Genomic DNA, 57,671 nt, shown 5'->3' with positions numbered 1-57,671 from the left:
TCATCACGTAAATATTATCGACCATACCAATGGCAGTAATAACTGAATCTAGCGAAAATACGGCATCAAGCACAACAATTTGTGCAACCACCATGGTAAAACCAGCATATACAACTTCTGAGGTTGATTGAACTTCTGGCTTTCCTTCAATTTTTTCATGTAGTTCTGTAACGGCTTTGTACACCAAAAACAAACCACCAAATAATAGAATCAAGTCTCGACCAGAGAATGATAAATCTGCAAATTGTACGATGGGTTTTGTTAAAGTGACTAGCCACGCAATAACAGAGAGAAGTCCTAAGCGCATAAATAACGCTAAAGAAAGACCAATAATACGTGCTTTATCTCGTTGTTCTGGAGGAAGTTTTTCAGCTAAAATAGCAATAAAGACTAAGTTATCAATACCAAGAACAATTTCCAAAATTATTAATGTTATTAAACCAACCCAAATTCCTGGATCTAATAAAAACTCCATTAGTCCACTACTCCATTTTGGTTAGTCGGAAACTGTGTATAAAGACCTGCGCGCTGCGACGGATCCATGTTTTAAACCTATTCAACAATAATTAACACTATTATGCATAAACTTTTAATTTTGTAATTTATTTTTTTAGAATATCTCATAAACCATTAATAAATAATAATATTTTTACAATAAGAACAACACAACAATTTTTTAAGTTCAAATATTATAATTAGAGTAATTTTCACATATAGCATCTATTTTTTTTATTTAACCGCCTCATAAAAATATACAATAAAACAACACTAACATACATTAAATAACATTTAAATTAACCAATAATGTGAAACAATTTACATAAGCCATTAAAAATAAATACTTTGACCACATTAAAGAATTTTAAGAAATACTTGAAATAGTGAACTACTTCACATAAAATATTAACCGTTCAGAAACTAAAATTAGAAAACAATTCAAATATAAAGGCAAAACCATGAGTAAAAAATACACAAAATTTCTACCAAGCTCAGAAAATTTTTCATTAGAACAATTTCCATATTATTGGATTTCTCAAGTCTATTCTCAACAAGTCAACCAAGTTGATCATGCATTAAAGAAATATGGCCTAGATAATTCACGCCGTCGACTTCTTATGGCATTAAAATCTAAGCCAGATGCTAGTGTTTCTGATTTATCAGATATGGTTGTATCTAAGATGTCAACAACAACTAAAATCGTATACCGCCTTAAGGATGAAGGTCTAGTACAGACTTATTCTTGTGAAGATGATGCTCGTATTACTCGTGTTGTTCTTACCGATAAAGGAAACGAAATGACAAACAAAATTAACGACCTAACAGCCGTTGTTTTAGAACAGTCTTTCGACGGATTAACACCTTTACAAATTGAAAAAATGATTGAAACTTTACGTCATATTTTCAAAAACTTATCACGTTAATACTTTTAAAATACAATAAGAATGTATGGAATATTTCTTTTAATAAAAAATATATCTCCTTAACTTAAATTATTTCCAACAATAAAGTACCCATTTAACGGTTTAATTTTAAAAACAACTGAACATAAAAAAGCCTCGAAAGAGGCTTTTTTATTTAACAATTAGATCTAGATGAAATTAATCACCTGTATAACCTTTTAGCTTCAAACGTGCAGCATGCAATAGAGGCTCTGTGTAACCAGATGGCTGTTCAGCCCCTTTAAAAACTAAGTCATAAGCCGCTTGATAAGCATAACCATTAAAGTCAGGTGCCATTGGCGTATAAAGTGGATCATTCGCATTTTGCTCATCCACAATTTTAGCCATACGTTGCATAACTTCTTCAACTTGCTCTTTGCTTACAACACCATGACGCAACCAGTTTGCAACGTGCTGTGAAGAAATACGTAATGTTGCACGATCTTCCATTAAACCAACGTTATTGATGTCTGGAACTTTAGAACAACCTACGCCTAAATCGACCCAACGAACAACATAACCTAAAATACCTTGAAGATTATTTTCAAGTTCTTTGGTTTTTTCTTCAGCAGTCCAGTTTGTATCTGTAGCCAATGGCGGTGTTAACAAATCATCTAAAGGAAGTGCTTCGGTTTGTAGCAACTCTTTTTGACGTTCAGAAACATTACATTGATGGTAATGAATTGCGTGAATTACCGCACCAGATGGAGATGGAACCCATGCACAGCTCGCACCTGCTTCAGGATGTTCAATTTTAGTTTTGTACATATCTAAAAGCATATCTGGTTTTGGCCACATGCCTTTACCAATTTGTGCTTTACCACGTAAACCTGTTTGCAAACCAATCATTACATTTCGGTTTTCGTAAGCTGGGAACCAAATTTGAGATTTAACTTCAGTTTTACGAACAAATGGACCTGCTTCCATAAAGGTATGAATTTCATCACCCGTACGATCCATAAAACCTGTATTGATAAAGATCGTACGATCTTTGGCTTGAGCAATACAGTTTTTCAAGTTTACAGATGTACGACGCTCTTCATCCATAATACCTATTTTTAGCGATTTTGCAGGTAAGCCTAATGCTTGCTCTGAACGAGTAAATAATTCAACAGCAAATGCAACCTCTTCTGGACCATGCATTTTTGGCTTAACAATATACATAGAACCCTTACGTGAGTTTCTATTTTCGTTTTCGCCTTTAATGTCTGCAAAAGTAAGTAACGGTGTAATTAAGGCATCCATGATACCTTCATAAATTTCAGCACCATCTACCAAAATTGCAGGATTCGTCATTAAGTGACCAACATTACGAAGTAACATGAGTGAACGACCATGAAGTTTCGCAACACCACCATTTAAATCGCTATATGTACGGTCTCTATTTAAAGTACGTGTTACTGTTTTGCCATTCTTTTCAATAGATTCAGCCAACGTACCTTTCATTAAGCCTAACCAGTTACGGTAGCCTTCTACTTTTTCTTCTGCATCTACAGCAGCAATTGAATCTTCTAAATCTTGAATAGTTGTTACGGCAGACTCAAGAACAAGGTCTTTTACACCAGCAGCATCTGTTTGACCAATTGGGCTTGTCGCATCAATTTCAATAATGACATGCAAACCATTGTTCAATAGTACGATTTCTTTTGGAGAAGATGCATCACCATTAAAACCAACAAATTGAGCTTCTTTTACTAAAGTCGTTGCTGAACCATCTTTTAGCATTACAGCTAATTTTTTACCATCAACAGCATATTTTGTAGCATCTGCATGCGAACCTGATGCTAATGGGAAGGTTTCATTTAAGAAGTTTTTAGCAAATGCGACAACTTTTTCGCCACGTACAGGGTTATAACCTTTGCCTTTTTCAGCACCACCATCTTCAGGAATTACGTCAAAACCGTAAAGTGCATCGTACAAAGAACCCCAACGTGCATTTGCTGCATTTAAGCAGTAACGTGCGTTACGAACTGGTACAACCAATTGTGAACCTGCTAAAAGTGCGATTTCTTCATCTACATTTTCAGTGGTAATTTGAAAATCTTCTACTTCTGGTAGCAAGTAGCCAATTTCTGTTAAGAAAGCTTTGTAAGCCCCCAATTCAAATTTGTTATTACGGTGCCATTCATCAATTTTTGCTTGAATGTCATCGCGCTTTGCAAGCAATGCTTTATTTTTAGGACTAAGATCAACGACAACTTGTTCAAAGTTTTTCCAGTAATTTTCACTGTTTAAACCAGAACCTGGTAATGCTTCATTTTCGATAAAATCGTAGAGTTCTTTAGCAATTGCTAACTTGCCTTTTTGAATACGTGCAGTCATTGTCTTTCCTGATATTGCTACTTTTTATACAAGAGTTTCTAGTATACCCATTTATACTTTAGTGAATAGCATTATCACATTGCTAAATATTCATCATTTATTATCAAATAGATACCTATATTTTTAATAAATTTATAGCTAGAAATGCAACAATAATATTCGCTTGAATACTCTTTTATAATGTATAAATTTTCTGTATTACGAAATTAGACTTAAGTTCAGATTTTTGTTTTAAAACTATACAAAGCCTAGGGTTCATTAAACTAAATGAACAAAGATTAAGCCATGAAATTCCCTAATTGTCGACCCAATCAACAAAAATACACACAATAAAAAAGCACCTAAATTTAGATGCTTTTTATTAAAAACCTAAGGACTTTAGATGTTTTTATGTTCAGTATTTAAGTAGTCATCTGACTGCATTTCAAGCAAACGTGAACGCGTGCGTTCAATTTCAAAGGCTAATTTTTCACCTTCGTAAAGATCAATAATTGAATCCTCAGATGTAAGAAGCAATTTTACCCCTCTATCATAGAATTCATCGACCAAATAAATAAAGCGTCGCGTCCCCTCAGATAAATAATCATTCAAATGCGGAACATTACTGACCAAAACAGTATTATAAACATTCGCAATTTCAATAAAATCTGCAGGACTACGTGGTTTTAAACAAAGCTCTGAATATTCACACCACAAAACATCTTCAGTATGGCTAATTGTTTCCACAATACGACTATTAATAATGATCGGCTCTTGTGACTGAACTTGAGTTTGCGTTAATGCTGCATAACGCTGAGACATCCACAATTTATGTTCATGTGTTAATGGCGATTTAAACAATTGTGCCTGCTTTAAAACACGCAAACGATAATCCACACCAGCATCTACATTTAGCACGATACAGTTTGTTTTAACTAGCTCAATTGTTGGAATAAAACGATCGCGGTGAATACCATTTTTATATAATCCATCTGGCGCAATATTTGATGTTGCAACCAATGTTACTCCACGAGCAAAAAGCTTTTGGAATAAATCACTCAAAATCATTGCATCCGTTACGTTAGAAACAAAAAATTCATCAAAACAAATCACCACAGCATCTTTATAAATTTGCTCTGCAACCAAATCTAAAGGATTTCTTTGCCCTGAAAGTTTATTGAGTTCTTTATGCACATGCTGCATAAAATGATGAAAATGCATGCGTGTTTTGCGACGAAATGGCACTGAATCGTAAAATTGATCCATCAACCATGTTTTTCCACGCCCTACACCACCCCACATATAAACGCCTTTAGGCGGCACTTGTTTACGAAAACGACGAAATGCTTTTTTAGATGCTTTATAGCGCTGAATTAATTCTTGCCATACTCGATCTAACTCATGCACAGCCTGAGCTTGAGCTTCATCTGGCATAAATTGTCCTGAAGATATTGCCTGTGCATATCGTTCTGCAGGTGACATCGGATTAAACGCTGTATTGATTGAGTGTAAATCTGGCATATTTTTCAAGACTAATTTTGGGCTGATGGATTATAACGAAGATTCTCATACATTTTATATAACACTTTTGAATAAATAAGCTTAGGCTATTTATATTGCCGCGGGCTATGTCCAAACCATCTTTTAAATGCATGGTTAAACGCAGCTGGCTCTGAATAGCCCAGTAATTCAGCAATTTTTTCAATAGAATATTCCTGATATTCTATTAATTTAAGTGCTTTATATTTAATGATATCTTCACGAATTTGTGTGTAGCTCGTTTGCATTTGTTGTAACTGATGACGCAATGTTCGCTCAGGTATTTTTAATGCCTTAGATGTTTCAGCCATAGTGGGCATTGATCCCACTTGAAGCTCTAAATAATCTGTAACACGCTGTATAAGTGATGGCTCCAAATAATGTACATTTAAACGAATTAACTCCGCGATACATTTCTGCTCATAAACTTTAAATGAAATTGGATCAGCAGATGTTACTTTCTCATTCAATACCACTGAGTCAAAATAAAAGATGGTATGCTCTGAATCAAATTTAATATTATCGCCAAATATATCTATATACATTTGCTTTATAAAAGATTTTTCTGGAGATTTAAATGGTAAATTCACACTTAACGATGGAAATTTTAAATCCATCATATTGTATAAGTCTTGAATAAATCGATAAGTACCTGAAACTTCACAATGCGCCAAAAATTGCCCCAACTGCGTTTTCAAATCTAAAGGTTTCAATATTAATGCAACCTTATCGTCCAAATACTGAACATGAATTTGCCCACTTAAATGAGTTAAACAGCTATATTCCATAACCTTTTCAAGCACTTTTTGAATATTTTCACTTGTAACAAGCAACATTAACAATGAACTATAACCCACTAAAGAATAATGCTGACCAATTATTAATCCTTGTTCTGGCTCAAGTCCTTCACCTAATATTTCTAAAACATCTCGCTCCAAACTTGGGTGAATAATAGAGCTTGGGTCTATCGCACTTTCACTCAACCCTATTCTTTTTAATTTTTGGTCGACATCAATCCCTGCTTTACGCATTCCTTGAATTAAATACAATAAACTCAGAATTGATCTTTTCATGTAAAACGATATTTAGGCTTTTATATTTTTTACTCTATTTAATATAACTTTCATATTGCCGAAACTATCAATATTTAAGCCTATAGAAGCATATGACTGCTGTGATGAGCTATTTATATCAATATTCGATATAGAAAATAATAAATACATGATGTTCTATTAGATATACATTCCCCTTCATTTAGACCAAAAATCTCGGTTTAAGCGATGCTTATCCACGACATCTCAAAAAGATAAAGACCCAAAAAAACAATAATGTGAAATTTTCATTCTATACAATAAAGTCATCAATATAATTTAGCTATGCAAGCTAATATCAATAAAATGAAGGATATCTTTTACATTTGATTCAGACTAAAGATGCAAATATTAACTGAAAGCTAAAAATTGATGATGATCGCCTTTTATATCCATAATCGAGTTAAAATTTAACTTTATGTAAATGATAAAAACAAATACACATTAAAATAGTCATAATAGCCAAGTGTTTTTAATCTACTTTTTTATATGCAATCTATTTGGCTTATTACTCAGTTACTTATTTGTTTAGCATTGGGCTTTTTATGTGCCCATCGCATTCCAAAATTTATAGAAAAAATTTCATTTAAAGTTTTACCCTATTTTTCTTATATTTTGCTATTCGCAATTGCTTTTGAATTTTCGCAAATCATTGAAACGATTTCACACCCTCAACTTATACTTAAAAATGCCCTCGCACTTTCATTAAGTACCACTTTGGGTACTTTTATATGTTGCTATCTCATTTTTAAAACTGTGGGATACTCATCAACACACGGCAAGGTTTCTTTAGATTTATTTTTAAAATCATTAATTAATATTAGCTACGCCCTTATCACACTTGCCGCAGGTTATTTCAGTGCATCACTATTACAATCTATAGATTATTCACTACATTTAAATTCTTGGTATTTACTTCTTATTTTTATGTTTTTAATTGGTCTAGATTTAGCCCACTCACCGCTCGATAAATCTTGGATCAATTGGAAAATTTTGCTTGTTCCTGTAGGTGCAATTATTGGTTCTTTATTGGGTGCATGTTTTAGTCTTTTAATCACTCAGAATATAGCCTTAAAAGACCTGATTATGCTTTCACAAGGATATGGATTTTATTCCATGACGGGCATTGTTATTACAGAATTACGTAATGCTGAATTGGGAAGTATTGCCTTAATGAATGATTTATTTAGAGAAATTATCGCAATTTTACTCATGTATATACTGGGATGGAAATACCCAAGATCTGCAATTGCAGCAGCGGGTGCAACATCAATGGATGCAACATTACCTATGGTTAAACAAGCATGCGGCAATGAATTTATTCCGCATGCCATGGTCAGTGGTTTTATTCTCTCTATTCTCGCACCCATTGTGGTGAGTATATTGGCAGCTATATAGCCCTATCTCTAACTCTCTCCCAATGGGAGAGAGAAATCTATAATTCTATTCTTGATTAAAAGTAAAAAAATCCCCCTTACAAAAAGGGGGTTCCCCTCCCTTTTGTAAAGGGAGGTTGGCAGGGATTCTTAAAGCGTCGCTAAAATATCTTTTAAAGCCTGACCTGGGTTTTCAGACTTTGTAATTGGTCGACCAATCACTAAGTGAGTAGAGCCATCTAACATTGCTTGTTTAGGCGTAACAATACGTTTTTGATCATCTGCATTTGAACCCTCTGGACGAATTCCCGGAGTCACTAAAGAAAAATCATTCCCTAATGTTTCACGCAACATTTTCGCTTCTTGAGCAGAACAAACCACACCATCTAAACCACTATCTTTGGTTAAAGCAGCCAAACGTTTTACGTGTTCAAATGGCTCAACATCTAAGCCAATATCTCGAAGATCTTCACGGCCCATAGACGTTAAAACAGTTACTGCGATTAATTGTGTATTGTAATTACCTGCTTTTAAACGCTCCACGCATGTTTCCATCATCTTACGACCACCAGAAGCATGCACATTCACCATCCACACACCCATTTCTGCTGCTGCACATACAGCTTGTGCAGTCGTATTAGGAATATCATGGAATTTTAAATCAAGGAAAACTTCGAAACCACGATCGTGTAAGGCTTTTACAACAGCTGAACCTTCATGTGTAAATAACTCTTTACCAACTTTTACTCGACATAATGCAGGATCTAACTGCTCTGCCATTGTTAATGCGTCATATTGGCTTTTAGCATCTAATGCAACAATGATACTCAAGAGATTTACCTATCGTTCAGACAAAAAGAAAGCACATTATAAAGCTTAATCCTGCATGAACAAAAGAAATAAAAGTTAAGAAATATGAAGCAATTAGTTTGAATTACATTTTTCATCTTTTCATCGACATAAAAAAACACCCATCAGAATTCTATGGGTGTTTAATTTTTTATCAACTATATTAAAAGCTTCCGAAATAAAGGAAACAAAAATTATATTTGACACACAATATTTAAAGACTGTTTGAACGATCCTCAGGACTTATATCCAAAACTGTCTTCTCATGTCGTGTATTTGCAGCCGCTTCCGCTGCTGCAGATTGAGCAGTTTTAATTTGCTCTTTACGAAGGTATTCAATATCTTTACGCAAGCGCTTAATTTCCCAACTTTTTTGGAATACTCTAAATATTTGAACACCAAGCAACAATCCTAGAACAAGACCCAAAGAAAGTGTTAGTAATAACAACAATCCTAAGCGCATTGCAGGTACTTGTGTAAATAACAAGTCTACAGATAGTTCCGTACTATTTTGTAGAACAAGTGCAAGAGAATACCCAAAAAGTACAAGTAAAATTATGACTAAGACGTAACGCATAAATATTCCTTCAAATATATTTATTCTGCTGATTCATTCACAGCGTCGCGCAATGCCTTACCCGGTTTAAAGTGAGGTACAGCTTTAGCTGCCACTTCAACTGATTTACCAGTTTTTGGATTACGACCAACACGTGGTTCACGATGATGTAGCGCAAAGCTACCAAATCCACGAATCTCAATTCGATCATCTGAAGACAATGATGCAATCATTTGATCGATCATTATTTTAACAGCTTCTTCCACCAAGGGTTCAGCCAAGTGTGGGTTTTTTAGAGAAATTCGCTCTATTAAGTCAGACTTATTAAGTGCTTCGCTAGTCATCTACGACCTCTTTAATTATCAAGCTACCTTAGAATACCTATGATAATAACCTGTTTAAATACAAAACGGTAGCGTAATAAGTTAATACTACGCTACCGTTTATTGTATTTGTGTAAAAAGTATTGGTTAATTTATACATTAACAATACCTTAAAACGAATACTTAGTTACCCATTTGAGCTTTGATCAAATCACCAATAGTCTTAGGACCATTTTCTGAAGTAGTTGCTGCAGTTTTCAAGTTTGCAACAGCTTCTTTTTCTTCAGCTTCATCTTTCGCTTTGATAGACAAGTTGATAGCACGTGACTTACGATCAACGTTGATGATTTTAGCTTCAACTTCTTGACCAACTTCAAGGAACTTAGTTGCATCTTCAACGCGATCGCGGTTGATTTCAGATGCTTTAAGAGTCGCTTCAACTTCGTCAGCTAACTTAATAGTAGCGCCTTTAGCGTCAACTGCAGTTACAGTACCTTTAACTAAAGCACCACGTTCGTTAGTCGCTAAGAAATCATTGAACGGATCGTTGTTCATTTGTTTGATACCAAGGCTAATACGGTTGCCATCAGCATCTACAGATAAGATAACTGCTTCAACAGTGTCACCTTTCTTGTAACGACGAATAGCTTCTTCGCCTTGTTCGTTCCAAGAAATATCAGACAAGTGAACTAGACCATCGATACCACCAGGTAAACCGATGAAGATACCGAAGTCAGTGATTGACTTGATAGTACCTGAAACTTTTTCGCCTTTATCATGGTTTTTAGAGAACTCTTCCCATGGGTTAGCACGAGTTTGTTTAATACCAAGAGAAATACGACGACGTTCTTCATCAACTTCAAGAACCATAACATCAACTTCATCACCAATCTGAACTACTTTAGATGGGTGGATGTTTTTGTTAGTGTGATCCATTTCTGAAACGTGTACTAAACCTTCAACGCCTTCAGCGATTTCTGCGAAACAGCCGTAGTCAGTTAAGTTAGTTACGCGAGCTTTAACGATAGAACCTTTAGGGTAACGGTTCATGATCGCTAACCATGGATCTTCGCCTAATTGTTTAAGGCCTAAAGATACGCGGTTACGTTCTTTGTCAAATTTAAGTACTTTAACAGTAACTTCTTGACCAACTTCAACAACTTCTGATGGGTGCTTGATACGTTTCCAAGCCATGTCAGTGATGTGAAGAAGACCATCGATACCGCCAAGGTCAACGAATGCGCCGTAATCAGTAAGGTTTTTGATAGTACCTGTAACTGTTTGACCTTCTTCAAGCTGAGCAAGAAGAGCTTCACGGTCAGCTGAAGATTCAGCTTCCATAACAGCACGACGAGATACAACAACGTTGTTACGTTTAGCATCAAGTTTGATTACTTTGAATTCTAACTCTTTACCTTCAAGGTGAGTAGTATCACGGATAGGACGTGTATCTACTAAAGAACCCGGTAAGAATGCACGTACTGGACCGATGTCAACAGTGAAACCGCCTTTAACTTTACCAGAAATAACACCAGTAACGATTTCGCCATCTTCAAAGATTTTTTCAAGTTTAGTCCAAGTTTCAGCGCGTTTAGCTTTTTCGCGTGAAAGAACTGTTTGACCCATACCGTTGTCAAGAGCTTCAACAACAACGTCTACAGTGTCGCCAACTTGAACTTCAAGTTCACGTTGTTCATTTAAGAATTCAGCACGGTCAACAACACCTTCAGATTTAAGGCCAGTGTCAACAGTTACCCAATCAGAGTCAATGCTTACTACAACGCCTTGGATGACAGCACCCTTTTCAACGTTGAGGTTTAATTCGCTTTCTTCAAAGAGGGCTGCAAAAGATTCGGTCATGATATACCTGATAAAGTCAGCGGTCTTGGATCAGACAAGGCCGGTTTAATAGAGCGTTCACATAGTCCGTATAAGACTGATCAAGCTATGCTTCTGCTAAAAAATTATTTAGTTTACTAATTTCTTGTCGATATAAGTTGTCATTAACTTGAATACTTCATCGATGTTCAAAGCTGAACTATCAATCATGTATGCATCAGTTGCAGGCTTGAGTGGAGCGACTTCGCGCTCCATATCTCGCTTATCTCGAGCTTCGATATTAGCTAAAATGTCGCTTATTTTAACATCTAGCCCCATAGCCTGCAACTGGTTTACTCGTCGCTCGGCTCTAGACTGAGCAGAAGCGGTTAAATATATTTTCGCTTGTGCTTGTGGAAAAATAGAAGTCGCCATATCTCGACCATCTGCAACTAAGCCAGGCGCTTGTGCAAAATCGCGTTGGCGTTGCAATAATGCAGTTCTAAGTTTTGGAATTGCCGCAACTTTTGAAGCAAAGCTTCCAACTTCTTCTGTACGAATTTGCTGAGATACATCTTCATTATCTAAAAGAACTTTTGTACCTTGTTCGCTACTTAAAAATTGAATATTTAATTGTGACGCAATGTGTACGCATTGCTCTAAATGCGTCTCTAATTTTTCCAGTAAATCTTGCTTTTTTAATGACAATCCAAGTAAACGATAAAGCGCACCCGAATCCAGAAGATGGAATTGATAATGCTCTGCAAGTTTTGCAGCGAGTGTTCCCTTGCCTGAACCACTTGGACCATCAATCGTAATAATTTGAACTGTCATTGCATTTCCATTTTAACTTATACAGTTTTAGCGAGTTTGGAGAAACCTAGTTTAATACCAGATTTTAGCTGTGCAAGAATTAATTTACTTACAAAAGGTAAATACATCTTTAATTCAATGGTATATGTTACGCGCGTTGTTTTTTCATCTACAGCTTCGAACTCAATGATGCCAATATGATGCTGAACGAGCGGATTTTTAATAATTTTGTATTCAATTCGCTCATTCGGCAACAATAATGTGATTTGTTCTTGAAGTGGTTTTATCCTACCAATACCCAGTTTACGTATAGACCCCACACCATCTGGTCGATTCACATCTAAGGCATCTTTTATGCGTTCAACCTGCATGGGAGCGAAAGCTACATTATAAGTATCGTGCTTAGACAACAACTCAAATACTTGCCCGATTGGCGCATTAAAATCTTTTCTAATTTGTATTGAATTCACATGATCCCTCGCAATATTGATTCGTAGACAACGTCGACTGAATATTAATTATTTCAAATTATTCAATAATGAATCTTGCTTCTTTAAATTTCGCTTTTGTTCTCTACGCATTTTAAAAAATGCTGATAATTGCGCAGAACATTCATCTGCTAAACAACCAGATTCAAACTCAAAAACATGATTGTAATAACCACTATTTAATAATTGACGTGCACTCACCAAAGAACCTGCTTTCGGCTCTGTTGTTGCAAATACAACACGTTTAATTCGAGAATGAATAAGCGCACCAACACACATGGTACACGGCTCAAGTGTGACATAAAGTGTGGCATCTTCAGGTAAGCGATAATTTTCAATTTGTGCACATGCTTGTCGTATTGCAACAATTTCTGCATGCGAAGTAGGATCATTTGAAGAGATTGGTGCATTAAAGCCAGAACCAATGACTTGATTCCGACTTACAATAATTGCACCCACAGGAATTTCACCCATTGAAGCAGCTTGAGCAGCAAGTTCTATCGCCTGCTGCATCCAATATTCATCTGTAAACTTTTCTGCCATAAATTAACTGATAACACCATAATGTTTCAGCAAGATGTTCCAGCTTTCAATTGTTGTTACTGGAGGATGATCGCCTAAAATTCCTTTAAGTGATAAATCCTGACCCTTATGCCATTCTGGAGATAAGTCTTTATCTACCAAACGCGCACGAACACCTTCTACAAAATCTGGGTGACGGATTTTCCAATTTGAAATTTGATTTTCAAGTTCAAAAACTTCATTCCAAGAATGAATTTGCTTACCCCATTGCCATAACAACCAAGTTAAAGCAGCTGTCGTTGGCGAACCTTTTTGCAAATTTTCACTTGCTTGACGTAACCAATCACTACGCGCATCACTCAAACCAATAATAGATTCATAGTCATGCTCAAAATTCACACCGCGACAAACACTTTGAATGACATCTAAAGAGTTTTGCAGTGGACCAGGGCCAACAGGTCGATGCATACTATTTAAAGTATCATCAATTGCTCTAAAATCACCTGCAGGATAATGATTCCAATCAATATTAATCACTTTGCTTAACACTGAGTCGCGCTGTGCATCACAAATATGCGTTGCCCAACCAATACCATAAGCTCCCGCAGCCGTCATGATTGAACCCGTCAATCCTGTGAACAACCCAATAGCACCACGATCAGCTAAAAAGCGAGTTGCCCCAACATCTGGATATAAACCAATATTAATTTCAGGCATTGCTAAACGTGAATATGGTGTCACCAAACGGAATGGCGCAGCCATAAATAGACCTAAACCACCACCCATGACATAACCTTCACCCCATACAAGTACAGGTTTTGCATAGTTATGTAGCAGTAAATCTAAAGCATACTCTTGCTCAAAAAATTGATTTGCAGTTTCAACTTCATTATTAATGACAAGCTGGCGTAGTTTGCGAACATCCCCACCTGCACAAAATGCTTTAGGTGTTGTTGAGTCTAACCAAATTGCCTTAACGCTATCATCGACATGAAAATCTTGAAAGACTTCTAACAATGCAGAAACAATAGATTCATCTAAAGCATGCAAGGATTTTGGACGGTTTAAGCGAACAATACGCCAACCATTATTTGCTTCCTCAACAATTAAGTCAGGATGATATTGTTTTGATATGGGAGAATAAGTCATGCGTCCAGCTGCCAATCTATAGGCTCAATGCCATTTTGTTTAAGATAATTATTTGTTTTTGAAAACACTTTACAACCAAAAAAACCGCCTCGGTTTGCTGCCAATGGTGATGGATGCACAGCTTTTAGTACCATGTGTTTATTTTGATCGATTCGCTGTCCTTTACGCTGCGCATATGCTCCCCATAAAATGAAAACAATATGCTCACGCTGTTCATTTAAAACATCAATCACGTGATCTGTAAAATCTTCCCAACCACGTTTTTGATGCGACGTTGGTTGTCCTGCTTCCACCGTCAATACACTGTTTAAAAGCAGTACACCTTGTTCCGCCCAACGACTTAGATCGCCATGTTTTGAAATAGGGACTTCTAAATCGTTATGTAATTCATGAAAAATATTACGCAAAGATGGTGGTAATGCAACCCCTCTTTGTACAGAAAAGCTTAATCCGTGTGCTTGGTTTGGCCCATGATAAGGATCTTGACCCAAAATAACGACTTTTACATTTGGTAAAGGTGTTGTATTTAAAGCATTGAAAATTAAATGACTCGGTGGATATACAACCTTATCTTCTTTTTTCTCTTGTCTTAAAAAGTCTTTCAGCTCATCCATTTTAGGGCTAAGTAAAAAATCACTTAAACTCTCTTTCCAATTTGCCTCCAACTGCACTTTTTCTAATTTAGTGAGCTGTTGATCTGTAAAAGGCATATCTTTTCCTTAAGTCCTAAAAATAATGTCCAAAAATTTTACTAAAGCGATTTAAAGTTTTACTTGCAAATCTACAACTGGATTTTGAAACTTAATCCCTTGCTTCAATTTATCATACATCGCTGAATCTGCCCATTCTGCTTGTATTTGCTCTGAAAACCCAATTTGATCTAATGTTAATAAACCCATTTGTTCATTATCAATATCTTCAGCAAAGCTTTGTGCATATCCTGTATCCGTTTCATGCACAATTACAGAGTAAACTTCTACATCACCCTCTCCGTTTTGAGTTTCTGTCGAAGCCAAAACTTGTTGAGCTAAATAAAAGAAAATACGTGAAAATTGTTCTGCCGATGGAGATACAGGTAAAGACACCCAACGTGCACTAAATGTTTTACATGCTTGAATATATTCTTGGCTATCATGTTCCCAAAAACAAATCGCATGATCAAAAGAATCGATTAAATCCTTAATTACACCTTTAAGTAAACCAAAGTCATATACCATTTGACCATGATCTAATTTCGTAGCTTTAAGCAACAACTCAACCTTATAACTATGGCCGTGTATAGAGCGCTTGCATCGGTCTGACGTGCAATTGCGAACAACATGAGCGTTTTCAAACTTAAATAACTTACGAATAATCATATGTCGTGGCGTGTAAAATATGGATGGATTAATTTGATTATAATGCAAAAAATCAGTTACACACATTAATTTTACAGTTCATTATGATAGGTAAAACATATCGTGCTTATCTCGACAATTAAATTTTGATTAAATTATTTTTACTTTTATAAAATAAAGGTTGTTCTGTTATTTTTATGTTTTTCTAATTCAAAATTACTCTCTAATTTAATTAGAAAATTTAAATAAATGCGCCCCTTAAATTTCACATAAAAATCATCATGATAAAATTAGCACAAATAAAAGACGACGATTTATTGAAATAATCTCTTCCGAATAAATCGTCGCCTTTTATAAAAAATTAATCAGATTGCAAAATCTAATAATTTTCCTTGTTTGGGTATTGCTAATGCTTGGTCGATATAAGCGACACGTAAAGTATCTCGCGAGCCTAAATAGCGCTGATAAAAACTTGAGTTTAAAATAGCTGCAGCACCGTATGTTAATGCCCAAATTGAAGCCAAATAATCTCGGACAGACATTCCACTTTCAATTGTTTCCAAATATGTTTCTGTCATACGAATGATAATTCGTAAACGCTGTTTTCTAATTTGGTACAACTCTGTAAATAGATGATTTACACCCACGCCCGTAGTCGACAAACGCTCTTCAATTTGGTGAAACAAAACCGTTCTTTCAGGATGATGTAAGTGATGCAACATAAAAAATGCTAAATGTTCAGAAAATGCTTTTTCAGCATCCTTAATCATTTCAAGCAACATATTTTCATTGCGAACAATGAGCATCATATAAAGCTCATCTTTACTTTGAAAATGTTTATAAAGCGTTCCCTTTGCCAAATCCAATTCAGCGGCTAAAGCATCAAGCGTCATGCCTGATTCGCCATTTTCTAGAAGCAATTGTTCTGCAACTTGGAAAATTAAGGTTTCTCTTGCTCGAAACTGAGCCTGACGATCCATCTTCACCCTATAAACTCTCTTCTGCTTTTAGCCATCGAATGATGGTATTTATTTCATATTTAGGAGGTTTTCAAAATTTTTCATTGTTATGAAAGCCATTTCCTCTAGAGACTTATCATATACATCACTTAAGGCTTTGGCTACATAGGGAACGTACTTTGGTTCATTAGACTTTCCTCTATAGGGCATTGGTGCCAAATAAGGACTATCTGTTTCGATAAGCACACGATCTAATGGAACTTGCTTCGCAACATCACGTAAATCTTGAGCATTTTTAAAAGATACAATGCCTGAAAATGAAATGTAATATCCACAATCTAAGACCGCTTTTGCTGTTTCCCAATCTTCTGTAAAGCAATGCAAAATGCCATGTGTCGATTTTTCAGCGCGAATAATATCTATCGTGTCAGACTTAGCAGCTCGAGTATGCACAACCACTGGTTTTTTCACACTTTGCGATGCGTGAATATGTCGAGCAAAACATTCTTTTTGTTCTGCAACAAATTCCGTGCTATGAAAATAATCTAGACCTGTTTCACCAATTGCCCAAACTTTATCTGCTTGTGCCAGCTCAATTAAGTGTTCTGTTGTTGCACGTGCCATTACTGCAGGATCTTCACACGGATGTACACCAACCGTATAACCAACATCATCATGACGAGCTGCAATTTTAGCAAGCTCAATATGATCATCTAAATCGACTGAGATACCCATAAATTTGGATACACCCGCTTCACGGGCTTGTGCCAAAGCTAAATCTAACTGTCCATCATAAGGTGTTAAATCCAACATCGTTAAATGGCAATGAGTATCTACAAACACGATAACTTCCTAAAATAATTTGAATTACATAGTGTAACTATTACGACCTACAGCTTTAAACCCTGCAAGCATTTTTTCTGCTTCAGACTTATAAAAAACACCCTTTTCGCCTGTTAACTGAATACCAAAACCTTGTAATTTGATGCCATTTTGCTTATGAGAAATCCAAATCACCTTACCTGTAAGTGGAATTTTCTGAGATTGTTCAGGCAATGTTGCCAAAACAAAAACTTCTTCTCCCATTTTTACAGCTTGTTTCGATGGAATAAACAATCCACCACCTACAACGTAAGGCATATAACTCTGGTACAGCATGTCTTTATCTACAATATTTGCTTGGATAATACCGCCACGTGGTTGCATATTGTTCCCCTAAATATTCATTAATTTAATACAAAGTTGATCGATAACTAAATTACCTTGCACATTCTGCAAGGTGAGTTTTTTTGCTTGTTGTAATTCTGAATATATCGTAAATAGTGTTTCTAGTGAATATTGCTCGGCTAAAACAGTAAAATTCAAATCAATATTTTTAATTTGTTGATCCAACTTAACACAAATTAAATCTGCTAAAAGATATTCAAACATTTGCGTAAAATCTGTAAAACTTAGCTCTTTATTCCACTTACTCGCAATGGCCAAAGGCATGTTCTTTTGCATAACCAATCTTTGCCAATCTTGAATAAATAAATCACGTTTAACAACCCACTCTTTTTCCGCCAATTCCAATGCAAATAAAGGCATTTGGTTCGATAGATTCATTAGTAATGGAATTTTGGGTTGTAAATCTTCTACTAAATTTTCAAGTAAAAATTGAGTGGTTTGACTCTCTTCAATACGATCTAAAGCAAAATGCTGCAATCTGCTTCGAATAGTTGCAGGCAATTTCAAGTAATGATCTGCCAACAAAATAAGAATTGTTCGCTCACCTGGCTCTTCTAAGGTTTTTAGAAGCGCATTTGATGATGCCATATTAAGCGCTTCTGCCGGCTCAATCACAATCACACGCCAACCATCTACAGTTTGTTGCACAAACGGTTGTAAGTCTCGAACCTTTTCAATTTTTATTTTGGCATTTTGCTTTTTATTATCTTCATCTGTAGAAATATACACATAGTTAGGATGTGTATCTGCTTTTAGCCATAAACAACTCCCACATGTGCCACACGGCTCATTTTTTTCATGTCTATTCAGACATAAAACCCATGCAAGAAATTGTTGCGCAAATGCCTCTTTACCACAGCCTTTTTTGCCATAAAAAAGCAAGCCATGACCAATTTTAGGAAAGCGTGATGTTAAGTTTTCCCAAACTTGTTGTTGCCATGGATACACTTGCCCACGCTGTTCTTGCATGTTAAATCCCTAAATTATAGAAAAGCAGAAACATCCATCGCATTTAAACGATCTAAATCTTCTTGAGTATCAACACCAGGAGGTAAATTCGCTTCTGCAACGGCAATCGCAATTTTATGTCCATTTTCCAAAACACGTAATTGCTCAAGACTTTCCAAACGCTCTAAAGCACCCATATCCCAAGTCACATATTCTTTTAAAAGTTGTACACGATATGCGTATAAACCTAAATGACGAAAGGCCTGATCATGCAATTTTTGCTCAGTATTTCTCGCACCATCACGATCATAAGGAATTGTTGCACGGCTAAAATACAAAGCTTGGTTGTGCTTAGACATCACTACTTTTACGATGCTGTCACGTTTAAATTCTTCAAGATGAGAAATAGGTTCACACAATGTCGACATTGAACTTGTAGGTTGATCTACCAACAATTGAGCAACTTGCTTCACCAATTTGGCAGGTAAAAGTGGCTCATCACCTTGTACATTTACAATAATATCTTCACTCGCCCAACCTTTAATACGTGCAACTTCACTTAAACGGTCTGTACCAGATGGATGGCCACTAGAGGTTAAAACCACATCCACACCATCTGCACGACAAATTTCAGCAATTCGTTCATCATCTGTTGCAACACACAAATCATCAAAACCTTCGACTTTTTTTGCTTGATCAACCACACGTAAAATCATCGGTCGACCATGAATTTCAAGGAGTGGCTTACCTGGAAGACGAGAGCTTGCAAAACGAGCAGGAATAACAATGTGTTTCATATTTTGACCTTAATGAATTTGAATGCCCAGCTCTTTAAGCTGATCATTCAACAACGCATAACATGGCGTACTTAATACTGCTTCTACAGGTATCACCCAAATTTCACGTTTAAAATTTGGATTTTTTTTCAAAAGTGGCAATAGCTTTACTGCATCTTTTTCTGTGGTAATAATTGGATTGGCATCTTCAAATTGTAAATCTTGAATTTCATAATCATGATGATCTGGAAATTCATGACATTGAAATTGCGTGATCCCTAAAGATTGAAGGGTTTTATAAAAACGTTGTGGATAACCAATACCTACAACAGCGTAATAGTCTTGATTGATATCAAATAAAGTATCGGTTTTTGCATTTAATAAATATGGAGATGAAACTTCTAAATGCATATTTAAATGAGATTGTGGATGTGCCGCATGCTCAATGACTGTTGCGGTGTCTAAGCGACTTTTTGGCTCTCGAAGATAACCTTCTGGCAGAATTTTTTCATTACCTAAACCACGGTTATTATCTAAAACAATCCATTCTAATTGGCGATTTAACGCATAATGTTGTAAACCATCATCACTAATAATTAAATCTAGTTCATGTCTAGATAGCAATAATTCAATATTTTCTTGTCTATTTGCTCCAACCACCATTGGAACAGCTGTAGATTGAACAATGAGACATGGCTCATCCCCAACTTCATTGGGTTCAGAATTTACATCTACATAAGCAGGAAAAGGACCTTTACCACCATAACCACGACTAATGACACCAACGCGAATATTTATTGACTCTAGATAGTCAACCAAATGTATGAGTAATGGAGTTTTACCACTACCACCTACCGTAATATTACCAATCACCATTACAGGCACAGGTGCTGTATATGAGGACTTAATTCCCGCTTGATATAATTTATGATTAAGCATGGAAACTGAGCGGTATAAAATAGAAAGTGGTCGGAACACAATTAACCACTTCGCTTGTTTATTCCAAGCATCCTGAATAAATTGTGCAACCGACATTTATACTTTATTCCTCAAAATTACGTTGATGTAATTGGAAATACGTGCCTTTTTGTGCAAGTAATTCTAAATGTGTACCACTTTCTAAAATCGAACCTTGATCCATTACAACAATACGATCTGCATTTTCAATTGTAGATAAGCGATGCGCGATCACAATGGTGGTTCGGTCTTGCATAGCGGCATCAAATGCCTGCTGAATAAAGTATTCAGATTCATTATCAAGAGCACTTGTTGCTTCATCTAGAATAAGAATTGGCGCATTTTTAAGAATGGCACGAGCAATAGCAATACGTTGACGTTGACCACCTGATAAATTCAAACCTTGTGCACCAAGCTCTGTGTTATAACCTTCAGGCAGTGCCATAATGAAATCATGTGCATAAGCGGCTTTTGCAGCAGCAATGACATCTTCATCACTTGCTCCTTCAAGCTGTCCATAAGCGATGTTTTCGCGCACTGTACGGTTAAACAATACAACTTGCTGATTTACCATTGAAATTTGTGTTCTAAGGTTATTTAACTCAATATCATGAATATCATACTCATCAAGCATTAAACTGCCAGACGATATTTCTTGATAGCGTACAAGCAAATTCACCAATGATGATTTACCCGCACCTGAACGCCCTACAAGCGCAACAGTTTCACCAGCTTTAATATCTAATGTGAAATTTTTAATTGCATTATGTCCATCTGAATAACTCATATTTACGTTATTAAAATGAACATTACCTTTTAATTTTGGAGTAAGTGTTCCTGTATTTCCCTCTTCTTCCATGTCTAAAAGCTCAAATACAGAATGTGCTGCAGCCAAACCACGCTGCATTTTTTCATTCACTTCAGTTAATGCTTTAATTGGTTTACTTAACATACCCGCAGCAGTGATATAAGCAACAAATTCACCCGCTGAAATGTCACGTAAAATTTCAGGGCGCAACGCAATCCAAATAATAATACCCATCGCCATAGACATACAAAGCTGAACAACAGGGCTATTCAGTTGAGCAATTGCCGTCATTTTTAAACCACGACGTAAATTTTCCATTGAATGCCATTTAAAGCGTTCATGTTCATAACTTTGACCACCAAAGCCTTTCACAACAACATTACCACTTACCGTTTCTTGCACAACATGGTTTACATCACCCATTGTGTCTTGCACAAGGATAGAAAGCTTACGCATGCGCTTACCCGCTTTACGAATAAGAAAACCAATAAGCGGAGCAAAAATCAAAATACATAAAGTTAAGCGCCAGTTGGTATAAATTAAGAAACCAAGCAAACCTAATGTAATTAAACCTTGTTGAACCACTGTTCTTAGTGACTCTGTCGTTGCCGCAGTGAGCTGCTCAACGTTAAACATGATTTTAGCGGTAATATGACCACTGGTATTGTCTAAGAAATATTGAGATGGAAGACGTAAAATTTTCGCAAAAACTTCTTGTCTCACATTGAAAACCAAATGCCTAGAAATAACTGCTGTGTAGTAACCACCAATATATTGTCCTAAGCCACGAAAGAAAACCAAACCCACCACAAGCAATGGAAATATTGTGGTAAAGCTTGTATCTCGATGCTGAATTGCATTAATGATTTTTTCTAACAATTTAGCAACAGCAACTTCAGTTGATGCACTAATTGAGAAACCAATAAACACAACAATAGCGAGCCCCCAAAATGGGACTAAATATTTAAGCAAACGACGATAAACCTGAACATCTGGCTTCACTAATAACCTCGGGTTGGTACTTTTGTACTAATATTAATATTAACAAAACCAAGCTGACCCGCAACATCCATCACGCGTATCACATCTTGATGAGTTGCTTTCGCATCGGCTGCAATAACAAACATTAAATCTCGACGATCATTCGAAATTTGTTTGATTGCTGTATTTAAATCAGCAACTTCATTTGTTGAAAGTGCTTGACCATTAACAGAATAATGTCCTGAAGCATCAACAACAACTTCAATTTTGTGGTCGTATTGTTTTGGTGGTACGCCTTGTGCATCAGGCAAGGTTAAATTCATACGACTCATTTGATTAAATGTTGTAGATAAAAGCAAAAAAACCAAAATAAACAACAAACAATCGATCATTGGCGTTAAGTTTATGTGAATATCTTCAACCTGTGAACGTTTAAATTTCATAGGCTCACCTTAGCTTACTTTATCAAGGTCTTCATTTGTCAATTTCTCGACAAAAAGTCCAGCATGAAATAACGTCGCTTGTTGTTCTAATTCAGCAATATATTCCTGAACCAATCTTTGAAAATAACGATATGCAAACAAAGCAGGAATCGCAATAAACATACCTGCTGCTGTTGTAATTAAGGCTTTTGAAACACCAGGAATCATGAGTGTTGGATTACTATTTGTGCCTAAATCAATCACCAAAAAAGACTCAATAATCCCCAATACTGTTCCAAGCAAACCAAGCAAAGGTGCAACCGCACTTAAAGTCCCCAAAAAATTAATGTTTTTTTCTAGGTAACTAATTTCTTGCGATGCTGTTACTTCCATTTGCGCACGAACATATTCAGACGACTTATTTTTACTTTGATAGCCTGCTAAAAAAATTCGACCTAATGTACTATTTTTTAAAGTCGTTGATTGTTTCAACTGTTGTACAACAGTTTCCGAACTTTGCCCAACTTTAAGCAAAATAGGATTTGGTAAAATAAGTGCTTTTTTTAATCGGATAAAGCGCTCTATTGTAATTGCCACGGTAAAGATTGAACACAAAACCAAAGGCAGCATTAACCAGCCACCTGCTTTTACCAATTCCCACATTTGATTTTCCCCAATAAATCAAAAACCGCACTCAACTTCTTTCATCTACCTTTTATATTCTCAAACTAAAAACAAATAAAAGAATGTAAACAATAAAAGCGATCTGTTATTTAGCTAAACAAATATTCAAAATACCATCGAGTTCATCGAGTGAATGATAGTTAATCACAAGCTTTCCTTTGCCTTGTTTATTATAATCAATTTTAACATCAGCACTGAATCGCTCAGATAACTGCTGTGTTAATTGCTGAATATCATGTGAAACATCTTGCTTTGTCTTTTCAGTTTTCGGTGCATTTAAATCACGAACAAGTTGCTCAGTTTGACGAACCGATAAACTTTTCTCAATGACAATCTCTGCCACTTTAAGTTGATCTTTTGCCTTTAAAGTCAAAATTGCACGCGCATGCCCCATATCAAGCAAGCCTTGTTGCATAAAATCTTTTACAGCATCTGCAAGTGACAATAAACGCAGTAAATTGCTCACCGTTGTACGAGCTTTACCCACAGTTTCTGCAATTTCTTGATGGCTTAAACCAAACTCATCATGAAAACGCTGCAAAGCCATTGCTTGATCAATTGGGTTTAAATCTTGGCGTTGAATGTTTTCAATTAATGCCAATGCAATTGCAACTTGATCCGTTAAGTCGCGAACAATGGCAGGAATTTCTGTTAAACCTGCAAGTTGCGCTGCACGCCAACGACGTTCACCTGCAATAATTTCATAGGGATGTTTTTCATCTTCCATCGGACGAATCACAATGGGTTGCATCACACCATGTTTTTCAATAGATGCTGCTAACTCTTGTAAATCTTGCTCATTGATAAAACGACGTGGCTGATATTCGCCACGTTTTAATAAATGAACATTTATCTGTTTGAGCTGACCATGATCGATCGCTTGAGCCTCAAGTTGCAATTTTTCTTTTTGGATTGACCCAAGTAAGGCATCCAAACCACGACCCTTAGCTAATCCGCGTTTTTTTGTGGTCATGCTTTACTTCCTTTTTTAACTTTGCTTTTCTTTAACATCTCAGCTGCAAGATTTAAATATGCAACCGCACCCTTTGAACTTTTTTCAAAATAAATAATAGGTAAACCATGTGCTGGCGCTTCCGCTAAACGAATATTACGCGGAATTACAGTGTCGTATAGTTTTTTTCCAAAATATTGTGATAATTCTTCTGATACATCTTTTGTTAAAGCACTACGCGCATCATACATTGTACGTAATACACCAATGATTTCTAACTCTGGATTTAAAGCTTGCTGAATACGATCAATAGTTTGAGTTAGATCCGCCAAACCTTCCAATGCATAGTATTCACATTGCATTGGAATCAATACACCCTGTACTGCTGATAAAGCATTTACAGTAATAAGGCTTAAACTTGGCGCACAATCTACAATAATATAATCAAATGAACTTTCAACTTCTTTTAAAGCGTCACGCAAAATAAATTCACGACCGTCTTGTTCAGCAATTGCAAGTTCAACACCTGCTAAGTCACGGTTTGAACCTAAAACTTTATAGCCTACTTCAGACTTTGCAATTGCAGTTTCAATGGGTACTTCACCTAACAAAACATCTGTTACTGAATATAAAAGATCATTCTTTTGAACGCCTGAACCCATAGTGGCATTCCCTTGTGAATCCATATCCACAAGGAGTACACGTTTTTTTAATACGGCTAAAGATGCGGCTAAATTTACTGCAGTCGTGGTTTTCCCTACGCCACCTTTTTGGTTCGCAATCGCAATAATTTGTGCCATAAGTTTCCCCAATCCTTTGAAAATTAAATACGATTTAATAAAAGTAAATGACGTTGCTCATCTAATCTTGGCACTTTCAAAGCAATGATGTCACAACTAAACTCTTCTTTTAACGCAATAATTTCTTCTTCTGGAACTAAACCTTTCATTGAAGCAATAATACTTTTTTCATGCATAAATGGCGTTGATGCATTAACAAAGTCTGTTAATGATGCAAAAGCACGACTTGTAATGACATCGAACTTACCTAATTCTTCAATGCTTTCTTCATTTTCTACACGTGTTTGCACTGCAATCACATTTTTTAGTTTTAAATCTGCAATAAATTGCTTTAAAAAGCGAATTTTTTTACCGTTTGAATCGAGCAAAACGCATTCACGTTCAGGTTGACACAAGGCAATAATCATACCCGGCATACCACCACCCGTACCAATATCCAATAAACGACCTTTAGGAAGATCATTCAAGATACTTAAACTATCCAAAAGATGTTTCACCAACATTTCTTTCGGATCACGAATTGCCGTTAAATTATATGCTTTATTCCACAACACCAAAGCGTCTTGGTATTGAAGTAATAAATTTAAAGCCTCTTCACTCAGCTCTAAACCTAAAGCCTGACTACCTTGCTTTAATTCTTGATAAAACGTATGCATATGAAATAACAACTCGATTAAATTAAGTGGAAGTATACCGATTTATCCACTAAGGCACAGTAGCATGTGCTTAGTGAATATTCATTTAAGCGTATAAGCCTTGTCTAATTTGCAAGTCCAAAGCAGCTAAACGCTCTGGAGTACCAACATCAACCCATGCTGCTTGCATTTTTTCAGCAGAAATTTTGCCATTTAACATCGCCTCTTTCAAAAGTGGTGCTAAAGGACGTTTTCCGTTTTCTAAACCATCAAACATTTTGGGATGAATCACTGAAACACCACTAAATGTCAGATTATCACCATCAATATTTTGATCAAATGTGTATGCACGTCCATCTTTTAAAGTGAAATCACCTTTAGGATGTTGCTCTGGATTGTGCACAAATACCAAATGAGCCAAATCATCTTTTAGGTCAACATTCAGTAAATCAGTAAAATCAAACGTTGTCCAAACATCACCATTGACCAAAATAAAAGGCTCAGAACCTAGTAATGGTAAAGCATTGATAATTCCACCCGCAGTTTCCAACCCTTCTTCTTCACGCGTCCAAAGAATTTTTACGCCAAACTGTGAACCATCACCTAATGCACCAATCAGCACATTCGCCAACCATGCAGAATTAATAATAATTTCAGTTACACCAATGCTTTTAAGTTTTTCAATATGCCAAACAATTAAAGGCTTTCCACCTACTTCCAATAATGGTTTTGGCTTATAAAGGGTTAATGGTCGCATACGATTTCCCAATCCTGCGGCCAAAATCATCGCTTTCATTTATGCAACAACCTCATATTTGCCATATTTTTCTTCAAATTTAGGCATCACTTTTTCTTCAATAAATTGCATAAATGGCTTAAGTTCATCATATGCTTTACTTTCTTCAATTAAATACCACATTACACGCGGTAAATCTTTTAAATATCCAGATTTTCCATCACGTTCAAATAAACGCACAAAAATACCTAAAATTTTAAGATGACGTTGAACCGCCATGAAATCTGCATCTTTTTTAAATTGCTCAAAATCACGATTTTCTTTTGATGCTTCTGGCAGCATGTCATAAAAAACTTTAAACCACGAATAAACACGATCCGCATTCCATTGCACATAAGCATCACGTGTAATCGAAATTAAATCGTAAGTATCTGCACCAATTACAGCATCTTGAAAATCAATAACCCCTAAATCGGTTTCACCTTCAATTTTCATTAAATTACGGCTGTGATAATCACGATGAACAATCACCTGAGGTTGAGCAACAGCAGCATTGGATAAAATGGCAAATGTACGTTTAATGAGTGCAATTTCATCTGATGTTGGCTTAATTTGTAATGATGGCAGCATCCAATCTGTAAGCAATTCCATTTCAGAAATAAGCTTTTCATATGAATATTCAGGAAATTTTGATAATCCGTCGATTTGTTGTAATTGGATTAACTGTTTAAAACTTTGTTCGTAATAGGTATCTACGGTTTCATTATTAAGCAGTGTAGAAAGTAAAACATCGCCAAAGTCCTCTAATAGCAAGAAGCCTTGAGTTAAATCTTTAGCAATAATATGCGGTACTCGCACCCCATTTTGATGAAAAAACTCATCAATTGTCACAAAAGGTGCACAATCTTCTTTATCAGGAGGTGCATCCATCAGCATAAATGTTTTATGATTAAACTGGATTCGTGCATAACGACGGAAGCTTGCATCGCCTGCTAAATAATTAATTTCAAATTGATCTGAACCGAGTACAGATGTAATCCATGATTGTATCAATTGTTCGCGTTGTATATTCATTTGCAATAAATTCTAAGACAGGCAGAGTTTTTTGAAGTATTAAGTGTAGCCACTTATAAACTTTTTCTCTATGATGCGACAATAATTAATTGCGATTAAGCATTCTTGGTTAATGAGACAAATGAAGCATCAGTTTAAATTTAATCCTTTAGCGACTGCGATCTTAACCCTTTTATGTGGCAGCACTGTCACGAGTTATGCTTCATCAGCAGATAGCACATCATCTTCTACAAATGAACAATTAAAAACTGCAATAAAAGACGTTTATTCAGGTCAACAATTTTTCGAACAGTATTATGTAGATAAATCTTCACCTGAAGCGCAGCAACGCCAAAATGGCAAGCTAAGCTCTGGATTTTGCCAAGGTACGTGGGTTACACCTATTACGCCAGGAACAAAGTCTAGAGATACAAGCACAGATAGTTCAACAGTTACTGCCGACTACGGTCATTACAACCCAAATGGCGATTCAATTTTAGAAGGCAATGTTGTAATAGAACAACAAGGTCGTTTAATTAATGCCAATGAAGTAACCATTGATAAGACACAAACTTTTGCACATGCAAAAGGCAATGTGCAAATGGCTCAAGGTGGTCTACTTTCTCAAAGTGATGAAATCAATTACAACTTAAAGACCCAACAAGGTGATTTAAGCAATAGCTTATATATTTCAGAAACACAGCACGCACATGGTAGTGCTGAAAAAATTTCTAGAACGTCCAATAATATTACTGTGCTGAATAATGCAAGCTACACCACTTGCCCACCAAATGAAGCACCAACTTGGAATATTAAAGCCAAAGAAATTAAAATTAACCAAGAAACTGGACGCGGTGAAACCAAAGGTACAAAGCTTTACGTGAAAAATGTGCCCGTTTTAGCCGTTCCTTATTTCAACTTCCCAATTGATGACCGTCGTACTACAGGTATTTTAACGCCAACATTTGGCTTTACCAATAATGGTGGTTTGGAACTTGGTGTTCCTGTTTATTTAAACCTTGCGCCTAATTATGATGCAACCATTACGCCTCGCTACATTAGTGACCGTGGTGCAATGTTCCAAGGCCAATTCCGTTATTTAACAGAAGGTTTTGGTTCAGGTTTATTGAGTGGTGGCTTCCTTGGATCTGACAAAAAGTATAATGATGAAGATCGTAAAGAATTTCACTTTGAACACTTTTGGCAAATTAACAAACAGTTCTCTACAAAAGCAGAATACAACTATGCTTCTGATAAAGACTATTTTGCTGACTTAAACAATAATCCCGATTCTCGTACAGATCTTAACTTGCGTCGTGCGTGGGAATTAAATTACAGCAATGGTATTCCTGGGCTTAAAGCAAAGTTAAAAGTAGAAGACTTCCAAACACTCGATCCTACTGTTAAAGATAAAGACCGTCCTTATGCGCGCTTACCGCAATTTTTATTAAACTACAAAACAGGCAATCCACAAGGTTTCCAAGTTGAGTTTAATAACGATACCGCATATTTCCAAAAAGATATTTCGGACTTTGCAGACACAGCAGAACCAAGTGGTACTCGAATTTATAACGACTTCACCGTACGTTACAACTACAGTAATCAATGGTCGTATATTCGCCCTGCTGCATCTATTCGAAACATTAATACTTTCTTCGATAAAGATACAAAAGATAGGTTTAACGCTGAAAACTCAACCAGTGACAATCAAAACATTTCTGTAACAGTGCCACAATTTACTTTAGATGCTGGCTTACTTTTCGAAAAAGAAGGCAAATATCTACAAACGCTTTCACCTCGTGCATTTTATGCATATGCACCATACAAGAATCAATTAGGAAACCCTAATTTCGATTCTGTATCTGCATCTATTGGTTACGATCAATTATTTAGCCCTAACCGCTTCTATGGTCATGACCGCTTAGAAGACAATAACTTTGCATCTCTTGGTCTTAGCTACAGCTTATTTGACCAAGTTGGATTAGAACGCTTACGCGCAAGTGTTGGTCAAAGCTTTTTCTTTGAAGATCGTCGAGTGAGCTTAGATGGCACTTACGATCAATTTGACAGTCAAAAACGAACAGGCCCAGTGGTTAGTCTTTCTAGCCAACTAACCCAAAACTTTAGTGTAAGCGCGAATAGTTCATGGCTATCAAATGGTGACAATTCACAATATAACGTGAATGCATTCTATGGTACGGAACAAGGTCAACTCTACAGTTTAGGCTACATTTACCGCAAAGATCTTGGTGATCGACAAGATGCCTACGACCAAGTCGTTGCCTCTTTTGTTCAACCAATACACAATAATTGGCGTATTTTAGGTCATGCACAATACGATATTGATAACCGTGTAACGAGAGATCTCTTATTAGGTATCAACTATGAGTCTTGTTGTTGGGGCATTTCAGTATATGGCCGCTCATACTATAACGATTTAGATAATGTAAATTCACCAGATGTTAAAGCGAACCGCGCTGTAATGGCTGAGGTCACATTTAAAGGACTTGGTGGTTTCAATAATAAACTTGCATCTTTACTAGAAAACCGTATTTTAGGATTTAATAAAGTAAATCAATCTTGGACACAACGTTAATGAAGACGACACAGATAAAATTATTATTTAAAGCCAGCGCTTTAGCATTAAGTATTTCATTTGCAGCACCAACATTTGCACAAAATTCAGATGAAGTTGTAGCTGTTGTCGATAACGGTGTTATTTTAAAAAGTGATTTAGCTCAAAGCGTTGCTGAAATTCAACGACGCTTCCAAGCACAAAAACAAGAGTTACCTCCGCAAAATGTGTTAGAACAACAAGCATTAGAGCAACTTATTATACGTCAGGCGCAACTTGAACAAGTTGCCCGTTTCAACATCAAGCCAGATGAAAAAGCATTAAACGACGCTGTACTTAGCATTGCAAGTCAATCTGGCATTAAAACTTTAGCAGCATTCCAACAAAAGTTAGATGCTCAACAAGCAGGTATGTACGCAGCAGTTCGTAATCGTGTTGCAGAAGATTTAGCAATTAACCGCTTACGCCAACAAGTGGTAATGTCACGTATTAAAATCAGTGACAAAGATGTAGAAAACTTCTTAAAAACATCACAAGGTCAAGCAGCACTTGGCAACCAAGTACATGTACTTCATTTACGTGTATCAGGTACTGGCGACACACAAAATGTAGCACAGCAAATACGCAAAGAATTCAGCAACAATAATGATGTCAATGCGATTGCAAAACAGTTCTCAACTAATGGCGTTAAGGTTGAAGGTGCAGATATGGGCTTCAGAAGCCTGTCTGCTATTCCTGCTGAATTAGCTGCTCGTGTAAGTCCACTTGAAGTTGGTCAAACGACAGATTTAATTAGCGTTCAAGATGGCATTCACATTTTGAAATTAATTGATCGTAAATCAAGTGAACAAAAAGCCATTATTCCGCAATACCAAACGCGTCACATCTTAATTCAGCCATCTGAAGTGGTTAGCCCTGAAAATGCAAAACAAACCATTGATAGCCTTTACAAGCGCTTAAAAGCAGGCGAAGACTTTGCTGTACTTGCATCAACATTTTCTAATGACACAGGCTCTGCACGTGATGGCGGAAGTCTTGGTTGGGTAACGCCAGGTGTAATGGTTCCTGAATTTGAAGCGAAGATGAAAAGCACACCAAAAGGACAAATCAGTGAGCCATTCCAAACACAATTTGGTTGGCACATTTTAGAAGTCACTAATACACGCCAACAAGATATGACAAACCAATATCAAGAACGCATGGCTCGTCAAATATTAGGTGAACGCCAATTTGATACCGAATTAGATAGCTGGTTAAGAGAAACTCGTAACAATGCTTTCGTTGATATCAAAGATCCGAAATTAGACCGCAAAAATAACGGTAAATAATATAAAAAGAGCGCTAAATATTTGGCGCTCTTTTTCATCGTTCTTTTAAGATTTTAAAATCAAAAAAAAGCCTCTCAATTGAGAGGCTTTTTTATAACTCAAAGATTAACGATTGTTTTCGTCTTCTTGAGCATCATCAAATTTAGTTTCGCCAGCTTCAAAGCCACCTTGACCACCGAAGCCACCTTGACCACCGAAGCCACCTTGTTGACCGCCAAAGCCGCCTTGTTGACCACCGAAGCCACCTTGACCACCGAAGCCACCTTGACCACCGAAACCACCTTGACCACCAAAGCCACCTTGACCACCGAAGCCAGCACCTTGACCACCAAAGCCAGCGCCTTGACCACCAAAGCCAGCGCCTTGACCACCACCAAAACCAGCAGCGCCTTGAGCACCAGCAGGAGCACCAGCAGGACGTGGATTACGTGCAGGAACAACTGTTGAAATAGCGTGTTTGTAAACCATTTGGCTTACTGTATTTTTTAATAAAACAACATATTGGTCAAAAGACTCGATATGACCTTGTAATTTAATACCATTTACAAGAAAAATAGAAACTGGAATGCGTTCTTTACGGAGAGAATTTAAGAACGGATCTTGTAACGTTTGACCTTTAGACATGTTATAACTCCAAAAAATTTTAAAAATATCAGCGCAAAAGCTATCTTTATTTTTCAATTAAAAATTATAAAAAAGATAGCGTGTAAATTCTGCTTTAATCGTAGCAGTTTCGCAAGTCTTCTTGTGCTTGCTTTACTGTACAGAATGTTTGAATTTCATGCGTTTTTTGCAAAGAACGCAACCAAGTATATTGACGTTTTGCAAGTTGTCGTGTCGCGAATAAAGCTTTATCTTCCATCTCCACGATCTTAGTGTGAGATTGGTCACAATTTTTAAGAAATTCTAATACTTGGCGATAACCAACAGAACGCATTGAAGGTAAATTTTCATTTAAATCGTATTTTTCAATTAAGAAGTTAACCTCACTCAAAAAACCGATATCCCACATTATTTTTAAACGTTGCTCTATTCGCTTATGCAATTCTACACGATCAGGCATCAATGCGTAGTTATGAAAATTGTAACGATATGGTAAATTTTTAGGTTGTTCTGCTTGCAATTGTGTAATTGGCTGCCCTGTAAGCTTATAAACTTCCAATGCACGAATAATTCGTTGCTTGTCACTCACGTTAAATTTTTGCCCTGCCAATGCATCTACAGCACATAATTCCGCATAAACAGTATCCCAACCTTCGCTTTCTGCTTTCGCCTCAATCTCATCTCGAATTGCTTGATCTGCATTCGGCAAATTGCTTGAAAGCCCCTCAAGTAAAGCTTTGAAATACAGCATTGTCCCACCCACCAAAATAGGCGTTTTACCCTTTGCATGTATTTGATCAATCAATAAAGAGGCATCATCTACAAATTGTGCAGCCGAATACACTTCCAATGGTGAAATAATATCAATCAGATGATGAGGATACTGCTCTTGTTCGGCTTTTGTGGGTTTTGCAGTACCAATATCCATATCTTGATAAACAAGCGCAGAATCGACGGAGATAAGCTCGAAACCACCTCTTTCATATAGTTCACATGCCAAAGCGGTTTTACCACTTGCAGTAGGTCCCATTAAATTGATGACCGGCAATTGATTTGACATGTACAACTACTCTCCTCGAGCAAAAAGTTTATCTAATTGAGCCAATGGGAATGCACGCCAAGTTGGACGACCATGATTACATTGACTTGCAAATTCGGTTTGTTCCATTTGACGAAGCAATGCATTCATTTCAGACAAACTTAATAATCTATGCGCACGAACAGCACTATGACAGGCCATACCTGCCAAAATTTGATCTCGTTTTTGCAGTAAAGCTTGTGCTTCATCATTTGGATCTAAATCATTTAATAATTCAGGAATAAGCGCATCAAAATCTGCTTTATGCAAAATTGCAGGCACACCTCGCACAATCACTTTTTCATCACCATATTGATCGATATCAAGCCCTAAACGTGACAACTGATCTTTAAGATCATCAATACGCATCGCTTGCATACGACTAATATGAATGACTTTAGGAATAAGTAATTGTTGTGATGTCCAAAACTCAGGCTTATCCCAAGCAGATTTCATTTGTTGCAGAACAATGCGTTCATGTGCCGCATGCATATCAACAATAATTAAACCTTCAGTATTTTGCGCAAGTACGTAAATACCATGAAGTTGTGCAATCGCGATACCCAATGGATGCTCATCTACTTTTGGCGATGTATCAAAACTACTTAATTCATGATCTGAAGATGACGAATCTATATTTTCACGTAACGGTGCTAAATAGGTTTTAAGTACGTTATTGAGTTGTTGCGAGCCTGCATAAGAGTGATTATTTTGCTGTGCATAATGAACTGTAGGCTGACTTGCATTAAATTCAGTTAATAATTCTGTAGAAACTTGAGGCTGTGTCGCTTCTGATGTTTGGTCTTTATGAAGCTGAAACTGCTCTTGATAACGTGGCTGCGCTTGATAAGGTTGTGCCTGTTCAGCAGCATCTAATTTCATTGCAGAAGACAAATCTGCTGTAGCTGTTTGAAATTGAGCTAAAGTTGTTTTTGCATAATGACGCACAAATTCATGTACTTCACGCTGATTTAAAAAACGAATTTCATGTTTAGTTGGATGTACGTTTACATCAATATTTTCAGGTTCAACTTCCAAAAACAGCAAATAAGCTGCATGTTGATGTCCATGCAAAATTCCATCATAAGCCATACGCAACGCATGAGAGATAGTTTTGTCTTTTACAATACGACCATTCACATATAGATATTGCAAATCTGCTTGCGAACGTGCATCGGATGGATGCCCCAACCACCCTGTTAAACGCATTGAAATACTGTCGGAATCTATCCAATAGGCATTTTCTGTAAATGCACGACCCAATAATTGTTGCACACGCTGATAACGAAGTTCGCCACTATCTGCGATAGGTAAGTTCAGTTTCACCGCGTTATTGTGTTCAAGCACAAAACGAATATCGAAATGCGTAAGCGCTAAACGACGAACAATTTCTTCAATATGACTAAATTCAGTACCCGGCTTTTTTAAAAATTTTCGACGTGCAGGTACATTAAAGAATAAATCTTGCACACGAATATGTGTGCCTTTTTGTGTTGCAACAGCCTGAATTTCTTGATGATCAAAAGCTGTTCCGTTGACTTCAACCTGATAACCGATACCATCATCATTTTGGCTACTGGTTAAGGTTAAGCGCGATACAGCAGCAATTGAAGCCAAAGCCTCACCACGGAAACCTAAGCTGACAATCGCGTGTAAATCGTCCGAAGTCTGGATTTTACTTGTTGCATGACGCATAACAGCTAAGGACAAATCATCGGGATGAATGCCTTTGCCGTTATCCATAATTTCTATAAGCGTACTTCCGCCTTGCTCAATACGAATGATGAGCTCAGTAGCACCAGCATCTATGGAATTTTCTAGTAATTCTTTAACTACCGATGCAGGACGTTCAATCACTTCACCTGCTGCAATTTGGTTGGCTAATGCAGGATTGAGGGTTCGAATACGACGTACGCTTAATTCATCACGCATGCTTAAAAGCGCTCTCCAAGGCTTGTTGTAATTCAGAAGATGACGATGTTAATGTCACAGAACGTGTCAATTCATCTTCAGATTTTTCAATATTAATAATTAGTTCCGCTTCAGGAATTTCTTCACCACCTTTCGATGGCCATTCAAATAAAAATAAAGCATTTTCAGTTTCTAAATAATCACGAATCCCCATGAGTTCTAACTCGTATGGATCGTTCAAACGATATAAGTCGAAATGAAAAACATCTTTTCCTGAAATATTATAAGGTTCAACCAATGTATATGTTGGACTTTTCACAGAACCTTGATGTCCCATACTTTGCAATAAGTATCTCGTGAGCGTGGTTTTACCTGCACCTAAATCACCAATCAAATAAACCACACCTTTGTTAAAATGTGACGCCAAAATTTTCGCTAAATTTTGGGTATCATTTTCACTATTCAACTGTAAATTAAATGAATACTGCATAATACTCACGATATGAAACAAAAGAACAAATATGATAGCATCGCACCGCTTTAAAGCCTATGTAAACGTAGCGAAATGTCTAATTTTAATACGCCATATTTTTGACTGAAACAAAATAGTTTGATGCCTAAATGATGAATGCTCTCGAATTTTCACCACCAATGATTAATGGTGTCAGTGCAAGTAAGGTTTTTTTACCTAAAATTAAACCAACACCGATCAGTGTATTCGAATATTTGTGTCAAGAATTCCAACATATTTCATCTATTGAATGGCAACAGCGTTTTGACGATGGCTTAATTTACGATGCGATTGGCAATAAGCTGACTCAATCTTCTGCATATTTAGAAGATACCCATGTGTTTTATTATCGATTTTTAGCACATGAAATTCATGTGCCATTCGAACATCAAATTTTATATGAAAATGAACATTTACTTGTAGTCGATAAACCTCACTTTCTGACCATGAGTCCAACAGGACAATATGTACAAGAAACTCTGTTAGTTCGATTAAAAAAACAAACCAATAATGAATTTTTAACCCCTATTCATCGACTAGATAGAGAAACGGCAGGTGTGGTTCTATTTTCAAAGAAAGTGGAAAGTCGTGGTGCATATCAGCAAATGTTTGCAGAACGAAATGTTGAAAAAATTTATCATGCCATCGCACCATATAAGAAAGAACTTAATTTCCCTTTAAATATTCAACTTCGCATGGAAAAAGGTGAACCGTTCTATACGATGAAAGTAGTTGATGGTGTAGCAAATAGCGAAACTAATATTTATTTGCTAGAACACAATAGTGAATGGGCAAAATACGAATTAAAACCTAAAACAGGAAAGCAACATCAGCTTCGTATTCACTTAAATTCACTTGATATTGCCATTAAAAATGATCCATTTTACCCCCAACTACAACACAAAAAAGACACTGACTTTTCTCAACCATTAAAGCTTCTAGCCAAAGAAATTTCTTTTACAGATCCTATATTATTCACGCAATTGTGCTTTAAATCCTCATTTGAATTGACACTGTAATTCATTTGTCATTACAATGAGTGAAAATAAATACTGTATATTTATTGAAATTACGTTTAGTTCCTTTACAATAAACGCTTAAAATTTAAGTAATTTGCCGTTATAAAAAATCATGAGAAAAACTGAAGTTTATCAAATCCGCTTAGATTCCCAAGAAAAGAAACAAGCATTTGCCGTGTTTAAACAGCTTAGTATTACGCCTGCTCAAGCAGTTCGTTTATTTTTCAAACAGGTCGTTCTAACAAAATCGATCCCCTTTTCTATTGAAAATCAGAATATTAATCTTGAACAGCTCATTAAGTTAAGAAAGCTAAAACAAGAGCAAAAACATTCTAATGGTGAATCTACAGAAACAGTAGTGAGTAATCATGAACTGATGTTAGACGATGATGACAGCGATTTATTTGAAGAACTGAATGCCTTATTAGGCGATTCTGACAAAAATTAACATTGTCATATTTATAAATATTTTTCTCATTTAATTTTTTAAATATTCACTATGCTTCATGTAATGGTTTTTATACATGAAGCATATGATGTATCGATCGCAAAGCAACTTATTGATACTGCAATTCATTTTCCACATGATGAAAAGGCTTTGCGAATTCGCTTAGAAACTCAAAAAATAATATGGAATCTCATCAACTATATGAACAAATGAGTTTTGTTGAAGATACAGAATTTAAAAGCGACTACTGTTTTCTATAAGTATTTCTATAGTTAGATTTCATCTCGTTGCTTTGCACGTTGAATTTGCTCTTCAGTTAGAAAAATCCATTCACCTTCAGCAAGATTTTCTAAGTCGAATTTTCCAATTTGTTGGCGATGCAAACTCTCAACCTTATTCCCCACAGCAGCAAGCATGCGTTTCACTTGATGATACACACCTTGATGAACCGTCATTTGTAATTCATTTGCACTTAAACGCGTTACATTTGTCGCAGCAAAAATGCCTGTTTCATTACGCAATTCTACGCCCGCTTCTAATTGCTGAACTTGCTCATCTGTAATTTCATCTACAGTCATCATTTTATACACTTTAGGCACATGCTTTTTCGGATGTGTTAAAGCTTGTAGAAATTGCCCATCATCCGTTAACAACAGTAAACCTGTCGTATCTTGATCTAAACGTCCAACGCATTGAATCCCACGATTAAGCAAAATATCGTCAAATAAATCGAACACGCTAAAATGATGTGTCGCCTGATGTGAGCATTCATAGCCTTTCGGTTTATTCAGCGCGATATACACTTTCTCTCGGTAAGTATATTTCTCACCATAAACCTGAAACTCTAATCCTTCTATTTTTAATTTTTCTTTAGGATTTAAAACAACCACACCATCAATTTCGACAGCGCCATTTTTAATCAGTTGCTGACAATGTTTTCGTGCACCAAAGCCTTGTGACTGCAACATCTTTTCTAAAAACATAATCAACACCTAAAATTTAAAACAACATAAAACGTTGAGCATTCTATACCGAAATATTTTTTTATTCTTATCTTTCATTCATCACACTACTTATCGCTCAAAAACAGCTACAATTTAGCTTAATTTCTACGCCTAAATACACCTAATGATGTCTAATTTAGATTTAAATTTAATTGTTCTACTCATTTTATTAGCATGTGGGATTTTTAGTCATAACACAGCTGTCACTATTGCCGCAGGCGTTTTAATTGTATTTAGAATTACACCTTTAAGTGAGTTTTTTCCTTATTTACAAGCACATGGCTTAAATATTGGCATTATTATTTTAACCATTGGTGTTTTAACGCCTATCGCAAGTGGGAAAATTTCAGGCGAAGCCATTTTAAGTTCTTTCATGAGCTGGAAATCTTTAGTTGCTGTCGCAATTGGTCTTTTTGTGGCTTGGTTAGGTGGCCGTGGCGTAACGCTCATGTCACACCAACCAAATGTGGTTGCAGGCTTATTGATTGGGACAATTGCAGGCGTAGCCCTTTTACGTGGCGTTCCCGTTGGCCCTTTAATTGCAGCTGGTATACTTTCACTACTTATTGGTAAATCATAAAAACTCCGTCATATTTTATGATTTACCAGATCTATTCTTTCATCTTAAAACCAAATTTAAGATGAATAATAGTGATTTCGTTTTTGTGAAAATTTTTCCAAATGTTTTAAGAAGCCTTCAAAATAACTCTTATCTTTTTCATCTGTGCGGTAACCTGCATATAAAGTACGACGCAAACCTATAGGTGAAACACAGCTTAAACGCTTCGATGTTACCCATCCCTTTTGCTCATACTCATTCACCACCCAATCGGGTAAAGCCGCAATACCTCTACCACTTGCCACAAGCTGAATCAACATTTGCGTTAAGTCTGTTGTACGAATAGATTTCGGCTGAATATTCGCAGGAATAAAGAGTTTCGACATAATATCTAAACGATGCTTATCGACAGGATACGTAATTAACGTTTCTTCAGCCAACTCTTCAACTGTAATATTTTCTGCACGAACCAATGGATGCGTATTTGAAAGCACCAAACGTGATTCATATTCAAAAATTGGAAAATATTCAATGCCCGTTAATGCAATTGGATCTGCTGTAATCAACAAATCAAATTCTGAATTTTGCAATAATTCATGCGGATTTGCTTCAAATCCTGATGCAAAATCTAGATCTACATCTGGATATTGATGACGATATTGATTCAACAACGGCATTAACCAATCAAAGCAGCTATGACATTCTGAGGAAAATATAATTCGTCCCGTTTGCCCATGCACAATGCGCGTAATATCAGATTGGGTTAATTGTATTTGCGGTAAAATATCATCGGCTAATTTTAATAATCTTTGTCCAACATTTGAAAAAGTGACAGGACGACTACGTCGATTGACCACTTCTACCCCATACCAATGATCTAGCTCTTTTAATTGATGTGAAATGGCAGATGGTGTTAAACATAAGTCACTTGCTGCCGCAACCAATGATCCATGCTCGCGTAAAGCAATAAGTGTCTTTAAATGACGAATTTCTAACATTAAATGATCCAATTTATCGCTTAGATAAATGAAATTAAAAGTGAATAAAATTCATCTTATCACATTTTAACTTATGTATTTTCATATAATAAAAAACTCTTTTGATCTAAAACTTTTTTGTTATTGTTTGATTCTTTTAATTCATCAATTTTGCTATGTAAGCTATACGTCCCTTAGGTATGATATCCGACAACAAATTCATAGGAAGTATTCATGTCTACTCTTAAAATTACTTGTGTCGAAAAATATGTTTTGATTGATCGCACTTTTAACTTTCAATTTCCATGTGACTTTCAAGAATTTGACAAGCTTTCTCAAGAACAATTTGAAAACGATGTTAAAAACCAAGATGTCATTATTTTGAGTGATTTAATCATCAATGAAAAAGTTGTAAACAACAACCCTAACTTAAAGTTAGTTGCTCTCTGTTCGACAGGTTACAACCATGTAAATATGGAGCTGTTGCGTAAACACAATGTAAAAGTGTGCAACATCCGTGGTTATGCAGGTGATGCGGTATCTGAACATGCTTTTATTTTAATGATCAACTTAATTAAAAACTTTAGCCTACAAGCTGAAGGTATTAAAGAAGGATTATGGTCAACAGGTAATAGTTCCTTTTATTTGGCAGCCCCTATTCGCGAGCTAAAAAATAAAACTTTAGCCATTATTGGCAAAGGTGAAATTGGTTTATCACTTGCTGAAAAAGCACAAGCTTTTGGTATGAATGTGATTTTCAGTGAACGTAAAAATGCCACTGAATGCCGTGATGGCTATGTTTCATTCACATCTGCAATTCAACAAGCAGATGTTGTATCGCTACATTGTGAACTGAATGCATCTACTCAAAATATGATTGATGCTGATGTATTGTCACAAATGAAATCTAACAGTATTTTAATTAATGTTGGACGTGGTGGTTTAGTTCATGAAGCAGACTTGGTACAGGCTTTAGGAAATAAAACGATCTCTGCTTATGGTGCAGATGTTTTAAGTGTTGAGCCACCTGCAAATGATCATCCATTGATTGAATTACAACGTAAAATGTCAAATGTGATTATTACAGGTCATATTGCTTGGGCAACGGATGAAGCTCAGGTTCGCTTATTTGATATTTTAGAAAGTAATGTGAACAAAAATATGCAAGGTATTGAAGCGAATTTAGTTTAAACAAAAAAACCAGCGATATGAGCCATCGCTGGTTTTTTATTCCAAAACTTCTTTTATTGTCTAAACTTTTTAATACTTTTTGATAGATGTGCACGCATCATTTGACGTGCTAACAAGCCATCTTGATCGATAATTGCCTGATAAATATTCATATGATCATGATGTACAGCTTTTAGATAATCTTCTAAATCGAGCGTACTTTTTTCAGCAGCATTCACACGTGCACGTGGAATAATTTTCTCACCTAAATATTTTAAGAAATCGACAAAATATTGATTTTCAGATGCTTCTGCAATTGCGATATGAAAGTCATAATCTGCTTTTACTGTTCCATCATTGGCACTTGGCCCAATATGAGATTCAAAGTCATCTAATGCCACTTTCATTTTTTGAATGTGCGTATCTTTACGTCTTTCTGAAGCCAAAAATACGGCTTCCGACTCCAAACTAATTCGTAATTCTAAAAGTGAAACAATGTCATTAATCGTTTCTAAACTCGCATTTGAAAGTAAAAAACTTTGTTCTTCTTTTTGCTCTTTTACAAATGTGCCAATACCATGTCGAGTTTCAACATAACCCAAAGATCTTAATTCTGTAATGGCTTCACGAATAACAGAGCGACTTACATTATATTGGTCAATCAATTCCAATTCAGTTGGAATTTTTTCATCTACCTTGTATTCATTCGATTGAATTTTTTCAATCAAATTTTCAACAATAATCTGACTTAATTTTTTTGTAGATCTAGGTCTAATCGGACTAGACATATATAAAAGTGCTCAATAAACAATCTAAAATTTAACAGCAATTATAACAGAAATAAATATATGAAATAACTTTTGGTGCAAAAGGCGAACCAAAATCATCAATTAATACATTGTTTTACTTTATTGATTCATCATGTATTTGCTTTGCATAAGCAAATTCCATTTTCTTATATTTTTCATAAGCAAGTTTACTAATAATAACTGCTTTAGCCTCACCTTTTTTAGTGATTTCTATCGCTTGACCCGCACTCACTTTGTCTAAAATTTGTGAAAGCACAGCTCGAGCATTGCTGTAGTTCATACTTTCCATGTAAATCTCCAAAAAAAAACAACTCAATGACTATGCACCGAGTTGTTTTTCTTAAAACTTTTATAGTGCTGCAGAACTCAGCTGACCATTCACCAATCGATTTAAACCAAGTGGATTTTCATCTTTTAAAGCATCTGGTAGAAGTACTTGAGGCGTATTTTGGTAACAAACTGGACGCAAGAAACGATCAATTGCTGCTGTCCCTACTGATGTACCACGCGCATCACTTGTTGCTGGGAATGGACCACCGTGAACCATTGCATCAGAAACTTCAACACCCGTTGGGAAACCATTAAACAACACACGACCTGCTTTCTTAGCAAACAGATTAAGTAAATCTGATGCCCTTGCAAAATCTTCATCTTCACCAATAATCGTTGCTGTCAATTGACCTGCAAGCTGATCGATACCTTTTAACAAAGTCTCTTCATCATCAAGTGCAATCACAACAGACATTGGACCAAATACTTCATGCTGTAACTTAACATTACCTGAAAGCAATACGCTTTGATCTGCTTTGAATAATTGAGCCGTTGCTTGAGAAACTAAAGTCGCTTCTAAACCTACTGCTACTTTTTCAAAACCAGCTTCATTTTCTAGTTCAGCAATACCTGCTTTATAACTTTTCAATGTACCTTGATTAAGCATTACTTGAGGTGCTGCTGCTTGAGTTGCCGTTACCAACCCTTTAACAAACTGATCAAATTCAGGGCTTTTCACACCTAAAATAAGACCTGGTTTTGTACAGAATTGTCCACATCCCATATTAAAAGATGCAACGGTTTCAGCAGCAATTTGCGCACCACGGTTAGCCAATGCTTGTGGTAAAACAACCACTGGGTTAACACTCGACATTTCAGCAAATACTGGAATAGGTTGAGGACGTTGTTGAGCAATATTGTAAAGTGCCATACCGCCATCTAACGAACCTGTAAAACCAACAGCTTGAATTAGCGGATGTGCAACTAAGTCTGCACCAATACGGCCACCGAAAACCATATTGAACGTACCTGAAGGCATACCACATTTTTCAACTGCTTTTTGAATTGCAGTACCCACCAATTCAGCAGTCGCCATATGACCTGAATGTGCTTTAAACACAACAGGACAACCTGCAGCAAATGCAGCAACTGTGTCGCCACCTGCAGTAGAAAATGCTAATGGAAAGTTACTTGCACCAAAAACAGCGACAGGACCCACACCAATTTTTGCTAAACGTAAATCTACACGTGGCATAGGTTTACGATCAGGTAATGCTTGATCAATACGTGCAGAGAAGAAATCACCACGACGTACAACTTGAGCAAATAATCGAAGCTGACCTGTTACACGACCTGTCTCACCTTGCAGACGACCTAATGGCAAGCCTGTTTCAAGTGAAGCAACTTCTTGTAATTGAGGACCAAGTGCTTCAATTTGTGTCGCAATTTCTTCAAGAAATTGCGCACGAAGTTCTGGTGTAGTTTGATTATAAACTTTGAATGCATCATGAGCAGCTTGAGCAGCGTCATTCACTTCATCTAAAGTTGCTTGGCAAAACAAATAACCTGTTGGTTCATACGTTGTTGCATTAATACTGTCCAATGTAGGCGCATTTGTTGCAACGCGCTGACCATTGATAAATTGTTTTCCAATTAATTCACTCACTAGGATACTCCAAACTACACCGACAACTTAAAACTTACTGAGGACCTAATTTCGCGATTAAATCTGCAAGCATTTGTACTTCTTCAGCATTTAAATCGCTTAATGGAGCACGTACAGGACCACCGCTATGACCAACAATTGTTGCACCGGCTTTAACAATACTTACGCCATAACCAGCTTTGCGGTCACGAATTTTAATATAAGGTAAGAAGAAGTCATTTAATAAACGATCTACTGTAGCTGAGTCATTGCTACGTACTGCATTAAAGAATTCAATTGCAGTTTTCGGAATGAAGTTAAATACAGCAGATGAATAAACAGGAACGCCTAATGCTTTATATGGTGCAGCAAATAATTCTGCTGTTGGTAAACCACCGATATAAGCTAAACGATCGCCAAGCGCATGAGTAATTTGGGTAATGGTATCAATTTGACCTAAACCGTCTTTGAAACCAACAAGGTTTGGACACATTTCAACCAATTTAATAAGTGATTCAGGTGAAAGCTGAGATACGCTACGATTATAGAAAATCACGCCGAAATTAACAGAGTCACAAACTTGTTTAACGTGCTCGATTAAACCTTCTTGGCTAGCTTCAGTAAGGTAATGTGGCATAAGAAGAATACCATGAGCACCTAAACGTTCAGCTTCTTGAGCATGAGCAATCGCTTGACGAGTTGGACCACCTGCACCAGCAATAATTGGCACTGTACCACGACAAGTATCAACAGCAGTTTTAATCACTTCAGAATATTCTTCACTTGTTAAAGAGAAATATTCACCCGTACCACCCGCTGCAAATAATGCACTTGCACCATATGGAGCTAACCACTCTAAACGCTTAATATATGAAGCTTTATCAAAATTGCCATTAGCATCAAAATCTGTAATTGGAAATGACAACAAGCCATCAGAAATAATATTTTTAAGAACTACTGCATCCATTTGAAAAACTCCATTGCGTTGATGTTGTATGACATCTTACGACATAAATAAATATAATCAAGTTGATTTCGTAACTTTTTCAAAAATTTATTGAAAAACACACTTTAAATCATTGTTATTCAATGATATTAAGACAAACCCAAGCATTAAAAAAACTTATAATAAAATTATTATTTTTTATTTTTCAATGCTTTATTTATATCAAATACAAGAAAATTAAAAAAAATCTTGCAAACAATAAAATAAAAAACATAAGATGTCATACCTCTTTTTGGTGTTCAATTAATACACATCGTATGTATATCTAGATGACACTTAAACTAGACATATATGAATTATCAATTCCGACATGAAGTCAGCTTAATTTGATTTATCTAAATTAAGATCATTAATATGAGTTTGGTATGGAAAACTTACAAACGCAAAATGGCTTAAATAATAAAAAAGCCGTCAATCACACAAAAACTCGCTATTACATTTTAGCGATGATTTTCTTAGTAACTGCCTTAAATTATGGTGATCGTGCAACGCTATCTATGGCTGCATCACCAATGTCACAAGAACTTGGTTTAAATGCAGTAACAATGGGGTATATTTTTTCTGCATTTTCATGGGCCTATGTAATTGGTCAAATTCCAGGTGGATGGTTACTCGATAAATTTGGTGCTCGTAAAGTATACTTCTGGAGTATTTTCCTTTGGTCTTTATTCACTGTATTTATTGGCTTTTCAAATATTTTTGGTAGTACAGCTATTATTATTAGTGTGCTGTTCTTACTCCGTTTCCTTGTGGGTTTATCTGAAAGCCCTGCTTTTCCAGGAAACAGCCAAATTGTTGCAGCTTGGTTCCCAACAAAAGAACGTGGTACAGCCGCTGCAATATTTAACTCCGCGCAATATTTTGCCACTGTCATTTTTGCACCATTAATGGGCTGGTTGGTAACTCAATACCAATGGCAATCTATTTTCTGGGTGATGGGCGGTTTAGGTATTGTCATTTCATTTATTTGGCTAAAAGTAATTTATAGCCCTGTAAATCACCCAAGTATCAACCCTGCAGAATTACAGTACATTAAAGATGGTGGTGGTTTAGTCGAAATGGGCGAAACCAAAGCTGAAAATAGAGCAGCCAACAAAGTTAAATTTTCAGACATTAAACAACTTTTATCTTCGCGTATGCTTTTGGGTATTTTCATTGCTCAATATTGTATTAACTGCCTAACTTACTTCTTCCTGACATGGTTCCCTGTTTACCTTGTAAAAGAACGTAATATGTCAATTTTACAAGCAGGTTTTGCAGCAGTTGCTCCAGCATTATGCGGATTTATTGGCGGTATTTTAGGTGGTTTAGTTTCAGACAAACTCATCAAAATGAATAAGTCTGTGACATTTGCTCGTAAATTACCGATTATTCTCGGTTTATTTTTATCTACAAGCATCATCATTTGTAACTATGTAAGTTCACAAGCAGCAATCATCTTCTTCATGTCATTAGCATTCTTTGGTAAAGGCTTTGGTTCTTTAGGTTGGGCAGTTATGTCTGACGTTGCACCAAAAGAAATGATTGGCTTATCTGGTGGCTTATTCAATACCTTTGGTAACACCGCAGGTATCGTTATTCCAATCGTGATTGGTTACATCATCAACTCAACAGGTTCTTTCAATGGTGCGTTAATTTTCGTTGGAATTCATGCTGTTATTGCCCTTCTTTGCTACTTATTAATTGTAGGAAAAATTGAGCGATTTGAACTCAAAAAAACAAGTCACTAATCAATTAAGGAGGTGGGCTTAAGCCTCACCTCCTGACATAAATGCGTAAAACAAGGAACGACTATGCAACGACCATTACTCATCAAAATTAATCCCTTAGATAATGTCGCAATCGTGGTGAACGATGGTGGTCTGCCAAGCGGAACATATGTGGAACAATTTGATCTCACACTTAAAGAATTTATCCCTCAAGGACATAAAGTTGTTTTAAATGCTTTAAAAGAAAATGACGAAATTTTAAGATATGGCGAAATTATTGGATATGCCAATAAAGATTTAGCCGAAGGTTCTTGGGTAAACGAAGCTGTAACGCGCATGCCTGAAGCACCTGAATTACATACTTTAGAAATGGCGACTCGTCCCGCTCCAAATTTAGAACCATTAACAGGCTATACATTTAAAGGCTATAAAAACAAAGATGGTTCTGTTGGTACAAAGAATGTTTTAGCCATTACCACAAGTGTGAACTGTGTTGAAGGTATTGTAGATTATGTTGTACAAATTGTAGAACGTGAATTATTGCCGAAATACCCAAATGTAGATGGCGTTGTCGGCTTAAACCACTTATATGGCTGTGGTGTTGCTATTGATGCCCCTGCTGCAATCATCCCAATTCGCACTATTCACAACTTATCATTAAACCCTAATTTTGGTGGTGAAGTAATGGTTGTGAGTTTAGGCTGCGAAAAAATGCAACCTGAACGCTTGCTGAATATTCCTGCTGAAAACAAAAGAATTCCTTTAGAAGACCAAGATATTATTCAACTTCAAGATGAAAAGCATAATGGCTTCCAAAGTATGGTTGATCATATTCTTGCAGTTGCAGAGCACCATCTAGAAAAACTAAATAAGCGCCAACGTGAAGTAGTTTCTGCTGAACACCTCGTTGTAGGTATGCAATGTGGTGGTAGTGATGCATTTTCAGGCGTTACAGCAAATCCTGCTGTAGGTTTTGCATCGGATTTGATTGTACGTTGTGGCGGTACAGTTATGTTTTCTGAAGTAACAGAAGTACGAGATGGTATTCACTTACTTACACCACGTGCTGCAACCAAAGAAGTCGCTGAGGATCTCATTCGAGAAATGCAATGGTATGACAATTACCTTCAACAAGGTAAAGTTGACCGTAGTGCAAACACTACACCAGGCAATAAAAAAGGTGGCTTAAACAATATTGTAGAAAAAGCGATGGGGTCTATTGCAAAATCTGGACGCTCTGCAATTGTTGAAGTATTAGCTCCTGGAAATAAACCGACTAAAAAAGGGTTAATTTTTGCAGCCTCGCCTTCAAGTGATTTCGTATGTGGTACACAGCAAATGGCTTCAGGTATTACCGTTCAGGTATTTACCACTGGTCGTGGTACTCCTTACGGTTTAGCTGCTGTTCCTGTAATTAAAATGGCAAGTCGCAATAATATTGCGAATCGTTGGTATGACCTGATTGATATCAGTGCGGGTGATATTGCCATTGGGAAAAAGACCATCGAAGAAGTGGGATGGGAGCTTTTTGAATTAATTTTAGCCATTGCAAGTGGTGAGAAAAAAACGTGGTCTGATCACTGGGGATTAAGAAATTCACTTGCAGTATTTAACCCTGCACCTATTACTTAAAATTTAAAATCACCTCATTACACATAGCGCTAGCCGCTATGTGTTTTATTCTAATTTGTTATGTAATTCATATATTTATTTTATTACACATATAGTTAATTAGTCTAATAGAGATATAAAAATAATATCATTATCAAATGATATATTTATACTCCATGGTCTAAATTCCATCTCCAATTTACCCAATATTTTTTTCAATTTTGTTGAATACAAAGGGTTACATTTGAGATATTTTATGTTGTATGATGTCTTATATCATATCTCCAATCATTTATAGCAGGATGCTATTCAATGAAAATCTCCAAAATTGAAATAATCCGTATTGCAATTCCATTTACAGCCGGTCGAAAACAAGTAAATGATGCAGGACAAGATTTCAATGCTGCCTCTCCTAATCTAGATAAGATGGAAAGTTTAATTGTCAAAGTTCACACCCAAGATGGTCTTATTGGCTGGGGTGAAGCATTTGGTCACTTAATGAATCCTGTAACTTATTCTGCTTTAGAACATCAAGTTGCACCATTTTTCTTAGATAAGCAGTTTTCAGATCAAGAAAGTTTAAGCACTTTAATGAAAGATGCTGAATATGCCTTTCATGGTTTTGGTCGTACTGGTCCTATCCGTTATGCCCTTTCTGCCATTGATATTGCTCTTTGGGATTTATTGGCACAGCAAGAAAAACTACCACTATGGAAATTATTGGGCGGAAAACGTCAAAAAGTATCTATTTATCCAAGCTTGGTTAGTTATGAAAATGACCCTGCCGAAGTTAGTAAAAAAGTTCAAGAAGTTGTTTCTAAGGGTTTTAAACAAATCAAATTACATGAAACAACTTTTGAAGCGGTAGAAGCAGCTAAAAATGCTCTTTTACCAGATTGTGAGTTAATGGTTGATGTGAATTGTTGTTGGAATAAACAAGAAGCTGAAGCTGAAATTGCCAAACTAAAAACCTTGAATTTGAAATGGCTAGAAGAACCTGTTTGGCCTGTAGATGATTTTGATGCACTTAAAGATTTAAATCTGCAAGGCATTTCTATTTCCGCAGGAGAAAACACTGCAGGCGAACAAGATGCTATTCGATTAATTAAAAATAAAATTGTCGATATTGTTCAGCCAAGTGTTGCCAAAATTGGTGGAATAAGTTCAGCCATTCAAGTGATTAAAGCAGGTTTAGAAAACAATGTAACTGTTGTACCTCACTGTTTTTATTATGGTCCAGGCATGTTAGCCACTGCACATCTTGTGTCATTACTTCCAGAATCCATTCATTTAGAAGTTCCTTATATTCAATTCGCTGAACATCTACATGCTTTAACGCAATATCAACCTGAAATTTTATTGCCTGAAACACCTGGTCTAGGTTTTCAAATCAATGAAGACATTCTTCAAAAATATACCATCACATCAAAAACTTGTATGAATCAAGGAGTGTAGATTCATGTTTAAAAATAGATATCGAGTAGTAGTTGCAATACTATTATTCCTTGCAGGGATCTTAAACTATTTAGACCGAGCAGCCCTTTCTGTTATGGCACCTTTTGTCAAAAAGGATTTAGTACTTAATGATGCGCAAATGGGTCTGCTATTCAGTGCATTCTTTATTGGTTACTGTGTATTCTGCTTTTTAGGTGGTATTGCCGCAGATAAATTTGGTCCACGTAAAGTATTCGCTTCTGCGGCATCAGTTTGGTCTGTGTTTTGCGGTGCAACTGCTGTTGTAACAAGTTTTAGCCAACTACTATTTGTTCGTGTTTTATTTGGTATGGGTGAAGGCCCAATGGGAACAACCAACAATAAATCTATTTCTAATTGGTTCCCTAAAAAAGAAGTAGGTCGTGCAGTTGGTTTTACTAACGCAGGTCAACCCTTAGGCGCAGCAATTGCAGCACCTATTGTCGGTTTAGTTGGTTTGTATTATGGCTGGCGTATTGCCTTTGTCATTATTGGTTTATTGGGCTTAGTTTGGGTTGTTGCATGGTTATTTTTATTCCGTGATAAACCTGAAGATCACCCTTCAGTTTCACAAGAAGAACGCGACTTAATTGTTGAAAACCGTCCTGCTTCTATTGCCACTACAGATGATGGTGTTGAACAAGTTCAAACATCTATTTGGACATATATTTTCTCTGGTCCTGTTTTAGGTATTGCATCAGCATTCTTCTGCTTTAACTATATTCAATTCTTCTTCTTATCTTGGTTACCAAGCTACCTTGTAGATTACCAAAACCTTGATATTAAAAGCATGAGTATTATTGGTATGTTGCCTTGGTTAGGTGCGACTGTCGGTTTCTTAGGTGGTGGTATTATTTGTGATTTCATTTTCAAGAAATCAAATAATTTCCTATTCTCAAGAAAAGTCATTATTTTTGTTGGTTTAGTGATTGCTGCCATTGCAGTATTTGCAACTGCGTTTGCTCAATCTATGTGGATGGCTGTAGGCTGTATTACAGTAGCAACAATCTTTGCATATATGACTCCGCAAGCATGTTGGTCTTTACTACAAGATATCGTACCAGCGAATAAAATTGGTAGTGCGGGTGGTTTTGTACACTTACTTGCAAACCTAGCAGGTATTTTATCTCCTGCTTTAACAGGCTTTATTATTCAATACGGTGGTGGTTATCACACTGCATTTATCTTAGCGAGTGCCTTTGCATTTGTAGGTATTATTGCATTACTTATTTTAGTAAAAAGCAAAAAACCTGCTGAGCCTGTCGGTGCTTAATTACCCTCGTTAAGAGTATAATATGAAAAATTAGTAATAAAAAAGCTCCTATTTAGGAGCTTTTTTATTATTCTAATATCAGATGTGTTTCTATTCTTTAAAAATTAAGATACAGCCACAAACTTTGCACGTGCTGCATGTAATTTTTTATAGCTATCGATTAAACGTAAATGACGGTCTAAACCTTCAAGTTGCATATTGGTTTCAGTTAAACCATAGAAACGAATGCTTCCATCCATTGAACCAATCACTGCATCCATACGCTCATCACCAAACATACGGCGGAAATTTGGTTCAAAATCATTAAGGTCTAAATCATCATCAAGTTCAACTTCTAGAACCACGTTCATGCATTGATAGAACAAACCACGTTCAACTGTATTTGTGTTGTATTGAAGGAATGTTTCTACCAACTCTTTCGCTTCTTCAAACTGTTGTAATGCAATGTAAATCAACAATTTTAATTCAAGAATCGTCAATTGTCCCCAAACTGTATTATCATCAAATTCAATACCAATGAGGGTTACGATGTCGGTGTAATCATCCGCTTCAACTTCTTCTAAACGCTCAACCAAAGCTTCAAGTTGTTCGTCATCTAAACGGTGAATATTTAAAATGTCTTCACGGAATAAAAGTGCTTTATTGGTATTATCCCAAACCAAATCTTCGACCAAATAAATCTCAGAATAATCGGGCACTAAAATACGGCAAGCTGTTGCACCTAAATGCTGATAAACCGCCATATAGCTTTCTTTGCCTAGCTCTTCAAGAATACCAAACAACGTTGCCGCTTCTTCCGCATTGGCATTTTCGCCTTCACTTGAGAAATCCCACTCGACAAATTCATAGTCTGATTTTGCACTGAAGAAATGCCAAGACACGACACCGCTTGAATCGATAAAATGTTCTACATAGTTATTTGGTTCTGTTACCGCATTTGAACTAAAGGTTGGTTTTGGAAGATCATTTAAACCTTCAAAGCTACGACCTTGTAGCAATTCCGTCAAACTACGTTCCAAAGCAACTTCAAGTTTAGGGTGTGCGCCAAATGATGCAAATACACCACCTGTACGTGGATTCATTAAAGTCACACACATCACAGGAAATTGACCACCTAAAGATGCATCTTTCACCAATACAGGGAAACCTTGCTCTTCTAAACCTTTAATACCTTCAACAATACTTGGATACTTTGCTAAAACGTCTTCAGGAACATCTGGAAGTGTAAGTTCACCTTCTAAAATTTCACGTTTTACAGCACGTTCAAAAATTTCAGATAAACACTGAACTTGTGCTTCTGCAAGTGTATTCCCTGCACTCATCCCATTCGATAAGTATAAGTTTTCAATGAGGTTAGATGGGAAATAAACTGTTTCACCATCTGACTGACGTACAAACGGCAATGAACAAATACCGCGTGCTGTATTGCCCGAATTGGTATCATATAAATGCGTACCTAAAAGCTCATCTTCAGGGTTATAAATTCCTAAAGTGTATTCATCTAGAATTTCTTGAGGTAATTCACCCTTTGAACCTGGTTGAAACCACTTTTCATCTGGATAATGAACAAATTCTGCATTGGCAATATCTTCACCCCAGAATTGATCGTTATAGAAGAAGTTACAGTTTAGACGTTCAATAAATTCGCCTAAAGCAGAGGCTAATGCGCTTTCTTTTGTAGAGCCTTTACCATTGGTAAAACACATTGGAGATTGTGCATCACGAATATGAAGTGACCATACATTTGGCACAATATTACGCCAAGATGCGATCTCAATTTTCATGCCTAAACCCGCCAAAATAGCAGACATATTGGCAATGGTTTCTTCTAGCGGTTTATCTTTACCTAAAATATACGTGCTATTTTCAGAAGTCAGACTTGGCATAAGCAAAGCTTGCGCATCTGCATCGATGCTTTCAACTTCTTCAATAATAAATTCAGGACCTGTTTGAATGACTTTTTTAACAGTACAACGGTCAATTGAACGTAAAATCCCTTGGCGATCTTTTTCTGAAATATCGGCAGGAAGTTCGACCTGAATTTTGAAAATTTGTTTATAACGATTTTCAGGATCTACAATATTGTTTTGAGATAAACGAATATTGTCTGTTGGGATGTCACGAGCAGCACAATATACTTTTACAAAATATGCAGCACATAAAGCAGATGACGCAAGAAAATAATCGAATGGTCCTGGTGCTGAACCATCCCCTTTATAGCGAATTGGCTGATCGGCGATTACTGTAAAATCATCGAACTTTGCTTCTTGTCGAAGATTATCGAGATAATTAACCTTTATTTCCATGCATGCACCTAAATATTTCTATATGCCTGCATTGGCACATAAAAATTTGAATTTTGTAACCTAAGCCGTTTCAATAGGATGAGTTTGACTTAAAAAAGATGTGACTTATGCAAAATTCAGTTCTCAAACTAAATTTTAGCATTCGTAATAATGATGGCTATTATAGAGGGATTTGCAGAGATATAACCACAGCATACACTCATAAAAAATGTAGACCTATTTAAGTGAATTTATACCTAAACCCTTTGTACAACTATTAAATAATTACTTATACAATGACTTATACTGTTATTTAAGTTCATTTTCACTCATCAAAGTCACTTAATTTCGCTTTAAATGCAATGGCTTTAAAATCGGTTATGTCTTTATAACCAAATGGATTTTGAATTTCTTTAATCTCAAGGAGTGATTTTAAATTTTCACTCAGTACTACTCGGTAGATATAAGCTTCTTTGCCTTTTACTTGAAGAACTTCATATTCATTTGCGCTAAAAAAGAATTCTGTATTTGCATTTACGGTTGTAGTTTTCACCTCAATATAACGTGATTGACCATTGAAATGACTTTCAATGTCGTAGCCTTGGCTGACATTGATTTTTCTATGATCAATCAAATCTTCTTCTATTTTTGATAAATCAGCACCTAGTTTTTCTAAACGTTCTTTTTCATATGCAATTACAAAATCTTCGCCTTTTGTACCAATGGCATCTTGGCGTTCAAGCTTTTTTAAAAGATCTTCAGGGGATAATTCTTTCTCTGATTTTTTGCCATTTGAAGATGAGGAATGTGCTGTATCTTTAGGAGGGGTAGATAACCCCATCACACCATCATGTTTTATATGCAAATCAATAATTTCTTTTGCATGGGCTATATCAATTTTTTTAAGTAAAAATGATGGATTTTTTTCACTCGGATTTAGCCAATCAAATTTATCCAAGTAAGTGTTATAACCTTTTTTTGATTGTCCACGTTTACTTACCATGTATTTATCAGATATATAAGTTTTTAAATGGGGTAGCAACTTAAATATATCACCCCCATTTTGTAAATATTGTTTGATATAGACGCTTGGTAAAGTTTTATTTAGGGCTATCATGATGCCACTACTTAGCCCAATACTGTAAGTTAAAGTACCTTTGAGTTCTGTACCTTCTTCTTTACCATGCCCACTGCTATGAACTAATACACCGCTTTTTTCCTCAATGTGATTTAATAGTTCAAGTACATGCTTAGAAGATGGTTCTAGACTTAATTCCTTATAACTTTTAGGAAAGCTCATTACACTCCCTCCTCTGCATTCGCCATAAAAGCATCTGCTAAATGTATAATTTACGCTTACACCATTATATTTTTGATGTTAAAAAACCCCATAACTCAAAGAGTTACGGGGTTTCGAAACTGGTGGGCCCAGACAGACTTGAACTGTCGACCAACGGATTATGAGTCCGCTGCTCTAACCAACTGAGCTATAGGCCCTATATATTGAATTTATTGATACAACAAGTTCAATCGCAAAGAATACTAACCAAGACGAATATAAAATACAAGCAATTTTAAGAACAATCGAATACTAATAGAACAAGAATAAGACTATGAATTTAAATGATTTGTTTAATTTTTAATCATATTAACATAAACCCCTCATCAGCCAGCCATCAAAAAAAATGAAAGATAAAACTCATAAATTAAAAATCACATACAAGATCAATATGTTATTAAAGAATAAAATTAATCAAACGCTTATTTTTAAAATAAATTTCAATTGAACTTATTTAGGTTCAAAAGCCTCATCGCTTTTACTTTGAATGAGGTATTCGACAACCGACCATAAAACGACAATAGTAAACATGACCATAGCGAATACCAATGCTGAAAAATAGATCATTTACCGCCCCAAAGAATGAAAAGCTTAATTTCAAACATAACTGTGAATTTTTTGTACGACAAAAGTCTAATAACTATTCACACATTTGGGTAGCAATAAATCACCATAACTAAGAGTTCTTTTATATCTAAAAACATTTTTCAAGTCTTAATTGAATATTTGATATTCAAAATCAAATATTAAACCTCTTTAAGCTTTATATTTTCAATCGACATAACATGTTTTCTAAATTTAATATTGACTGTTTCAACTAATAAGTAGAAATTAGGCCTTTCGGTTTCCTGTGTCATTTTTCTTATGTTTAAAAAATTTCTTGGTGAGACAGCCTTCAAAGTATCAGGTTGGACATATAAAGTTGAAGATAATATTCTTGAAGATAAACAAGTCATTGTTGGCTTTGAACATACATCAATGATGGATGCTGTACTTTCTATTGCACTCTTCCAAATTTATGACATAAAAATTCATACATTAATCAAAAAAGAATTATTCAAAGGGCCTTTTAAACCGCTTTTAGATGCTGTGGGTGGTATTCCTGTAGATCGTAAATCAAGTAAAGATATCGTGTCACAAATGGTTGAACATTTTGAAAAAAATGACAAATTCAATTTAGTAATTGCACCTGAAGCAACACGGGCTAGGAACGGTGAAGAACGTCGCCCTATTCGCACAGGTTTTTGGCATATTGCAAAAGCTGCGAATGTACCTATTGTTTTATTATATGCAGATTCAAAAAATAAACGTGGTGGGATTTTAGGAAAAATTTATCCTACAGAAATCAATCATGATTTAGCCTTATTGAAACAGCTGTATAAAGAAAAAGTAGGTTTAGATATCGTTATTCCAGAACCAAAATAATATAATCGGGATATAAAAACACATGATTTTTATATCCCACTTTTTATCAATAATTAAGTTTGGATGATTTTAATTCAACTCAAAATAAAAATAGCTCTCGTTATTCCATCTTTTGCCTCGAATTTAAGCATTTTTTCAAAAGTTTAAACAAACTGAACAAATCTTGTTTTGAAACACTTTATCCGAAAAAACCCCTTATGGTAGAATTTGCACAATTCGATCGGCATACAGCCAATCTACAAGGAGCATTTCGCATGGCGGGTCATTCCAAGTGGGCCAATATTAAGCATCGTAAAGCAAAACAAGATGCTAGCCGAGGTAAACTTTTTACCAAATACATCCGTGAATTAACAACTGCTGCAAAACTCGGTGGCCCAGATGCGGGAAGTAACCCTCGTCTACGTGCTGTTGTGGAAAAAGCACTGTCTGTAAACATGACACGTGATGTGATTAATCGTGCAATTCAGCGCGGTGCTGGTGGCGATGATAACGACGATTTAAAAGAAATTACATACGAAGGTTACGGTGTTGGTGGTGTTGCTGTTCTTGTTGAAACAATGACAGACAACCTTAACCGTACTGTGCCTGATGTACGTCACTGCTTCTCTAAAACTGATGGTAACTTAGGTACCAACGGTTCAGTTGCTTTCTTATTCACGAAACGTGGCGAGATTACTTTTGAAGATGTTTCTTTAGAAGATCAAATCATGGAAGTTGCATTAGAAGCTGGCGCTGAAGATATTGAAGTTGATGAAGATCAAATCTTAGTGATTACTACGCCTGAAGCATTTGGTGATGTTCAAGATGCTTTATCTGCTGCAGGTCTTAAATCTGACAATGCTGAAGTGGTGATGAGCCCTTCTACTAAAGCTGAAATCACAGATATCGAACAAGCGAAAAAAATCTTAAAAATGATTGATATGTTTGAAGATCTTGATGATGTTCAAAACGTTTATACAAACGTTGAATTCTCTGATGAAGTTCTTGCAGAATTAGATGCATAAACCTATTCTGTAAAAAAAACGCACCTTTAGGTGCGTTTTTTATATCTTAGATCAGCATTTAAAGCATTTAAATAACTTAAAAATTTAAAGCGACCATCCCACAGCAACATGAAATCTCAAAGTTAGAACCATGTAAATAGGCAATGTAACTACCCAAAGAATAAAGGCAGTTAATAGCCTGAAACCGTATTTCTGAATGATTCTATGTTGTTTAAATAATACTAAGCTTCCCCAAAACAATAATAAATAAGTAAACACATACCACAGTACATCCAAATGTTTTGAAAAAGTATAAGCAACTTTAGAATGTACGTAAAAAGTATCTAAGCCTATCCACAATACAGCAATTAAAATACCAATACTGAAAAATCGAATAAATAATGCCATGAATATTAAGTTCTAGATAAACTTCACAATGTGAGTTGAGCCTAAAACTTAAACCCCGCTCAGCAATCCACTGCAATTAAATACATTATATTCTTTAATGACAAAACTCGAATGTAATGCAACGACATGCTCAATTTTTCCAATTCTACGCAGGAGCACTTCACTATAATTTTCCATATCTTTTGCAATCACTTCGACAATAAAATCTGCCGATTGCCCCGTAACTAAAAATGCATTGATGACTTCTGGAATACTTTCAAGTTCTTCTAAAAATTTTGCAAAAGTATCTGTGTCATGTTTACTAAGTGAAACTTGTAGTAAAACATGCAAACTAAACCCTAATTTTTGATAATTAATATCCCGTTTTAAGCCCGAGATCACTTTAGTATCTATTAAATTTTTAATACGTCGATGTACCGAGCTGACAGATAGATTAATACGCTCAGACAGTTCATTTAGATTCACATCTTCATTGGTTAAAATTTCCAATATATGCTTATCATAACGATCTAATTCCATCATATCCTCCTGTTATTTTTTATGTTTTAAACAATTCGATAAGATTAATATTAGATATAACACAGATAATTGAAAATATTTTCAATTTTATTACCATTTAGCGTATTTTTTCTGACCAAAAGATCACTTCAATAAAAAATTCCGTACCTTTTCTCAAAAATACGGAATTATTCTAATTAACCTGAGTTCGATAT

General features: G+C 36.0%; 55 protein-coding genes, 1 tRNA gene and 1 pseudogene (1 of these 57 running past the window's edge). 15 read left to right on the top strand and 42 right to left on the bottom strand.

Going from position 1 to position 57,671, the window contains the following annotated elements; all coding sequences use genetic code 11:
- Nucleotides 1-475: the 5' end (the start) of a TerC family protein gene (locus A6M14_RS02715; protein WP_152873496.1), read on the bottom strand. Its footprint begins 1,049 nt before the window's first position; the window shows 475 of its 1,524 coding nt (coding positions 1-475); its start codon is at nt 473-475; the stop codon falls past the left edge of the window.
- A gap of 481 nt (nt 476-956) precedes the next feature.
- On the opposite strand from A6M14_RS02715, the gene A6M14_RS02710 reads away from it, so the two are divergent.
- Nucleotides 957-1,421, top strand: a complete 465-nt coding sequence (locus A6M14_RS02710) for a MarR family winged helix-turn-helix transcriptional regulator (protein WP_152873495.1) — start codon at nt 957-959, stop codon at nt 1,419-1,421.
- A gap of 177 nt (nt 1,422-1,598) precedes the next feature.
- Here the strand turns inward: A6M14_RS02710 and A6M14_RS02705 are convergent, their stop codons facing one another.
- The 3 genes from A6M14_RS02705 to A6M14_RS02695 all read right to left on the bottom strand — a co-directional run bounded on the left by A6M14_RS02705 (nt 1,599) and on the right by A6M14_RS02695 (nt 6,352).
- The gene (locus A6M14_RS02705; RefSeq protein ID WP_152873494.1) at nt 1,599-3,761 is read right to left on the bottom strand and encodes a malate synthase G; all 2,163 of its coding nucleotides are present in this window, start codon (nt 3,759-3,761) and stop codon (nt 1,599-1,601) included.
- A gap of 378 nt (nt 3,762-4,139) precedes the next feature.
- Entirely contained in the window at nt 4,140-5,261 is a 1,122-nt protein-coding gene (gene zapE / locus A6M14_RS02700; protein WP_152873493.1) for a cell division protein ZapE, read from the bottom strand.
- A gap of 86 nt (nt 5,262-5,347) precedes the next feature.
- Nucleotides 5,348-6,352, bottom strand: coding sequence for an AraC family transcriptional regulator (locus tag A6M14_RS02695; RefSeq protein WP_152873492.1), 1,005 nt, complete (start codon nt 6,350-6,352; stop codon nt 5,348-5,350).
- Nucleotides 6,353-6,859: 507 nt separating this feature from the next.
- On the opposite strand from A6M14_RS02695, the gene A6M14_RS02690 reads away from it, so the two are divergent.
- Nucleotides 6,860-7,768: a LysO family transporter gene (locus A6M14_RS02690; protein WP_152873491.1), complete on the top strand. Its 909-nt coding sequence runs from the start codon at nt 6,860-6,862 to the stop codon at nt 7,766-7,768.
- A gap of 128 nt (nt 7,769-7,896) precedes the next feature.
- On the opposite strand, the gene pyrF is transcribed toward A6M14_RS02690, so the two are convergent.
- The 24 genes from pyrF to A6M14_RS02570 all read right to left on the bottom strand — a co-directional run bounded on the left by pyrF (nt 7,897) and on the right by A6M14_RS02570 (nt 27,560).
- On the bottom strand, nt 7,897-8,577 hold the full coding sequence (pyrF, locus tag A6M14_RS02685) for an orotidine-5'-phosphate decarboxylase (protein WP_152873490.1): 681 nt from the start codon (nt 8,575-8,577) through the stop codon (nt 7,897-7,899).
- 232 nt (nt 8,578-8,809) lie between these two features.
- Entirely contained in the window at nt 8,810-9,172 is a 363-nt protein-coding gene (locus A6M14_RS02680) for a lipopolysaccharide assembly protein LapA domain-containing protein (protein WP_152873489.1), read from the bottom strand.
- Nucleotides 9,173-9,192: 20 nt separating this feature from the next.
- A complete protein-coding gene (locus tag A6M14_RS02675; protein WP_152873488.1) occupies nt 9,193-9,495 on the bottom strand; it encodes an integration host factor subunit beta in 303 nt (100 codons plus the stop codon).
- Nucleotides 9,496-9,657: 162 nt separating this feature from the next.
- On the bottom strand, nt 9,658-11,334 hold the full coding sequence (gene rpsA, locus A6M14_RS02670; RefSeq protein WP_152873486.1) for a 30S ribosomal protein S1: 1,677 nt from the start codon (nt 11,332-11,334) through the stop codon (nt 9,658-9,660).
- Between the two features lie 108 nt (nt 11,335-11,442).
- Nucleotides 11,443-12,126, bottom strand: a complete 684-nt coding sequence (gene cmk / locus A6M14_RS02665; protein ID WP_152873484.1) for a (d)CMP kinase — start codon at nt 12,124-12,126, stop codon at nt 11,443-11,445.
- 17 nt (nt 12,127-12,143) lie between these two features.
- Nucleotides 12,144-12,575, bottom strand: coding sequence for an SRPBCC family protein (locus A6M14_RS02660; protein WP_188110840.1), 432 nt, complete (start codon nt 12,573-12,575; stop codon nt 12,144-12,146).
- A 48-nt stretch (nt 12,576-12,623) separates the two neighbouring features.
- Nucleotides 12,624-13,136: a tRNA adenosine(34) deaminase TadA gene (tadA, locus tag A6M14_RS02655; protein WP_152873482.1), complete on the bottom strand. Its 513-nt coding sequence runs from the start codon at nt 13,134-13,136 to the stop codon at nt 12,624-12,626.
- A 3-nt stretch (nt 13,137-13,139) separates the two neighbouring features.
- Nucleotides 13,140-14,264, bottom strand: coding sequence for an enoyl-CoA hydratase/isomerase family protein (locus A6M14_RS02650; protein WP_152873480.1), 1,125 nt, complete (start codon nt 14,262-14,264; stop codon nt 13,140-13,142).
- On the bottom strand, nt 14,261-14,974 hold the full coding sequence (gene ung / locus A6M14_RS02645; RefSeq protein ID WP_152873478.1) for a uracil-DNA glycosylase: 714 nt from the start codon (nt 14,972-14,974) through the stop codon (nt 14,261-14,263). The genes A6M14_RS02650 and ung overlap by 4 nt, the downstream gene beginning before the upstream one ends.
- 51 nt (nt 14,975-15,025) lie before the next feature.
- Complete coding sequence (locus A6M14_RS02640; protein ID WP_152873476.1) at nt 15,026-15,622, bottom strand: 6-pyruvoyl trahydropterin synthase family protein; 597 nt, start codon at nt 15,620-15,622, stop codon at nt 15,026-15,028.
- Between the two features lie 344 nt (nt 15,623-15,966).
- Nucleotides 15,967-16,581 (bottom strand): TetR/AcrR family transcriptional regulator, encoded by a 615-nt coding sequence (locus A6M14_RS02635; RefSeq protein ID WP_152873474.1) that lies wholly within the window; start codon nt 16,579-16,581, stop codon nt 15,967-15,969.
- Nucleotides 16,582-16,629: 48 nt separating this feature from the next.
- The gene (locus A6M14_RS02630; RefSeq protein WP_163124385.1) at nt 16,630-17,403 is read right to left on the bottom strand and encodes a TatD family hydrolase; all 774 of its coding nucleotides are present in this window, start codon (nt 17,401-17,403) and stop codon (nt 16,630-16,632) included.
- A 24-nt stretch (nt 17,404-17,427) separates the two neighbouring features.
- Nucleotides 17,428-17,766 carry a PilZ domain-containing protein gene (locus A6M14_RS02625; RefSeq protein ID WP_152873472.1) on the bottom strand — a complete coding sequence of 113 codons (339 nt, stop codon included), beginning with the start codon at nt 17,764-17,766 and terminating at the stop codon, nt 17,428-17,430.
- Between the two features lie 9 nt (nt 17,767-17,775).
- Entirely contained in the window at nt 17,776-18,756 is a 981-nt protein-coding gene (locus A6M14_RS02620; RefSeq protein WP_152873470.1) for a DNA polymerase III subunit delta', read from the bottom strand.
- A 14-nt stretch (nt 18,757-18,770) separates the two neighbouring features.
- The gene (kdsB, locus tag A6M14_RS02615; protein ID WP_152873468.1) at nt 18,771-19,532 is read right to left on the bottom strand and encodes a 3-deoxy-manno-octulosonate cytidylyltransferase; all 762 of its coding nucleotides are present in this window, start codon (nt 19,530-19,532) and stop codon (nt 18,771-18,773) included.
- A 9-nt stretch (nt 19,533-19,541) separates the two neighbouring features.
- Nucleotides 19,542-20,546, bottom strand: a complete 1,005-nt coding sequence (lpxK, locus tag A6M14_RS02610) for a tetraacyldisaccharide 4'-kinase (RefSeq protein ID WP_152873466.1) — start codon at nt 20,544-20,546, stop codon at nt 19,542-19,544.
- Between the two features lie 7 nt (nt 20,547-20,553).
- Nucleotides 20,554-22,278 (bottom strand): lipid A export permease/ATP-binding protein MsbA, encoded by a 1,725-nt coding sequence (gene msbA, locus A6M14_RS02605; RefSeq protein ID WP_188110839.1) that lies wholly within the window; start codon nt 22,276-22,278, stop codon nt 20,554-20,556.
- Complete coding sequence (locus A6M14_RS02600) at nt 22,278-22,700, bottom strand: ExbD/TolR family protein (protein WP_152873464.1); 423 nt, start codon at nt 22,698-22,700, stop codon at nt 22,278-22,280. The genes msbA and A6M14_RS02600 overlap by 1 nt, the downstream gene beginning before the upstream one ends.
- Before the next feature lie 9 nt (nt 22,701-22,709).
- The gene (locus tag A6M14_RS02595; protein ID WP_152873462.1) at nt 22,710-23,342 is read right to left on the bottom strand and encodes a MotA/TolQ/ExbB proton channel family protein; all 633 of its coding nucleotides are present in this window, start codon (nt 23,340-23,342) and stop codon (nt 22,710-22,712) included.
- Between the two features lie 106 nt (nt 23,343-23,448).
- Nucleotides 23,449-24,336 (bottom strand): ParB/RepB/Spo0J family partition protein, encoded by an 888-nt coding sequence (locus A6M14_RS02590; protein ID WP_152873461.1) that lies wholly within the window; start codon nt 24,334-24,336, stop codon nt 23,449-23,451.
- Nucleotides 24,333-25,115, bottom strand: coding sequence for a ParA family protein (locus tag A6M14_RS02585; RefSeq protein ID WP_152873459.1), 783 nt, complete (start codon nt 25,113-25,115; stop codon nt 24,333-24,335). The genes A6M14_RS02590 and A6M14_RS02585 overlap by 4 nt, the downstream gene beginning before the upstream one ends.
- A gap of 23 nt (nt 25,116-25,138) precedes the next feature.
- Nucleotides 25,139-25,771 (bottom strand): 16S rRNA (guanine(527)-N(7))-methyltransferase RsmG, encoded by a 633-nt coding sequence (gene rsmG / locus A6M14_RS02580; RefSeq protein ID WP_152873457.1) that lies wholly within the window; start codon nt 25,769-25,771, stop codon nt 25,139-25,141.
- A gap of 85 nt (nt 25,772-25,856) precedes the next feature.
- Entirely contained in the window at nt 25,857-26,546 is a 690-nt protein-coding gene (murU, locus tag A6M14_RS02575) for an N-acetylmuramate alpha-1-phosphate uridylyltransferase MurU (protein WP_152873455.1), read from the bottom strand.
- Complete coding sequence (locus A6M14_RS02570; protein ID WP_152873453.1) at nt 26,547-27,560, bottom strand: aminoglycoside phosphotransferase family protein; 1,014 nt, start codon at nt 27,558-27,560, stop codon at nt 26,547-26,549.
- A 121-nt stretch (nt 27,561-27,681) separates the two neighbouring features.
- On the opposite strand from A6M14_RS02570, the gene A6M14_RS02565 reads away from it, so the two are divergent.
- Entirely contained in the window at nt 27,682-30,135 is a 2,454-nt protein-coding gene (locus tag A6M14_RS02565) for an LPS-assembly protein LptD (protein ID WP_152873451.1), read from the top strand.
- Nucleotides 30,135-31,442 carry a peptidylprolyl isomerase gene (locus tag A6M14_RS02560; RefSeq protein WP_152873449.1) on the top strand — a complete coding sequence of 436 codons (1,308 nt, stop codon included), beginning with the start codon at nt 30,135-30,137 and terminating at the stop codon, nt 31,440-31,442. The genes A6M14_RS02565 and A6M14_RS02560 overlap by 1 nt, the downstream gene beginning before the upstream one ends.
- Before the next feature lie 105 nt (nt 31,443-31,547).
- Here A6M14_RS02560 and hfq read toward each other — a convergent pair whose 3' ends face one another.
- The 4 genes from hfq to tsaE all read right to left on the bottom strand — a co-directional run bounded on the left by hfq (nt 31,548) and on the right by tsaE (nt 35,524).
- A complete protein-coding gene (hfq, locus tag A6M14_RS02555; protein ID WP_152873447.1) occupies nt 31,548-32,066 on the bottom strand; it encodes an RNA chaperone Hfq in 519 nt (172 codons plus the stop codon).
- A gap of 94 nt (nt 32,067-32,160) precedes the next feature.
- On the bottom strand, nt 32,161-33,105 hold the full coding sequence (gene miaA / locus A6M14_RS02550; protein WP_152873445.1) for a tRNA (adenosine(37)-N6)-dimethylallyltransferase MiaA: 945 nt from the start codon (nt 33,103-33,105) through the stop codon (nt 32,161-32,163).
- 6 nt (nt 33,106-33,111) lie between these two features.
- Nucleotides 33,112-35,055 (bottom strand): DNA mismatch repair endonuclease MutL, encoded by a 1,944-nt coding sequence (gene mutL / locus A6M14_RS02545; RefSeq protein ID WP_152873443.1) that lies wholly within the window; start codon nt 35,053-35,055, stop codon nt 33,112-33,114.
- Nucleotides 35,048-35,524, bottom strand: a complete 477-nt coding sequence (gene tsaE, locus A6M14_RS02540) for a tRNA (adenosine(37)-N6)-threonylcarbamoyltransferase complex ATPase subunit type 1 TsaE (RefSeq protein ID WP_152873441.1) — start codon at nt 35,522-35,524, stop codon at nt 35,048-35,050. The genes mutL and tsaE overlap by 8 nt, the downstream gene beginning before the upstream one ends.
- A 131-nt stretch (nt 35,525-35,655) precedes the next feature.
- Here tsaE and A6M14_RS02535 point away from each other — a divergent pair, with 131 nt between their 5' ends.
- The 3 genes and pseudogenes from A6M14_RS02535 to A6M14_RS14235 form a co-directional block, all read left to right on the top strand.
- A complete protein-coding gene (locus A6M14_RS02535; RefSeq protein WP_152873439.1) occupies nt 35,656-36,564 on the top strand; it encodes a pseudouridine synthase in 909 nt (302 codons plus the stop codon).
- Between the two features lie 112 nt (nt 36,565-36,676).
- Nucleotides 36,677-37,012 (top strand): type II toxin-antitoxin system RelB/DinJ family antitoxin, encoded by a 336-nt coding sequence (locus A6M14_RS02530; protein ID WP_152873437.1) that lies wholly within the window; start codon nt 36,677-36,679, stop codon nt 37,010-37,012.
- 99 nt (nt 37,013-37,111) lie between these two features.
- Nucleotides 37,112-37,272: pseudogene (locus tag A6M14_RS14235) on the top strand (N-acetyltransferase); the annotation flags it as partial.
- Between the two features lie 12 nt (nt 37,273-37,284).
- Here the strand turns inward: A6M14_RS14235 and A6M14_RS02525 are convergent.
- A complete protein-coding gene (locus A6M14_RS02525; RefSeq protein ID WP_152873435.1) occupies nt 37,285-37,995 on the bottom strand; it encodes a pseudouridine synthase in 711 nt (236 codons plus the stop codon).
- A 148-nt stretch (nt 37,996-38,143) separates the two neighbouring features.
- Here A6M14_RS02525 and A6M14_RS02520 point away from each other — a divergent pair, with 148 nt between their 5' ends.
- Nucleotides 38,144-38,596 carry a DUF441 domain-containing protein gene (locus A6M14_RS02520; RefSeq protein ID WP_152873433.1) on the top strand — a complete coding sequence of 151 codons (453 nt, stop codon included), beginning with the start codon at nt 38,144-38,146 and terminating at the stop codon, nt 38,594-38,596.
- Between the two features lie 56 nt (nt 38,597-38,652).
- Here A6M14_RS02520 and A6M14_RS02515 read toward each other — a convergent pair whose 3' ends face one another.
- Nucleotides 38,653-39,573 carry a LysR family transcriptional regulator gene (locus A6M14_RS02515; RefSeq protein ID WP_152873431.1) on the bottom strand — a complete coding sequence of 307 codons (921 nt, stop codon included), beginning with the start codon at nt 39,571-39,573 and terminating at the stop codon, nt 38,653-38,655.
- Between the two features lie 213 nt (nt 39,574-39,786).
- On the opposite strand from A6M14_RS02515, the gene A6M14_RS02510 reads away from it, so the two are divergent.
- Entirely contained in the window at nt 39,787-40,743 is a 957-nt protein-coding gene (locus tag A6M14_RS02510; protein WP_152873429.1) for an NAD(P)-dependent oxidoreductase, read from the top strand.
- A 53-nt stretch (nt 40,744-40,796) separates the two neighbouring features.
- On the opposite strand, the gene A6M14_RS02505 is transcribed toward A6M14_RS02510, so the two are convergent.
- The 4 genes from A6M14_RS02505 to kdgD all read right to left on the bottom strand — a co-directional run bounded on the left by A6M14_RS02505 (nt 40,797) and on the right by kdgD (nt 44,413).
- Entirely contained in the window at nt 40,797-41,510 is a 714-nt protein-coding gene (locus tag A6M14_RS02505) for a FadR/GntR family transcriptional regulator (RefSeq protein WP_152873428.1), read from the bottom strand.
- Between the two features lie 115 nt (nt 41,511-41,625).
- The gene (locus A6M14_RS02500; RefSeq protein ID WP_152873426.1) at nt 41,626-41,820 is read right to left on the bottom strand and encodes a type II toxin-antitoxin system prevent-host-death family antitoxin; all 195 of its coding nucleotides are present in this window, start codon (nt 41,818-41,820) and stop codon (nt 41,626-41,628) included.
- Between the two features lie 60 nt (nt 41,821-41,880).
- Nucleotides 41,881-43,467 (bottom strand): aldehyde dehydrogenase family protein, encoded by a 1,587-nt coding sequence (locus A6M14_RS02495; protein ID WP_188110838.1) that lies wholly within the window; start codon nt 43,465-43,467, stop codon nt 41,881-41,883.
- 34 nt (nt 43,468-43,501) lie between these two features.
- Nucleotides 43,502-44,413, bottom strand: a complete 912-nt coding sequence (gene kdgD, locus A6M14_RS02490; protein WP_152873424.1) for a 5-dehydro-4-deoxyglucarate dehydratase — start codon at nt 44,411-44,413, stop codon at nt 43,502-43,504.
- Between the two features lie 404 nt (nt 44,414-44,817).
- Here kdgD and A6M14_RS02485 point away from each other — a divergent pair, with 404 nt between their 5' ends.
- From A6M14_RS02485 to A6M14_RS02470, 4 genes are all read left to right on the top strand, one after another.
- On the top strand, nt 44,818-46,182 hold the full coding sequence (locus A6M14_RS02485) for an MFS transporter (RefSeq protein WP_152873422.1): 1,365 nt from the start codon (nt 44,818-44,820) through the stop codon (nt 46,180-46,182).
- Nucleotides 46,183-46,245: 63 nt separating this feature from the next.
- Nucleotides 46,246-47,793, top strand: a complete 1,548-nt coding sequence (gene garD / locus A6M14_RS02480; protein ID WP_152873420.1) for a galactarate dehydratase — start codon at nt 46,246-46,248, stop codon at nt 47,791-47,793.
- Between the two features lie 291 nt (nt 47,794-48,084).
- Nucleotides 48,085-49,227: a mandelate racemase/muconate lactonizing enzyme family protein gene (locus tag A6M14_RS02475; RefSeq protein WP_152873418.1), complete on the top strand. Its 1,143-nt coding sequence runs from the start codon at nt 48,085-48,087 to the stop codon at nt 49,225-49,227.
- A 4-nt stretch (nt 49,228-49,231) separates the two neighbouring features.
- Nucleotides 49,232-50,518, top strand: coding sequence for an MFS transporter (locus A6M14_RS02470; protein ID WP_152873416.1), 1,287 nt, complete (start codon nt 49,232-49,234; stop codon nt 50,516-50,518).
- A 104-nt stretch (nt 50,519-50,622) separates the two neighbouring features.
- On the opposite strand, the gene A6M14_RS02465 is transcribed toward A6M14_RS02470, so the two are convergent.
- The 3 genes from A6M14_RS02465 to A6M14_RS02455 all read right to left on the bottom strand — a co-directional run bounded on the left by A6M14_RS02465 (nt 50,623) and on the right by A6M14_RS02455 (nt 54,300).
- A complete protein-coding gene (locus A6M14_RS02465; RefSeq protein ID WP_152873414.1) occupies nt 50,623-52,824 on the bottom strand; it encodes an OsmC domain/YcaO domain-containing protein in 2,202 nt (733 codons plus the stop codon).
- A gap of 304 nt (nt 52,825-53,128) precedes the next feature.
- Nucleotides 53,129-54,103, bottom strand: a complete 975-nt coding sequence (locus A6M14_RS02460) for a protein NO VEIN domain-containing protein (RefSeq protein ID WP_241678029.1) — start codon at nt 54,101-54,103, stop codon at nt 53,129-53,131.
- A gap of 120 nt (nt 54,104-54,223) precedes the next feature.
- A tRNA-Ile gene (locus tag A6M14_RS02455) sits at nt 54,224-54,300 on the bottom strand.
- A gap of 706 nt (nt 54,301-55,006) precedes the next feature.
- On the opposite strand from A6M14_RS02455, the gene A6M14_RS02450 reads away from it, so the two are divergent.
- A complete protein-coding gene (locus A6M14_RS02450; RefSeq protein WP_152873412.1) occupies nt 55,007-55,567 on the top strand; it encodes a 1-acyl-sn-glycerol-3-phosphate acyltransferase in 561 nt (186 codons plus the stop codon).
- A gap of 254 nt (nt 55,568-55,821) precedes the next feature.
- Nucleotides 55,822-56,571, top strand: a complete 750-nt coding sequence (locus tag A6M14_RS02445; RefSeq protein ID WP_152873410.1) for a YebC/PmpR family DNA-binding transcriptional regulator — start codon at nt 55,822-55,824, stop codon at nt 56,569-56,571.
- A gap of 435 nt (nt 56,572-57,006) precedes the next feature.
- On the opposite strand, the gene A6M14_RS02440 is transcribed toward A6M14_RS02445, so the two are convergent.
- Entirely contained in the window at nt 57,007-57,477 is a 471-nt protein-coding gene (locus A6M14_RS02440; protein WP_152873408.1) for an Lrp/AsnC family transcriptional regulator, read from the bottom strand.
- Between the last annotated feature and the right edge of the window lie 194 nt (nt 57,478-57,671).

The sequence above is a fragment of the Acinetobacter portensis genome (assembly GCF_009372215.1).
GTDB lineage: Bacteria > Pseudomonadota > Gammaproteobacteria > Pseudomonadales > Moraxellaceae > Acinetobacter > Acinetobacter portensis.
Note: the sequence above shows the minus strand (reverse complement) of the source record. Positions and strands in the feature narration are given on the sequence as shown.

Excerpts from the sequence above, each read along its gene's own strand:
- rpsA (WP_152873486.1), bottom strand. The coding sequence starts at position 11,334 with ATGACCGAATCTTTTGCAGCCCTCTTTGAAGAAAGCGAATTAAACCTC.
- mutL (WP_152873443.1), bottom strand. The coding sequence starts at position 35,055 with ATGCGTGATGAATTAAGCGTACGTCGTATTCGAACCCTCAATCCTGCA.
- A6M14_RS02445 (WP_152873410.1), top strand. The coding sequence starts at position 55,822 with ATGGCGGGTCATTCCAAGTGGGCCAATATTAAGCATCGTAAAGCAAAA.
- cmk (WP_152873484.1), bottom strand. The coding sequence starts at position 12,126 with ATGACAGTTCAAATTATTACGATTGATGGTCCAAGTGGTTCAGGCAAG.
- rsmG (WP_152873457.1), bottom strand. The coding sequence starts at position 25,771 with ATGCATACGTTTTATCAAGAATTAAAGCAAGGTAGTCAGGCTTTAGGT.
- A6M14_RS02675 (WP_152873488.1), bottom strand. The coding sequence starts at position 9,495 with ATGACTAGCGAAGCACTTAATAAGTCTGACTTAATAGAGCGAATTTCT.
- tadA (WP_152873482.1), bottom strand. The coding sequence starts at position 13,136 with ATGGCAGAAAAGTTTACAGATGAATATTGGATGCAGCAGGCGATAGAA.
- A6M14_RS02640 (WP_152873476.1), bottom strand. The coding sequence starts at position 15,622 with ATGATTATTCGTAAGTTATTTAAGTTTGAAAACGCTCATGTTGTTCGC.
- A6M14_RS02525 (WP_152873435.1), bottom strand. The coding sequence starts at position 37,995 with ATGTTTTTAGAAAAGATGTTGCAGTCACAAGGCTTTGGTGCACGAAAA.
- A6M14_RS02510 (WP_152873429.1), top strand. The coding sequence starts at position 39,787 with ATGTCTACTCTTAAAATTACTTGTGTCGAAAAATATGTTTTGATTGAT.
- A6M14_RS02570 (WP_152873453.1), bottom strand. The coding sequence starts at position 27,560 with ATGAATATACAACGCGAACAATTGATACAATCATGGATTACATCTGTA.
- A6M14_RS02530 (WP_152873437.1), top strand. The coding sequence starts at position 36,677 with ATGAGAAAAACTGAAGTTTATCAAATCCGCTTAGATTCCCAAGAAAAG.
- lpxK (WP_152873466.1), bottom strand. The coding sequence starts at position 20,546 with ATGTCGGTTGCACAATTTATTCAGGATGCTTGGAATAAACAAGCGAAG.
- tsaE (WP_152873441.1), bottom strand. The coding sequence starts at position 35,524 with ATGCAGTATTCATTTAATTTACAGTTGAATAGTGAAAATGATACCCAA.
- A6M14_RS02585 (WP_152873459.1), bottom strand. The coding sequence starts at position 25,115 with ATGGCACAAATTATTGCGATTGCGAACCAAAAAGGTGGCGTAGGGAAA.
- A6M14_RS02620 (WP_152873470.1), bottom strand. The coding sequence starts at position 18,756 with ATGCAAGAACAGCGTGGGCAAGTGTATCCATGGCAACAACAAGTTTGG.
- A6M14_RS02500 (WP_152873426.1), bottom strand. The coding sequence starts at position 41,820 with ATGGAAAGTATGAACTACAGCAATGCTCGAGCTGTGCTTTCACAAATT.
- A6M14_RS02465 (WP_152873414.1), bottom strand. The coding sequence starts at position 52,824 with ATGGAAATAAAGGTTAATTATCTCGATAATCTTCGACAAGAAGCAAAG.
- A6M14_RS02650 (WP_152873480.1), bottom strand. The coding sequence starts at position 14,264 with ATGACTTATTCTCCCATATCAAAACAATATCATCCTGACTTAATTGTT.
- A6M14_RS02590 (WP_152873461.1), bottom strand. The coding sequence starts at position 24,336 with ATGACCACAAAAAAACGCGGATTAGCTAAGGGTCGTGGTTTGGATGCC.
- A6M14_RS02625 (WP_152873472.1), bottom strand. The coding sequence starts at position 17,766 with ATGCAACCACGTGGCGGTATTATCCAAGCAAATATTGTAGATAAAGAC.
- A6M14_RS02470 (WP_152873416.1), top strand. The coding sequence starts at position 49,232 with ATGTTTAAAAATAGATATCGAGTAGTAGTTGCAATACTATTATTCCTT.
- garD (WP_152873420.1), top strand. The coding sequence starts at position 46,246 with ATGCAACGACCATTACTCATCAAAATTAATCCCTTAGATAATGTCGCA.
- A6M14_RS02710 (WP_152873495.1), top strand. The coding sequence starts at position 957 with ATGAGTAAAAAATACACAAAATTTCTACCAAGCTCAGAAAATTTTTCA.
- A6M14_RS02450 (WP_152873412.1), top strand. The coding sequence starts at position 55,007 with ATGTTTAAAAAATTTCTTGGTGAGACAGCCTTCAAAGTATCAGGTTGG.
- A6M14_RS02705 (WP_152873494.1), bottom strand. The coding sequence starts at position 3,761 with ATGACTGCACGTATTCAAAAAGGCAAGTTAGCAATTGCTAAAGAACTC.
- miaA (WP_152873445.1), bottom strand. The coding sequence starts at position 33,105 with ATGTCAAATCAATTGCCGGTCATCAATTTAATGGGACCTACTGCAAGT.
- A6M14_RS02460 (WP_241678029.1), bottom strand. The coding sequence starts at position 54,103 with ATGAGCTTTCCTAAAAGTTATAAGGAATTAAGTCTAGAACCATCTTCT.
- A6M14_RS02515 (WP_152873431.1), bottom strand. The coding sequence starts at position 39,573 with ATGTTAGAAATTCGTCATTTAAAGACACTTATTGCTTTACGCGAGCAT.
- kdsB (WP_152873468.1), bottom strand. The coding sequence starts at position 19,532 with ATGAAACACATTGTTATTCCTGCTCGTTTTGCAAGCTCTCGTCTTCCA.
- A6M14_RS02440 (WP_152873408.1), bottom strand. The coding sequence starts at position 57,477 with ATGGAATTAGATCGTTATGATAAGCATATATTGGAAATTTTAACCAAT.
- murU (WP_152873455.1), bottom strand. The coding sequence starts at position 26,546 with ATGAAAGCGATGATTTTGGCCGCAGGATTGGGAAATCGTATGCGACCA.
- A6M14_RS02485 (WP_152873422.1), top strand. The coding sequence starts at position 44,818 with ATGGAAAACTTACAAACGCAAAATGGCTTAAATAATAAAAAAGCCGTC.
- kdgD (WP_152873424.1), bottom strand. The coding sequence starts at position 44,413 with ATGGATGCAGTAGTTCTTAAAAATATTATTTCTGATGGCTTGTTGTCA.
- hfq (WP_152873447.1), bottom strand. The coding sequence starts at position 32,066 with ATGTCTAAAGGTCAAACGTTACAAGATCCGTTCTTAAATTCTCTCCGT.
- A6M14_RS02560 (WP_152873449.1), top strand. The coding sequence starts at position 30,135 with ATGAAGACGACACAGATAAAATTATTATTTAAAGCCAGCGCTTTAGCA.
- A6M14_RS02595 (WP_152873462.1), bottom strand. The coding sequence starts at position 23,342 with ATGTGGGAATTGGTAAAAGCAGGTGGCTGGTTAATGCTGCCTTTGGTT.
- A6M14_RS02635 (WP_152873474.1), bottom strand. The coding sequence starts at position 16,581 with ATGGATCGTCAGGCTCAGTTTCGAGCAAGAGAAACCTTAATTTTCCAA.
- A6M14_RS02475 (WP_152873418.1), top strand. The coding sequence starts at position 48,085 with ATGAAAATCTCCAAAATTGAAATAATCCGTATTGCAATTCCATTTACA.
- A6M14_RS02520 (WP_152873433.1), top strand. The coding sequence starts at position 38,144 with ATGTCTAATTTAGATTTAAATTTAATTGTTCTACTCATTTTATTAGCA.
- A6M14_RS02505 (WP_152873428.1), bottom strand. The coding sequence starts at position 41,510 with ATGTCTAGTCCGATTAGACCTAGATCTACAAAAAAATTAAGTCAGATT.
- A6M14_RS02600 (WP_152873464.1), bottom strand. The coding sequence starts at position 22,700 with ATGAAATTTAAACGTTCACAGGTTGAAGATATTCACATAAACTTAACG.
- zapE (WP_152873493.1), bottom strand. The coding sequence starts at position 5,261 with ATGCCAGATTTACACTCAATCAATACAGCGTTTAATCCGATGTCACCT.
- A6M14_RS02565 (WP_152873451.1), top strand. The coding sequence starts at position 27,682 with ATGAAGCATCAGTTTAAATTTAATCCTTTAGCGACTGCGATCTTAACC.
- A6M14_RS02680 (WP_152873489.1), bottom strand. The coding sequence starts at position 9,172 with ATGCGTTACGTCTTAGTCATAATTTTACTTGTACTTTTTGGGTATTCT.
- A6M14_RS02535 (WP_152873439.1), top strand. The coding sequence starts at position 35,656 with ATGATGAATGCTCTCGAATTTTCACCACCAATGATTAATGGTGTCAGT.
- A6M14_RS02690 (WP_152873491.1), top strand. The coding sequence starts at position 6,860 with ATGCAATCTATTTGGCTTATTACTCAGTTACTTATTTGTTTAGCATTG.
- A6M14_RS02695 (WP_152873492.1), bottom strand. The coding sequence starts at position 6,352 with ATGAAAAGATCAATTCTGAGTTTATTGTATTTAATTCAAGGAATGCGT.
- ung (WP_152873478.1), bottom strand. The coding sequence starts at position 14,974 with ATGCCTTTTACAGATCAACAGCTCACTAAATTAGAAAAAGTGCAGTTG.